General features: G+C 41.3%; 51 protein-coding genes, 1 tRNA gene and 1 pseudogene (2 of these 53 running past the window's edge). 32 read left to right on the top strand and 21 right to left on the bottom strand.

The genetic code is table 11. From position 1 onward, the window contains the following. From asnB to LVD17_RS03405, 3 genes are all read right to left on the bottom strand, one after another. Positions 1-790, bottom strand: partial view of an asparagine synthase (glutamine-hydrolyzing) gene (gene asnB, locus LVD17_RS03415; RefSeq protein ID WP_233764767.1) — the start only. 1109 nt of this gene lie to the left of the window's left edge; the window shows 790 of its 1899 coding nt (coding positions 1-790); it begins with the start codon at positions 788-790; the stop codon falls past the left edge of the window. Between the two features lie 15 nt (positions 791-805). After that, on the bottom strand, positions 806-2899 hold the full coding sequence (locus LVD17_RS03410; RefSeq protein ID WP_233764765.1) for a tetratricopeptide repeat-containing sensor histidine kinase: 2094 nt from the start codon (positions 2897-2899) through the stop codon (positions 806-808). Positions 2900-2968: 69 nt separating this feature from the next. Further along, entirely contained in the window at positions 2969-5893 is a 2925-nt protein-coding gene (locus LVD17_RS03405) for an FAD-binding and (Fe-S)-binding domain-containing protein (RefSeq protein ID WP_233764764.1), read from the bottom strand. A 120-nt stretch (positions 5894-6013) separates the two neighbouring features. On the opposite strand from LVD17_RS03405, the gene LVD17_RS03400 reads away from it, so the two are divergent. Then, the gene (locus LVD17_RS03400; RefSeq protein ID WP_233764763.1) at positions 6014-6484 is read left to right on the top strand and encodes a C40 family peptidase; all 471 of its coding nucleotides are present in this window, start codon (positions 6014-6016) and stop codon (positions 6482-6484) included. 35 nt (positions 6485-6519) lie between these two features. After that, positions 6520-6593 (top strand) — tRNA-Ala (locus tag LVD17_RS03395). 57 nt (positions 6594-6650) lie between these two features. Here LVD17_RS03395 and LVD17_RS03390 read toward each other — a convergent pair. Next, a complete protein-coding gene (locus LVD17_RS03390; protein ID WP_233764762.1) occupies positions 6651-9290 on the bottom strand; it encodes a PAS domain S-box protein in 2640 nt (879 codons plus the stop codon). Positions 9291-9593: 303 nt separating this feature from the next. On the opposite strand from LVD17_RS03390, the gene LVD17_RS03385 reads away from it, so the two are divergent. The 4 genes from LVD17_RS03385 to LVD17_RS03370 all read left to right on the top strand — a co-directional run bounded on the left by LVD17_RS03385 (position 9594) and on the right by LVD17_RS03370 (position 13591). Further along, complete coding sequence (locus LVD17_RS03385; RefSeq protein ID WP_233764761.1) at positions 9594-10100, top strand: hypothetical protein; 507 nt, start codon at positions 9594-9596, stop codon at positions 10098-10100. A 31-nt stretch (positions 10101-10131) separates the two neighbouring features. Further along, on the top strand, positions 10132-12285 hold the full coding sequence (locus tag LVD17_RS03380) for a PAS domain-containing sensor histidine kinase (RefSeq protein WP_233764760.1): 2154 nt from the start codon (positions 10132-10134) through the stop codon (positions 12283-12285). After that, positions 12282-12692, top strand: a complete 411-nt coding sequence (locus LVD17_RS03375) for a response regulator (RefSeq protein ID WP_233764759.1) — start codon at positions 12282-12284, stop codon at positions 12690-12692. Before LVD17_RS03380 ends, LVD17_RS03375 begins: the two co-directional genes overlap by 4 nt. Before the next feature lie 392 nt (positions 12693-13084). Next, complete coding sequence (locus LVD17_RS03370) at positions 13085-13591, top strand: hypothetical protein (protein ID WP_233764758.1); 507 nt, start codon at positions 13085-13087, stop codon at positions 13589-13591. 126 nt (positions 13592-13717) lie between these two features. Here the strand turns inward: LVD17_RS03370 and LVD17_RS03365 are convergent, their stop codons facing one another. Continuing rightward, on the bottom strand, positions 13718-14293 hold the full coding sequence (locus LVD17_RS03365) for a Crp/Fnr family transcriptional regulator (protein WP_233764756.1): 576 nt from the start codon (positions 14291-14293) through the stop codon (positions 13718-13720). A 96-nt stretch (positions 14294-14389) separates the two neighbouring features. Here LVD17_RS03365 and LVD17_RS03360 point away from each other — a divergent pair, with 96 nt between their 5' ends. Continuing rightward, positions 14390-14965, top strand: a complete 576-nt coding sequence (locus LVD17_RS03360; RefSeq protein ID WP_233764754.1) for an HD domain-containing protein — start codon at positions 14390-14392, stop codon at positions 14963-14965. Positions 14966-15053: 88 nt separating this feature from the next. Here the strand turns inward: LVD17_RS03360 and LVD17_RS03355 are convergent, their stop codons facing one another. From LVD17_RS03355 to LVD17_RS03340, 4 genes are all read right to left on the bottom strand, one after another. Next, positions 15054-15695, bottom strand: coding sequence for a hypothetical protein (locus LVD17_RS03355; RefSeq protein WP_233764753.1), 642 nt, complete (start codon positions 15693-15695; stop codon positions 15054-15056). Between the two features lie 42 nt (positions 15696-15737). Next, the gene (locus LVD17_RS03350; protein ID WP_233764752.1) at positions 15738-16370 is read right to left on the bottom strand and encodes a hypothetical protein; all 633 of its coding nucleotides are present in this window, start codon (positions 16368-16370) and stop codon (positions 15738-15740) included. Between the two features lie 97 nt (positions 16371-16467). Then, positions 16468-16794, bottom strand: coding sequence for a DUF6686 family protein (locus tag LVD17_RS03345; RefSeq protein ID WP_233764751.1), 327 nt, complete (start codon positions 16792-16794; stop codon positions 16468-16470). Further along, on the bottom strand, positions 16791-16937 hold the full coding sequence (locus tag LVD17_RS03340; RefSeq protein ID WP_233764750.1) for a hypothetical protein: 147 nt from the start codon (positions 16935-16937) through the stop codon (positions 16791-16793). Before LVD17_RS03340 ends, LVD17_RS03345 begins: the two co-directional genes overlap by 4 nt. 276 nt (positions 16938-17213) lie before the next feature. Here LVD17_RS03340 and LVD17_RS03335 point away from each other — a divergent pair, with 276 nt between their 5' ends. Genes LVD17_RS03335 through LVD17_RS03315 form a run of 5 tightly spaced genes read left to right on the top strand, consistent with a single transcriptional unit; the run spans position 17214 to position 19283 of the window. Beyond that, on the top strand, positions 17214-17675 hold the full coding sequence (locus tag LVD17_RS03335) for an OsmC family protein (RefSeq protein ID WP_233764749.1): 462 nt from the start codon (positions 17214-17216) through the stop codon (positions 17673-17675). Positions 17676-17687: 12 nt separating this feature from the next. After that, entirely contained in the window at positions 17688-18083 is a 396-nt protein-coding gene (locus LVD17_RS03330) for an ACT domain-containing protein (protein ID WP_233764748.1), read from the top strand. Positions 18084-18089: 6 nt separating this feature from the next. Beyond that, on the top strand, positions 18090-18305 hold the full coding sequence (locus LVD17_RS03325) for a winged helix-turn-helix domain-containing protein (protein WP_233764747.1): 216 nt from the start codon (positions 18090-18092) through the stop codon (positions 18303-18305). Then, positions 18262-18768 carry a transcriptional regulator gene (locus tag LVD17_RS03320; protein ID WP_233764746.1) on the top strand — a complete coding sequence of 169 codons (507 nt, stop codon included), beginning with the start codon at positions 18262-18264 and terminating at the stop codon, positions 18766-18768. Before LVD17_RS03325 ends, LVD17_RS03320 begins: the two co-directional genes overlap by 44 nt. 44 nt (positions 18769-18812) lie before the next feature. Further along, on the top strand, positions 18813-19283 hold the full coding sequence (locus tag LVD17_RS03315; RefSeq protein ID WP_233764745.1) for a DinB family protein: 471 nt from the start codon (positions 18813-18815) through the stop codon (positions 19281-19283). Here LVD17_RS03315 and LVD17_RS03310 read toward each other — a convergent pair whose 3' ends face one another. From LVD17_RS03310 to LVD17_RS03295, 4 genes are all read right to left on the bottom strand, one after another. Beyond that, positions 19284-20036: a LytR/AlgR family response regulator transcription factor gene (locus tag LVD17_RS03310; protein WP_233764743.1), complete on the bottom strand. Its 753-nt coding sequence runs from the start codon at positions 20034-20036 to the stop codon at positions 19284-19286. It abuts the gene before it with no gap. Position 20037: 1 nt separating this feature from the next. Continuing rightward, positions 20038-21864: a sensor histidine kinase gene (locus tag LVD17_RS03305; RefSeq protein WP_233764741.1), complete on the bottom strand. Its 1827-nt coding sequence runs from the start codon at positions 21862-21864 to the stop codon at positions 20038-20040. Further along, positions 21864-23066, bottom strand: coding sequence for a histidine kinase (locus tag LVD17_RS03300; RefSeq protein WP_233764740.1), 1203 nt, complete (start codon positions 23064-23066; stop codon positions 21864-21866). Before LVD17_RS03300 ends, LVD17_RS03305 begins: the two co-directional genes overlap by 1 nt. A 208-nt stretch (positions 23067-23274) precedes the next feature. Further along, positions 23275-24432 (bottom strand): hypothetical protein, encoded by a 1158-nt coding sequence (locus LVD17_RS03295; protein ID WP_233764739.1) that lies wholly within the window; start codon positions 24430-24432, stop codon positions 23275-23277. Between the two features lie 264 nt (positions 24433-24696). Here LVD17_RS03295 and LVD17_RS03290 point away from each other — a divergent pair, with 264 nt between their 5' ends. From LVD17_RS03290 to LVD17_RS03280, 3 genes are all read left to right on the top strand, one after another. Beyond that, positions 24697-26700, top strand: coding sequence for a tetratricopeptide repeat-containing sensor histidine kinase (locus LVD17_RS03290; RefSeq protein ID WP_233764738.1), 2004 nt, complete (start codon positions 24697-24699; stop codon positions 26698-26700). Then, positions 26684-27325, top strand: a complete 642-nt coding sequence (locus LVD17_RS03285) for a response regulator transcription factor (RefSeq protein WP_233764736.1) — start codon at positions 26684-26686, stop codon at positions 27323-27325. Before LVD17_RS03290 ends, LVD17_RS03285 begins: the two co-directional genes overlap by 17 nt. Positions 27326-27545: 220 nt before the next feature. After that, positions 27546-27941, top strand: coding sequence for a hypothetical protein (locus LVD17_RS03280; protein ID WP_233764734.1), 396 nt, complete (start codon positions 27546-27548; stop codon positions 27939-27941). 375 nt (positions 27942-28316) lie between these two features. Here the strand turns inward: LVD17_RS03280 and LVD17_RS03275 are convergent, their stop codons facing one another. Further along, positions 28317-29456, bottom strand: coding sequence for an acyltransferase family protein (locus tag LVD17_RS03275; RefSeq protein ID WP_233764732.1), 1140 nt, complete (start codon positions 29454-29456; stop codon positions 28317-28319). 113 nt (positions 29457-29569) lie between these two features. Between LVD17_RS03275 and LVD17_RS03270 the strand changes: the two genes are divergently transcribed. After that, positions 29570-30481 carry an AraC family transcriptional regulator gene (locus tag LVD17_RS03270; RefSeq protein ID WP_233764730.1) on the top strand — a complete coding sequence of 304 codons (912 nt, stop codon included), beginning with the start codon at positions 29570-29572 and terminating at the stop codon, positions 30479-30481. A 96-nt stretch (positions 30482-30577) separates the two neighbouring features. On the opposite strand, the gene LVD17_RS03265 is transcribed toward LVD17_RS03270, so the two are convergent. Continuing rightward, positions 30578-31273 carry a hypothetical protein gene (locus LVD17_RS03265; RefSeq protein ID WP_233764729.1) on the bottom strand — a complete coding sequence of 232 codons (696 nt, stop codon included), beginning with the start codon at positions 31271-31273 and terminating at the stop codon, positions 30578-30580. Positions 31274-31428: 155 nt separating this feature from the next. Between LVD17_RS03265 and LVD17_RS03260 the strand changes: the two genes are divergently transcribed. From LVD17_RS03260 to LVD17_RS03220, 9 genes are all read left to right on the top strand, one after another. Then, a complete protein-coding gene (locus LVD17_RS03260; protein WP_233764728.1) occupies positions 31429-32007 on the top strand; it encodes a hypothetical protein in 579 nt (192 codons plus the stop codon). Continuing rightward, entirely contained in the window at positions 32008-35904 is a 3897-nt protein-coding gene (locus tag LVD17_RS03255) for a zinc ribbon domain-containing protein (protein WP_233764725.1), read from the top strand. It abuts the gene before it with no gap. Beyond that, positions 35904-36584, top strand: a complete 681-nt coding sequence (locus LVD17_RS03250; RefSeq protein WP_233764723.1) for a DUF1266 domain-containing protein — start codon at positions 35904-35906, stop codon at positions 36582-36584. Before LVD17_RS03255 ends, LVD17_RS03250 begins: the two co-directional genes overlap by 1 nt. A 3-nt stretch (positions 36585-36587) precedes the next feature. Next, a complete protein-coding gene (locus LVD17_RS03245; protein WP_233764722.1) occupies positions 36588-38720 on the top strand; it encodes a tetratricopeptide repeat protein in 2133 nt (710 codons plus the stop codon). 440 nt (positions 38721-39160) lie between these two features. Then, on the top strand, positions 39161-39979 hold the full coding sequence (gene pyrF / locus LVD17_RS03240; RefSeq protein WP_233764721.1) for an orotidine-5'-phosphate decarboxylase: 819 nt from the start codon (positions 39161-39163) through the stop codon (positions 39977-39979). 4 nt (positions 39980-39983) lie between these two features. Next, positions 39984-41261 carry a DUF2851 family protein gene (locus LVD17_RS03235; protein WP_233764720.1) on the top strand — a complete coding sequence of 426 codons (1278 nt, stop codon included), beginning with the start codon at positions 39984-39986 and terminating at the stop codon, positions 41259-41261. Continuing rightward, positions 41258-42529: a hypothetical protein gene (locus tag LVD17_RS03230; RefSeq protein ID WP_233764719.1), complete on the top strand. Its 1272-nt coding sequence runs from the start codon at positions 41258-41260 to the stop codon at positions 42527-42529. The genes LVD17_RS03235 and LVD17_RS03230 overlap by 4 nt, the downstream gene beginning before the upstream one ends. A gap of 43 nt (positions 42530-42572) precedes the next feature. Continuing rightward, positions 42573-43211 (top strand): NeuD/PglB/VioB family sugar acetyltransferase, encoded by a 639-nt coding sequence (locus tag LVD17_RS03225; RefSeq protein WP_233764718.1) that lies wholly within the window; start codon positions 42573-42575, stop codon positions 43209-43211. 92 nt (positions 43212-43303) lie between these two features. Continuing rightward, positions 43304-44161, top strand: a complete 858-nt coding sequence (locus LVD17_RS03220; RefSeq protein WP_233764717.1) for a nucleoside phosphorylase — start codon at positions 43304-43306, stop codon at positions 44159-44161. On the opposite strand, the gene LVD17_RS03215 is transcribed toward LVD17_RS03220, so the two are convergent. Then, the gene (locus LVD17_RS03215; RefSeq protein ID WP_233764716.1) at positions 44158-44406 is read right to left on the bottom strand and encodes a hypothetical protein; all 249 of its coding nucleotides are present in this window, start codon (positions 44404-44406) and stop codon (positions 44158-44160) included. The two genes, LVD17_RS03220 and LVD17_RS03215, sit on opposite strands and share 4 nt — an antisense overlap. A 197-nt stretch (positions 44407-44603) precedes the next feature. Between LVD17_RS03215 and LVD17_RS03210 the strand changes: the two genes are divergently transcribed. The 5 genes from LVD17_RS03210 to LVD17_RS03190 all read left to right on the top strand — a co-directional run bounded on the left by LVD17_RS03210 (position 44604) and on the right by LVD17_RS03190 (position 50076). Beyond that, positions 44604-45839 carry a M16 family metallopeptidase gene (locus LVD17_RS03210; protein ID WP_233764715.1) on the top strand — a complete coding sequence of 412 codons (1236 nt, stop codon included), beginning with the start codon at positions 44604-44606 and terminating at the stop codon, positions 45837-45839. A 4-nt stretch (positions 45840-45843) separates the two neighbouring features. Beyond that, a complete protein-coding gene (locus LVD17_RS03205) occupies positions 45844-46482 on the top strand; it encodes an O-methyltransferase (RefSeq protein WP_233764714.1) in 639 nt (212 codons plus the stop codon). Between the two features lie 6 nt (positions 46483-46488). Next, positions 46489-48450 carry a LysM peptidoglycan-binding domain-containing protein gene (locus LVD17_RS03200; RefSeq protein ID WP_233764712.1) on the top strand — a complete coding sequence of 654 codons (1962 nt, stop codon included), beginning with the start codon at positions 46489-46491 and terminating at the stop codon, positions 48448-48450. A 247-nt stretch (positions 48451-48697) separates the two neighbouring features. Continuing rightward, complete coding sequence (locus tag LVD17_RS03195) at positions 48698-49078, top strand: response regulator (protein ID WP_009581197.1); 381 nt, start codon at positions 48698-48700, stop codon at positions 49076-49078. 50 nt (positions 49079-49128) lie between these two features. Next, positions 49129-50076: a DUF3078 domain-containing protein gene (locus tag LVD17_RS03190; RefSeq protein WP_233764711.1), complete on the top strand. Its 948-nt coding sequence runs from the start codon at positions 49129-49131 to the stop codon at positions 50074-50076. Between the two features lie 188 nt (positions 50077-50264). Here the strand turns inward: LVD17_RS03190 and LVD17_RS03185 are convergent, their stop codons facing one another. The 5 genes from LVD17_RS03185 to LVD17_RS03165 all read right to left on the bottom strand — a co-directional run bounded on the left by LVD17_RS03185 (position 50265) and on the right by LVD17_RS03165 (position 53968). Next, positions 50265-50648: a DUF6768 family protein gene (locus tag LVD17_RS03185; RefSeq protein WP_233764710.1), complete on the bottom strand. Its 384-nt coding sequence runs from the start codon at positions 50646-50648 to the stop codon at positions 50265-50267. After that, on the bottom strand, positions 50635-51180 hold the full coding sequence (locus LVD17_RS03180; protein ID WP_233764709.1) for an RNA polymerase sigma factor: 546 nt from the start codon (positions 51178-51180) through the stop codon (positions 50635-50637). The genes LVD17_RS03185 and LVD17_RS03180 overlap by 14 nt, the downstream gene beginning before the upstream one ends. A 155-nt stretch (positions 51181-51335) precedes the next feature. Further along, the gene (locus LVD17_RS03175) at positions 51336-51791 is read right to left on the bottom strand and encodes a DUF8439 domain-containing protein (RefSeq protein WP_233764708.1); all 456 of its coding nucleotides are present in this window, start codon (positions 51789-51791) and stop codon (positions 51336-51338) included. A gap of 155 nt (positions 51792-51946) precedes the next feature. Then, positions 51947-53053, bottom strand: coding sequence for a DNA polymerase III subunit gamma/tau (dnaX, locus tag LVD17_RS03170; RefSeq protein ID WP_233764706.1), 1107 nt, complete (start codon positions 53051-53053; stop codon positions 51947-51949). Between the two features lie 120 nt (positions 53054-53173). Then, the gene (locus tag LVD17_RS03165) at positions 53174-53968 is read right to left on the bottom strand and encodes a DUF481 domain-containing protein (protein ID WP_233764705.1); all 795 of its coding nucleotides are present in this window, start codon (positions 53966-53968) and stop codon (positions 53174-53176) included. A gap of 422 nt (positions 53969-54390) precedes the next feature. On the opposite strand from LVD17_RS03165, the pseudogene LVD17_RS28775 reads away from it, so the two are divergent. Together LVD17_RS28775 and LVD17_RS03160 are read left to right on the top strand one after the other, a co-directional pair. Further along, positions 54391-54708 (top strand): annotated as a pseudogene (locus tag LVD17_RS28775) (subtilase family N-terminal domain-containing protein); the annotation flags it as partial. A 96-nt stretch (positions 54709-54804) separates the two neighbouring features. After that, positions 54805-57671: the start of an Ig-like domain-containing protein gene (locus tag LVD17_RS03160; protein WP_370688826.1), read on the top strand. 6004 nt of this gene lie beyond the right edge of the window; the window shows 2867 of its 8871 coding nt (coding positions 1-2867); the start codon lies at positions 54805-54807; its stop codon lies beyond the right edge, outside the window.

The following is a 57671-nucleotide window of genomic DNA, read 5'->3' as shown; positions in this document are numbered from 1 at the left end:
AAAAGGATCCCACCGGCACGTCAGCTACCAGCCGCTTTTGCACGGATTGTTCCATGAGCTGGCATAGCTTTGCTTTTTGCTCGTCATAACTCATGGAAGTATACTTACTCTTATCAAATGGAATTTTATAGAAACACTCTTTCTGAACTTCTCCGTTTTTAATAAATAGTGTATGGCCGGGGAGGAGCTTTTTTACCTCTGTAAAAATGGTTTTTGGAGCGGGTATGTAATTCAGTTGTAAATAGGTATAGAGCGCAGAATAATCGATGGTCTTATCAATGCCATAGGCCAGAATGGACTTCATTTCGGAGGCAAAAAGCACCCTGTTTTCATCTTGCACATAATAAAGAGGCTTGATACCCAACCTGTCCCGGGCTATAAATACGGATTGTTCTTCCCTGTCATAGATGGCAAACGCAAAAAAGCCATTCAACTTTTGCAGGCATGCCTGGCCTTCAGTGATATAGAGATTGAGGAGTACTTCAGTATCGGAACTGGAGGTGAATTTTATGCCCTTGGCAAGAAGTTCATCTCTCAGGTCTCTATAATTAAAGATCTCTCCGTTGAACACGATAACATACCGGCCACTTTGATCCGACATAGGCTGGTGGCCACTTGCCGTAGTGTCGATAATTGATAGCCTTCTATGGCCAAGGGCTACGGTATTGTCATGGTAGATATCCTGAAAGTCAGGGCCTCTGCGATCGAGAGCCATGGTGGCGTTGGTTACATTGATCATGCTGATCCTGCCGACCATATTAAAAGCGTATACTCCGGTTATTCCACACATATCTGCAATATACTTTTAAACTGTAGGAATGTGCAAAGTAAACTCACTACCCTTATTTAATTCCGATTTTAATTCAATTTTTATACCCAGAATTGTAGAGGCTTTCCAGGCAAGGTAAAGCCCAAGACCATTACCCCTTGATTGTGCACTGGCTTTAAAGAAAGCGTTGAATACGCTGGGTTGGAATTCTTTGGGTATACCTTCACCGTTATCTGATATCTTCATACAGTATTCTCTCTCTAACTGTTTGCCATCAATATTCACTTCAAGTGGTTTTTCATTGGCATAGGTAAGGGCATTTTCGATTATATTATGAATTACAACGGCCAAAAGTTCAGAATTACTGTTGATCACCCTTTTTTCTATGTCTATGCATAGCGTGGCACCTTTGCGCTTTTCTGTTTCTTTGTTTAATTCAATTACTTTGTAAGTTAGCTCTTGTAGCTCAACCTCTTCCAGCTTGGAGGGGGTATGATTTACTTTATGGCTTATTTGCAGTTTACGGAGCATGTTATCCATTCTGTCCGCTGTGGCTTTTAAACGTTCAAGGATATCGGTTAGGTCTGGGTCCGATGTACATTTTCGTGCAAGGTTTTCCAGTCCTAAAATAGTGGCGATTGGCTGACGTATGTCATGCGAAGCATGATATAGAAAAATGTCTAGCTCTTTGTTGATGCTCTTTAAACTTTGGGTCCTCTTCTCTACTTCCTGTTCCAGGTTATCATTAATGACTTGAATAACTCTGTTTTGTTCAGCTAATTGTTCACTTTGAGACTCAATACGTTCTTTTTGCTCAGCCAATAATGTATTGTCTCTTTTTCTTGCATTAAGGTTTATATAAAGTAAGGCTGCTACAATAAGAATAATGCATATCGCTGCTGCACTGGCCAGAATAATGATGTTCCTGTATTCAATCCGTTGTTGTTGAAGTTCATTATTTTTAGTTAGAAGATCAATCTCTTTTAGTTTACTGTCAAAGTCATAATTGGCTTTTACCTGCGCAAGCTCAACCTGCTGCTTTTTGCTAAGTAAGGTATCCCGTAGAGCCGTATATTGTTGCTGGTATGTCAGCGCCTTTTCAAACTCTTTTTTATTGGCATGCCAGGCGGACATGTTTTTATAATAATGTGCTCTCAAAACATCGGTATTTCCTACTTTATCACCTAAGTTATATAAAGAGCTATCGTAATAGACTTTTGCAAGTTGGCTATTTCCAAGTTTACTATAGATCTCACCTATTGTCATTGCTGAATTTGCAGCACTCATCCACTCTTTAAACTTTTTACTTGTTTTAAGATCTTGTTTAAGATAAGCCAGGGCCTTCTCGTATTCTCCGTTCATCATATATACCGAACCCATGTTACCGATGGTAAGGCTGGCCCAAAACTCATTACCAATTTGTAAGGCAATATTTCTTGACAGATCCAGGTAGAAAATTGCACTGTCATATTCATGTAATTCTCTGTATGATATGCCTATGGTATTAAGCACATACATAAGAGTGTTATTGTAATTGTTTGACAGCTTTTCTCTGTCAGCCTTGTCGTATATTTTTTTTGCAGTAAAACCATAGCGAATGGCGTCTTCAAAACCACCAGTGCCATAATTAAGATTAGCCATTGCATACTGTACTTTGGCGGCTTCAAGAGAGTCGGTTTTTATCAAAACTTCATAAGCTCTGAGCAAATGCTCGAGGGCATCGTCCTTTTTTCCAAGAGCATCATAAACACCCCCAATGCTTACCAGAATGTTTCCCAATAGCATCGGGTGAGACTTGATGGTTGCCAGGTCTGCAGCCTGGCTAAGGTAAGACATAGACAAAGAAAGGTTCTTTCTTTTATTATAAAGCTGACCAAGGTTTCGGTTGCATAATATTTTTATTAAAAGAAGATCCTCTTCCTCCGCATACGAAAGAAGTGATTTTTGCAAGGTTTCAGCCTCATTGGAGGTGTTATTTAACAGTGAATCAAAATAGGAAATTATGCCTTCATCAGATTTTGCTTTGATTTCATTATAAAACGGAGGGAAAGAGTCAAGCTGAGCCAGAGAATGACCAGATGCAAAAAACAAGCACAGCACAAAAAATGTAAAAAAATGTGAAACTCTCATGGAAGACACTTTATCCAATTTCAAAAAAAATAACCTGATATCAAAACTTATTAAGTTAAGGTCAGGGGTTTACGATAAGGCCGCGTATAATATTTCTACCGGATGAAGCGCTTTGCGTGATGTTCCATCTTTTATCTGGTGCCTGCAACTGGTACCGTTTGCTGCAATAACGACATCTTCCGGCTGCTTTCTTACTGTAGGGAAAAGTACTAACTCACCAATACTCATAGATACTTTATATTTTTCCTTTTCGTAGCCAAATGAACCTGCCATACCACAGCATCCGGAAGGGATCATATGTACCTCATAGTTTTTTGGTAGAGATAAAACGCGCTTAGTGGGTACTAATGACGATAGGGCTTTCTGATGACAATGCCCGTGAAATTTGATGATTTTTTTATCATCATTGAAGTTAGCCTCAGTGATATGCCCACGTTTGATTTCCCTTTCTATAAATTCTTCGATCAGTAAAGCGTTTTCTGCCAGTTTTCTTGTGGTTTCCCTATCTTCAGGTTCAGCCATATCCACATATTCATCGCGAAACCCTAGTATAGCTGAAGGCTCAATGCCAATTAATGGTGTAGCATCAGAAATAATTGATTTAAAAATGTCAACATTTTTTTTCGCCACTTTTTTTGCTTTGTCCAGAAGCCCTTTTGATAAAAATGTACGGCCACTTTCTTCATGATCAATGATCCTTACCTCATACTCCAGTTGATCCAATAATTTGATAGCCGTGATGCCAATCTCCACATCGTTGAAATTGGTAAACTCATCGCAAAAGAGGTAAACAATTCCGTTCTTTTTAGGTGTGGTTGGCCGGTAGCTCTGCCTGTACCATGCGCGAAGGGTTTGCTTGTATAGCAGGGGCATGGATCTTTCACGGGCAAACCCTGAAATTGACTTAGCCAGCTTTGAAGTGACAGGGTTGGTGAATGTAAAGTTATAAAGGCCTGGTGCCAGGGCGGCAAGCTTGTTGAGTCTGGTGAAGCTGGCGATAAGTTTTGTCCGCAAAGGTACTCCGTTGCTTTTGTAGTACTGGTGCTGCCATTCTGCTTTTAACTTGCCCACATCTACGTTGGAAGGGCACTCAGACTTACAGCCCTTGCATGACAGGCAGAGACTCATTACCTCCTTTATTTCTTCACTGTCAAATGGGTTGGATTTGGTTGAGTTAGTTAATACCTCCCTCAAAATATTTGCCCTGGCTCGCGTGGTGTCTTTTTCATTTTTGGTAGCCATATATGAAGGACACATGGTTCCACCACTTAAATGAGTTTTTCTGCAATCTCCGGAGCCATTGCATAACTCTGCGGATCGCAAAATTCCCTGATAGTTGCTAAAGTCCAGAGTGGTTTCGAACTCACGTGTTTCCTGTCCCGGGGTATAGCGCAGGCTGCTATTCATGGGAGGAGTATCCACAATTTTTCCAGGATTGAAAAGATGCTCCGGGTCCCAGGCGTTTTTGATATCCTTCAATAGCTGGTAGTTAGCATCACCGATCATAAACGGGATAAATTCGCCCCGGAGCCGGCCATCGCCATGCTCACCACTAAGAGAACCCTTGTATTTTTTTACAAGGTGTGCTATTTCGTCAAGTATAGTTTTGAAAAGCTCATTTCCCTCCCGGGTTTTTAGATTGATGATCGGCCTGAGGTGTAACTCTCCGGAACCTGCATGGGCGTAATGGACACAAAAAAGGTTGTATTTGGTTAATATTTCATTGAATTCGCGGATGTATTCCGGGAGGTCATTTACATCCACTGCTGTATCTTCAATTACAGGTACAGGTTTGGCGTCACCCGGAATATTGCTGAGCAACCCCAGCCCCGCTTTTCTCAACTCCCATACCTTTTTTGTGTCAGGTCCGGTAATGATAGGATAGTGGTAGCCCATTTTTTCCTGCCGTAGTTCCTCAATCAGTGCATTTGCTTTTTGTATTGATTCCTCTTCACTTTCTTCCCGCAGCTCTACCACCAAAATGGCCTGAGGGTCGTCTTTTATGAAAAAGCGGTTTTGACGTTGTTGGATATTGCCTTTGGTACATTCCAGAATGTAGTTGTCCATAAGCTCGCAAGCTGTGGGCTGATATTTAAGTGCAATCAGGTTACCTTTAAGCGACTCATAAACGGATGTAAAATGGATACATATCAATGCCTGATGCACTTTGGGGAGCGGTTGCAATGACAGCTTAGCTTCGGTTATAAAGGCAAGTGTTCCTTCCGAGCCTGCTATGAGCTTACAGAAGTTAAATGGCTCATTTATTTTTTCAAAAACACTGCAATGTTTTAGTAGATCGATGGCATAACCGGTATTTCTGCGGGGAACAGACTTTTTTGGGAAATTCTCATCAATCTGCGCCTGATTGGCAGGGTTGGATAAAATACTTCTTATGTTTTTATAAATATTACCTTCCAGATCATTTTGAGCACATTTTTTTTCAAACTCATTATCGGCGAGATCATGAAAAGATACCACCGATCCATCACTTAAAAAGGCATCAACAGCTATAAGGTGCTCACGGGTGCTGCCGTATACAACAGAGTTGGATCCACAGGAGTTATTTCCTATCATGCCGCCGATCATAGCCCTGTTTGCCGTTGATGTTTCGGGCCCAAAGAATAGACCGTATGGTTTGAGATACATATTTAACTCGTCACGAATCACACCAGGCTGCACTCTTACCCATTTTTCCTCTTTATTGACCTCTAAAATGCCGGTAAAGTACCGGGATACATCTACTATTATACCAGCTCCTACTACCTGTCCGGCCAATGAAGTGCCTGCTGTCCGGGGAATCAGAGATATTTTGTAGCGATTGGCAAAACGAATGAGCTGAAGAATGTCATTATTGTCTTTTGGAAATGCCACAGCCATCGGCACTTCGCGGTATGCGGAGGCATCGGTAGCATAAAGAGATTTGTATGTATGATCAAAATGTAACTCGCCTGCTAGGGCTTTCTTCAATTCCGTAAGTTCCTTCTCCCTGATCAAAATTATTTTTGTTTATATTGCGTTTGAAAATTAATCGCTTTTTTTTTTTGTAAAAAGGTCTTTAGCAATTATGTTGAGGCCGGGTTTCATTTTTTTAACTTTTTTGCTTCTATCAGATCCATGAGACGAGCTCAGTCATTATTTTTTATTGTTTTTCTTATAGTTATGGCTTCCTGTGCTTCGGCAAAGAAAGCTCAGGTCAGACAGAATAAAGTAGACACGGTAATTAAAACAGCCCGTAGCTATATAGGTACTCCTTACCGGTGGGGAGGTACTACACGGGCAGGTATGGACTGTTCAGGGTTGCTGATCAACAGCTATTCTGCCATTGACTATCCGCTACCCAGAACCTCTGCAGCCCAAAGCAAGGTGGGACAAAAAGTAAAAATGAAAAAGCTGGAGCCCGGAGACCTGGTTTTCTTTGCTACGGGAAAGAAGCGACGTAAAATTACTCATGTAGGTCTGGTAACTTATGTAAAAAGGGACAAGGTGAAATTCATTCACAGCTCGTCCTCTTTAGGGGTTGTAGAGAGTAATCTTGACTCAAAATATTATCGAAAAAGATTTATTACCGGTAGAAGACCTTTCTAGAATTTTTTAATATATTTGCTGTCCGTTTCAAAAAAGGGGGATTAGCTCAGCTGGCTAGAGCGCTACACTGGCAGTGTAGAGGCCACCGGTTCGAATCCGGTATTCTCCACAAAACTTTCAAAAAACCGTTTGATAATGCTTCAAACGGTTTTTTTATTGGCATGCACTATTCTTTATGTTCATAGCCATCAGTTAAGACAGTAAAATGGAATGTTGACCCTTCACCTACTGTAGATTCAAGCCAAATATCTCCATGATGTGTCTCTACTATTTTTTTAGCCAGAGCCAGTCCTATGCCAGTGCCTTCATATTGATTGTTTCTATGAGCTTTTCTAAACATAACAAACACACGTTCTTTATCTCTGTCATCTATTCCTATGCCATTATCCGTGATACTAAACTGCCATCCGCCTTCCAGTTTTTTTGACTTAACTTCAATATTTGGTTTGGAGTTTTCTTTTCTGAATTTAACAGCGTTTTGGATCAGGTTTTGAAAGAGTAATTTTAACTCGAGCGGATAAGCCAATATTATAGGGAGGTTTGTGCTGTTAATAGAAGCACGGGTATTCACAATTAAAGAATTTAGGTCCGATTTGACTTCGTCTAAAACCTCACTGACGTTCACTTTTTTGAGACTTTTAGGTTTGCTTAATCTGGAATAATCTAATAATCCCTGAATGAGTTTTTCCATTCTATTTGCTCCATTATATACAGATTTGGTAAACATTGAGGCTTCGTCATCCATATTTTCCGCATATTCATCCAAAAGTAGTTCTGCATAATGTTTGATAGTGAGGAGCGGCTCCCGCAGATCATGAGAGGTTATATATGCAAATTGTTCCATTTCTTTGCTTTTAGATTCAAGAGTTGCCATTTTTCTGAGGGCTTCTTCGGATTTCTTTTGCTCGGTAATGTCCCAGTTTGTACCCACCATGCGCACGGCATTCCCATTGTTGTCGCGTTGCACAAGCGCTAAGCCCCGGATGTTACGAATAGTGTTATCAGGCCACCTTATTCGGAATTCTGTATTAAATTCTCTTTTACCTGCAATTGCAAGTTTTACGTATTCATCAGTCCTTTTAAAGTCATCAGGATATAAACGATCTAACCAGGATTCATAAGCCCCCGAGAATTTTTCCTTTTTTATACCATATAACTCTAGCATTTGGTCATCCCATATTAATTCATTGTTGATTATATCATAATCCCAGATTCCCATTTTAGCAGCTTTGGTGGCTAAGAGTAATCTGTCATTTACCTGCTTCAATTTTTCTTCCGAAGCTTTTTTTTCAGTAATATCCTCTATTTGTGATACAAAATGTAAAGGATTGCCATGGATATCCTTAACCAGGGATACACTCAGGAGAACCCATACAATTTGACCGGTTTTGTGAAAGTATCTTTTTTCCATTTTATAACTTTCTATTTCGCCGGTAAGCATCTGTTTTAATTGAATCAGATCAGCATTGAGATCATCCGGATGTGTGATATCCTGAAATGTTTTTGTGAGCAAAGCATTCTCTGAATAGCCTAATATCTCACATAACCTTTTATTTACTTTAAGCCATTTGCCATCAGGAGCCACCAGAGCCATTCCTATGGCGGAGTATTCAAATGCACCCCGAAACTGCTCTTCACTTATTAGAAGTTGCTGCTCTACCTTTTTACGCGCAGTGATGTCTCGAGTGTACATCAAAAGCCCGCCTATCCTGTCTTCGGTTACATACCAGGGTCTTACATCCCAGGCCAGCCATTGTTCAGAGCCATCGTCCCTTTTAAAATATGCCTCATCTGTTTTGTTAGTTGCTCCCCGTAGACATTCTCTGTGTATTTTTTTCCAGCTTTCGTCTATCTCAGGAAATATCTCATAATGCGACTTACCTACAATATCCTGACCAACCAGACCATATTCGTTCATCCATTGCTGTGAGGCAGCAATGTATCGCATCTCTGTATCAAACATGGCCAAAGCATTGGGAGACTGGGTCACGAATATGCTGTTGCGTTTATTGCTTTCTGCCAGCTCATCTTCAGCTTGTTTTCTTTGAGTAATATCCTGTAAGGTACCATATATCCGTTGACAACGGCCATCTTTCAATTCCGGTTGACCTTTGGCGATAACCCAAAGTTGATTCCCCTTTTGTGTGTGCAGTTCTAATTCATGTTCGTAGGCCAGACCGTGATTTATAGCATCTTTAATTAAACTTGTAATGGTATCCCTTGACTTACCTTTTCGATAGAATGATAAAGCCGTGTTGATATTGGGTTCATAATCCGAAGAAACCTCATGCAACTCTCGGGTTACGGAACTCCAATGCAGTTTATTTTTTACGAGGTCTAATTCCCAATGGCCAATGCGGGCAAGTTTATTACTTTCTTCCAGTAACTTTTCCTTATGTTTTAAAGAAGTGATTTCATTGTGAGCTCCAAGCATGCGTACAGGCCTTCCGGAGCTGTCCCTTATAGCCATACCACGGCAGCGCACCCATACTGTACTTCCATTTTTATGATGATAACGAACAACCTGGTCATAGGGATGGTTTGGGTCTGCACAGTGCTTGTTAAAATTATCGATAGCTATCTGCAGATCATCGTTATTGATAATGTCTTGCCATGCGGATGCTTTATGTGGCATTTCTTTCGGATTATATCCCAGGGTCTCCCAAAACTTGTTATCCATCCACTCATTTTCAGGGTTTAGTAAATCCCAATACCAAATGCCATCCAGAGAAGCCCTCTGGATGAAGCTGAAAATAGAATGATCTGATTTGATTAATTCGTAGAGTTCTTTTTGTAAATAATTCACCGGCGTAGACTCAATTATTGCTTTTGTCTTAATTTAAAAAAATTATAACCATGCACCTTAATGGTCAGCCTGTTGAGGAATGTAATTATGGAGCAATTAATCTATTAACCCTCCAAGTATAATTAGCGCGGAAAAAAGCTGTATGGGTTCACCTGACTTGCATTTAAGAAGATTACGTCTTTGTAAGGAAGTATTTGAAAGGGTGGCTTTTGTTGTAAAAGTTCTGGTTTTTCTTACATTATTATTTTTTGTCGAAGTCAGATGAGTAAGGCTATTGTCGACGATATTTTTCATATTAACCATATGCAACAAATCATCGAGTTTTTCGACAAACTTTTTTCATCAAATGATTGGCCGCCACGGTGGTCCTGTGGATACTGGAGTGATTTTCACGGCTGGCTTTATATAGGCAGCGATGTTACTATCTGGCTGGCATACTTTATCATTCCGGTTATATTATTTTGGCTGGTTCTTAGGATAAGAGGGGCTCCATTTTTACCTGTATTCTGGTTGTTCGGGGCATTTATTATTCTCTGCGGATTCACTCATATTATGGATGCATTTATGTTTTGGTGGCCTGCCTATAGAATAAATGCACTAATTAGATTTTTTACTGCAATTGTAAGTATGATCACTGTTTTTGGGTTGATTAAACTATTGCCAAATATGTTAGGTTTTGCTGAGGGTATCTCGGAGAGGCATATGCCCAATAAAAAAAGCTATTCGTTGGAGAAGATTATACAAGAGAAAGACAGGCAAATTAAAGAGTTGTCCAGGCAGTTGGAATTATTAAACCACAAGAATGCTTGAAAAGCAAAAAAGAGTTTTTAACCATTTTTACATGGCAACTTTATTGCTAGTGGCAATATTTCTGTCTGGTGTAATATTTATAGTAGATATTAATATTCCCTTAGGTATTGCCTGGGGTAGTCTTTATTGTATCATTATATTATATAGCTGGTTGTTTCCGGCAAAATTTGCTTCTGTTTACATAGCAATGGCGTGTACCGTACTAGTAATTTTAGGTTTTATTTATTCCGCTAATCCTAATCCTGCCAGTCATGTACCCGAAGTAAATCGCCTGATATCGATCGTAATACTTTGGGTATGTGCTGCACTGGTATCTATAGCAAAGGTGAGCTTTGAAAATGCTGAATTTCAACGCGTCGAACTTGAAGATCAGATTACCAGACAAACAGCCGAACTACGTGATAGTGAACAACTTTACCGTTACTTATATGATCATGCCCTTGAAATGCATATGAGCCTGGATCCTATAGAAGCAACAATCTTAAAATGCAATGACACACTTTGCAAACGGTTGGGCTATGCTGAATCCGAACTTATCGGTGAAACAATCATTAAACTATACCACCCGGATTACCATGATCAGGTAAATGAGATTTTAACTAAAAGTAAGGGGGAAGTAAGCAATGTTGAGCTTACGGTGGTAACTAAGGGTGGGGGTAAAATCGATGTTGTTTTAAATGCCAGTCCTGCTTATGATGGAGATGGGAATGTCAGATTTATCCGCTCAAGCTGGATAGATATTACAGAAAAGAAGAAATCTATCGAGAAATTCAGAATGCTGATGCATTCGGCGCCTGATGCGATCATTATAGTTAATGCCCAGGGTAAAATTGAACTTACCAACTATGAAGCCCGCAGACTTTTTGGGTATAGTAAAGAGGAGCTCTCAGGCAGCCTCATGGAAATGCTGACTTTGAAACGGAATCATGGTCTGTTGGATTTTGATAAGGCATGTAACAAAATGGAAATGGAACTAGTTGGGGTAAGAAAAAACGGGGAGCAGTTTCCTGCAGAGGTTACTTCCAGCTTATTTAAGTCTGATGAAGAGTGGCTGGCCATTGTAGCTATGAGAGACGTTACAATACGGAAAAAAACTGAAGGAAATTTGAAAATGTTGTACCGTGCTATAAGAGAGCTAGAAGACTATTCGATCATTCTCTTGGATGCCAATGGTAATATTCAGGATTGGAACAGAGGGGCCAGACGGATAACGGGTTATAGCTTTAAAGAAATTGAAGGGAAGAATTTTGATGTTTTTTATACAGACTCTGACCGACGCGAAGGAAAACCTCAAAAGCAGATTCAAAAGGCCAAGGTGATTGGTCGCGTCTCCGAAAAGGGATGGAGAAAGAGGAAGGACGGTAGTAATTTCTGGGCGGTTGAAACGGTTACAGTACTAAATGACGATATGGATCAGACTATAGGATTCTGTAACATCCTAAAGGATTTGACGTCGCAAAAGCAGGCAGAAGATACCATGGCTAAAATAGCATCGCTGGAGTCCAGGAGCAGGGAGATGGAGCATTTTGCCTATGTTATTTCTCATGATTTGATGGAGCCGCTTTTAACAGTTAAGAATTTCAGTGAATTATTAGAGGAGGATTATGGAGCAGAGATGAATGAAGATGCCTCCACTATTACGCATTCTATTTTGGGAGCCGCCGAACGAATGGAGAAGTTGATACACGATCTTCTTGAATATTCACGCTTAAGCAAACCCAAGGAAATAGAGGTAATTAATTGTCAATATTTGGTAAATACGATCCTTGAGGATTTGCATTCACTTGTTTCCAGATCAAAAGCTGTAATAGAGGTGGGGGATTTACCTCATAAGGTTAAAGCCTTTCCGGGAGAAATAAGTATGATATTTCAAAATCTTATTGCTAATGCACTGAAATTCTCCAAAAAGGATAGATTTCCGCAAATTCAGATAAAGTCAAAAAAAGTAGACGGTGGATGGGAATTTACCGTGAAAGATAATGGCATTGGTATCGCCAGGAAAGATTATGATAAGATTTTTGTAATCTTTCAGAAGCTCAATCGTAGCGATGAATATTCCGGTACTGGAATAGGGCTTGCTCATGCAAAAAAAATTGCCGAAAAGCATGGAGGACGTATATGGGTGGAATCCGAACCCGGAAGTGGCAGTACTTTTTATTTTACTATTTTAACAGAGTACCTATGAGTAAAAAACTTGATTATATTTTGTTGGCTGACGATGACAAAGATTGCAATTTTTACCATAAGCGTGTTTTGTCCAAGATGGATATAACACAGTCAATTCATGTGGCAAATGACGGCCAAGAAGCACTGACTTTTATTCTTAAAGATAAAAATCCTGAAGATAGAGGCATTATCTTTCTTGATATTAACATGCCAATAATGGATGGGTGGGAATTTTTAGAAGAGTATGAGAAACTTGAAAACCGTAAAAAATCAAATGATGTGCTGATAGTACTTACCACATCGTTAAACCCGGATGACAAGGACAGAGCCGTACGACAAAGAAGTGTCGACGATTATTATAACAAATATCTCAAGCGGGACGCTGTAAATAAGATATTGAGAGAGCATTTTTTTGACATGGTTTAAGCAGACTTTGCAGATAGATATAGTCAAAGAAAGAATCAACCTGGTATTTAGTGATATTGACGAATTAAAGCACCTCTGTAATCCGGTTAAAATCATTGTGCAGTTTTGGCTATAAGAGTATGCATTTCTTTGTTTTAACAACGAAATTATGAAAATATGTAATTTTAGTTTTTGTGACAGGAATGGAATCGATATTCTAAAAGCATATTGATTCCTTAATTTCATCCATAAACCTTACCTGTGTCTTTCAGGTGCAAAATACCTATCTAATTAAAATCTCGTAATTTACATCCGATATAGTTGGTGCGGCAATATTTTGAGAAGGAAAAGATGATATTGACATGACTAAGTTTGTTAAGGATAAAAGTGCTAACATCCTTAATTTTTTGGCAATGAATAGAATTGTTGCGCAATTCTCACAAGTAGATAGAAATGGTAACCTGCCAGGAGAAGGTACATTGAATATTTCTAATGATACTTTTGCAGCTTTTTTTAGCAGACTTAATGAACTTGAGGTTCGCTATTTGGCCATTGGTAACCTGGCCGGAGCCTATCATGGCTACCCGAGAGCATGTGGTGGCGTTGAGCTATGGCTTGCCCACGAAGATGAGAATATAAAAAAAATACAATACCTGCTTCATTTCGATTCATTACTTAATACCTGTGAAAAAGGGCAGTGGATCACATTTAATCAGGAAAATTTTAAGCTGGTTACCTGGCTTCGGTTGTTACATTATAATCAATTAGAATTTTATCGCTGCTACGCCGAGTCAGAGACTGCCATTGTTCTCAATACCAAAATACCAGTTCTGGGTATGGAAGATTTTATACGGGAGATAGTGTCGTCTTCACGCTCCGAAGACCAGAAAATGATAGAGGCATTAGTTAATGATAATTGATAAGTTACAAAACCTATACCACGAGACACCGTATAATCCATTGTTAAAAACATTAAGCCCGGGAACTCCACTAAGCAGGTAAAAAGTGCTGGTTTACGATGGTTTTCCCGGCACCAATTATTCCGATTAAATCAATTTTTTCTTGGCCAGGTCATGCAGCGCTCTGTTAAGGCTGCGAAGGGTTATGCCAAGGTAATTGGCAATGTCCTGCTTTGATATATGCTGCAAAAGATCAGGAAACTCCCGGATAAGCCTGAGCAAATTATCTTCTATAGCATGCGATTGATTATACCCGTGCCTGATGGCCTTGTACCTCACTTTGTTGGCTACAGCCTGAAGTATCAATTCATTGAATCTGCGATCAGCATTTAGAAGTTCAACAAAATTTTCACTTTTGATTTGAAATACCTGAACATTGGTTATAGCATCTATAGAACAAAAACTGAGATGATGATTGATGGTTTCTATCTCTCCGAAAATCTCACCCTCTGAAAAGAATTCCTGAATAAAATCCTTCCCGTTATCCTCACTTAAGTAGCACTTGGCAATACCACTTTTTATGATATGCACGGCGTATACCTTTTTACCCTGCCGGATTATATTTTGCCCAGGCAGATAATTTTCTAAGGAGAAATAGCCCCTGTTTTCCGTCTGGTAAAGCCTGGCTACATATGCTGATAAATCATTGTTCGTTCTTACCATATTTAGCGGCGGGACAAATGTCCTTGATTATGAAAAGTGGTTGTTTTTCCTTTGTAAGGAAATTCAGGTTTTATAGAAAGACAAAATTAAGTAAAGATGCAGCCAGATAACTTATCAAAGCAGTTAGAATTTATCAAGGAGATTGATAAGCTAAAATATATTCAGAGGAAGACGCGGCTATTTAACAGTGACAGAAATGAAAATGATGCCGAACATAGCTGGCATCTTGCCTTGATGGCCCTTGTATTGGCTGAGCACTCCAACGAGGAAGTTGATTTGTTAAAGGTGCTTAAAATGGTGTTGATCCATGATATTGTGGAGATAGATGCGGGTGATACTTTTCTTTTTGATGCCCATCGAGATAGTTCCAAAGAAACAGAACAGCTAGCTGCAAAGCGCATATTTGGAATGCTTCCGGAAAAACAGGCGGATGAATTTATGGCTATATGGGAAGAGTTTGAAGGAGGAAGTACGGTAGAAGCAAAATTTGCCCATTCGCTGGACAGACTCGAGCCCGTACTTCAAAACGATTCAAACCAAGGAGGTACCTGGGCGGAGTATAACGTACCCTATGAAAAGGTGATCGGAAAAGTAAGTGTTATGGACAAAGGTTCCAGTGTACTATGGGGGCATGCTGAGAAGTTAATAGGGAGTTTTTATGCAGAAGAGTGATGGGCTAACACTGTTGGGCGTTTGGTCCGGTATTAGAATACCTGTGTCTCGTCTGGTACAAACTTATAGCTAAATGGGCAGACATAAGTTAAAGTCGATCAGAATTAGTGTGCTTTCTGTTTCTCCAGATCAGGAATAAGCTTAGAGTAGTTGGAAAAATTATGAGTATAGACCATAGGTGAAAGTTTAACTGCCACCATACTGGTTTGCCTGATTGCAATGATGGATTTGCTGCTCGCGTCCAGACAATAAAGGCATCAGCAATGTCCAGATGGCCGTATAAAAAGTATTTTTTATTATTTACTGTTTCGGGAAAACCAAAAGCTTCAATTTCGTTTCTAATTTCAATAGCCAGTTGAATATCATTATGAATCAGAGCAGCTCTGTGAGATACAATGGTAGCGGCAGTCGTCACTATGGATTTGATTATTTCCGTAAGCCCATTTTGAAATACCTCAGACCTAATATCCATACCGGATATAAAATCCGTCCATGCAAGGCCGTAAAGGCACTCAAAAAACATCAGACCCTCTGGGTAAAGGGTTTGCATATCCTCGGCTGCTCCGGCTGTATTTCTAGACTTTAGATAATTTAACTGGTTGTAAATATCTTTGTTTATGCCGGCTTCGGATAAATCTGGAGAATAATAAAGCCTGAGATTGATGCTGGTCACAAAGTATAGAATAGTCAGAAATGGGATAGAAAAAAATACTTTAATAAGAACCTTCATGGTTTGTAAATATTAGAAGCCTGATGTATGTGATACTTACATTCACATTGATTTAGGCCTCTTCCTAAAGGTGGAACCTTTCCACGCTTGCATCATCTCTTTTTGATCTTTCTCGTTGTTATAATTGATACTTACTCCAAAATCAAAACCATTAATATATCTGCTATACATGTCTTGGTTTAGTATAATGCCACCTTCAGGACCATATACCTTGATATGGAATACTTCGAAGTTAAGCCCATCCACGATCTCTGAAGAGGATGATGTATCGATTTTAATACTTTGGTTTATATAGGTTTGATAAAGCAATTCTTTCAAAGCAGAATTGTTGTCTTTCCATTCTCCTTCGTAACTCAGAGGAAATGGTTCAGAGCTCGATTGGAAAATGTTGAAGTTGTTTTTGCGGAAACTTATCAAATGTTTTAGTCCACTAAAGCTAATACTATCCTTCATGGTTTGTTCCAGAGCGCGTTTACCTTTCTCATCATGGATTTCCATCTGGTCTTTGGATACAATCTCCCAGCCTTCAGGGATTTTAATGGTCCAACCTATTTCATGGCTTCGATAAATATCCTCTTTGATCAGTCCCTCATCAATCTGTTCATTAGGATTACTTCCTGTACAGGAATAGAATAATGAAGTTAGGAGTACTATTATAATTGATTTTTTCACCATGAATTTCTTTTGGCATTAAATGAAAAGCTTAATCTACAAATTTAGGTCCCAACATTATAATTATTATGAGTGAATATAACCGAAAGAAGTAGGCTACTTAACAAGGTCCCAATATCCCTAAAACCTCCAGCATTAACTTTGCCTGTTGTGCCATGTCCCTGAATTCCTCAAACTCTTCTCTGAAAAGCGCAAACTGAATATCATGGTGACAGGTGTTAATGATAAGATAGGGTGGCTTTGCAGAGTGTCGTATACAGTGCTTCTCAAAGTTGATTCTGGAGAGAAACCTGCCAAAACCAACAAATTGATCAGGGTCAAACCCAATCAGGAGGTTTTTAAACGTAAAACCTATGCGCTGACAATCCCTACATTGGGTAATGGCGCCGTTTTTTGTTACAATCAGCGTTTCTATGTTACAATTCATTTTAGAGCAGGGGTTATGGCCTTTTTTAAATAGGGACATTGCGATTCTTCTATTATTGACCTGATCCGGGCGTTGTTTTGATGCTTTCTCTCAAGTTCTCGGGTAAGCTGGGTTATCAGTTTGTCGTAGTTAGTATGATCCATAATCTTTTGGGTTTTGGTGCCTTGGTTGACCCTGCCCTAAAGCATGTCTAAGGTATAAGAGCAGGATCAACAAGGGCTTCTTTATTTAGATTAATTCTAAATAATGTAAAGCTGCACCTTAACTTCTAAACTGTCAATGCCTATTTTTAGCGATTTTTCATCACTATCACTAGTTAATCTGTTTAGGTGCTCAATGAAATTCCATACTTCATTATAGAATGAAATGTCCATAATCTTTGGCCTTTACCTTAGCAACTGAAATAACACTTACCACTTATGAAATACACGGCGAGAATAATCTGGGAAAAAAGTAAGGATGAGAAATTTACTGATCACAGGTATAGCAGGAAGCACAGATGGTCCTTTGATGGTGGCCTTGATATCAAAGCTTCATCATCGCCCGGGGTGGTGCCGGTACCTATGTCTGATGAATCGGCAGTTGATCCTGAGGAGGCTTTTGTTGCGGCCATTTCAAGTTGTCATATGCTCTTTTTTCTGTCCATAGCGGCAGGGAAAAGTTACGTGGTTGAGTCGTATGAAGACCAGGCGGAAGGAATAATGGGTAAAAATGAACGTGGAGAAAGAGCAATGACCAATATTACCTTACGGCCACGCGTAGTTTTTTCAGATGTGTTTAATGCTCCGGATGCTGAGCAGATCAGTGAACTGCATAGCCTGGCTCACCGACGTTGTTTTCTTGCTAATTCAGTACAATCAAAAATTAATATTAGTTTATAAAAATAGTAGATTATGAAAGATTTGGTAATACGTTTAAAAAATCAGGTCGGGGCATTGGCAGATATGGGGGAGGCCCTGGCAGAGGCGGGTATAAGTGTGGAAGGCGGCGGAGCCTGGGTGGTCAATAATGAAGGCATAGCTCACTTTTTGGTTGAAGATGGTAAGAAGGCACGCCAGGCATTAGAAGAAAAAGGGATTGAGGTAATTAAAGAAAATGAGATATTAGTGCAGCGTCTTAAACAGGACCAGCCCGGTCAGTTGGGAAAAATAACCAGGGCTATGCAAAAAGCCGGAGTAAATATTGAGGTACTTTACAGTGACCATGACAACCGGTTGATATTAGTGGTAGACGACTATGAAAAGGGAAAAGTAGTATCCAACAACTGGACGCAAGGAGTATATGCCTAGATGATTATGGAAGAATTGGAAAATCAGTTTAGTCAAATTGCGGCCCTGATTGGAGATAAAGCACGTTCTGTTATGCTTTGGAACCTTTTGGACGGAAGAGCTTATACGGCCACCGAATTATCACTATGTGCCAATATCTCTCCTCAATCAGCAAGCAATCATCTGGCTAAACTGGTTGATGCCAATATCCTTACAGGGCAGGCACAGATACTATACCTTTAAAACTGCTGAAGTCGCACAGGTGGTGGAGTCCATGGCGAGCCTGTTACCATTACAAGATGGCGGTAAAAAGATAAAAAAACCGAAGCCATCCGGCATAACCTATGCCAGAACCTGTTACGATCATGTAGCAGGCAAATTAGGAGTGAGCCTCACCGAATCGTTAGTGCAATATGGCGTGCTTCAGCCTACTGAAAAAGCCTACGACCTCACCAAAAAAGGACAGGAGTGGTTTCTTTCTTTAGGTGTGGATACCGAAGCCTTGCGGCAGCAAAAGCGCTCTTTTGCACATCAATGTCTCGACTGGAGCGAGCGAAGGGCCCACCTGGCAGGAGCACTTGGTGCATCCATGCTGCAGATAATGCTCGACAACGACTGGGTCAGAAAGAAGAAAAACACACGCGAGCTACTCATAACCCCCAAAGGGAAATTGGAGTTGCATGATCTACTGAAGCTGGAGATCTAGATTAACGATAATTTTTTATTGTTTTATTATAATTACAACTAGCAATGAATGCCAGAGAGGTTATACTATTGAATTTTGCAGAAACAAGAAGGCGCAGCATAAAACTATGGAGGGCCATACCCGACGTGCATTTGAACTGGCAACCGGATAAGAAGGCCTTCTCCATAATCGAAATGATCCGGCATGTGCTGGAAGGCGAACACCTCTTTCACAGAATAATTGAAAATAAGGGCAATCTGGGTGATTACCAGTCACCGTGGTTGAGAGTGCCGTATGCGGATGTTAACCATGAGTTGCATATGGCAGAAAGATATCGCATGCTGTTCATTAATATGGTTGAAAATCTGACGGAAGATGAACTCGAAAATGTTGAAATTATAAGGACCGAAGTAGGGCAGCGTAAAAAGTTGGGGGACTACCTTAACCGTATGGCCTATCATGAGTCAGTACATACCGGCCAGATGTTGGGATACCTGAGAAGCCTCAATATAAAAAGGCCGATGATTTGGGATTGATTACGACAGACTCATCATTCTCTCCATAAATTCATCGCGTTTGCTCTGAGAGATAGCTATCTGGGTGCCGTCATTCATCAGAATATAGCCCCCTTCTGATTTTACAAATTTTTTCACTTCATGCAGGTTGATCAGGAAGCTGTTGTGTACGCGCATAAAGCTGTGGTCGGAGAGCAGACTCTCATATTCTTTCAGGTTTTTGCTTACAATCAGCTTCACATCAGGCTTGATGTTGAAATTGGTGTACGAACCGTTGGCTTCGCAGTATCTGATATTTTCGATATCTATAAATTCGAGGCCTTCAGAGGTTGACAGGCAGATCTTTTTTCGTTGATTGGGCCTTTCATCCATGTTTTTCAGCAGCAGGCTCAGTTGCTTTGAAGACTCCTGCCGGTCTATCCTTTTCCTTGCCTTTTCAAGAGCCTCCTGTAATTCATCTATATCTATAGGCTTGAGCAGGTAGTCCAGCGAACTGAATTTGATCGCTTTTATGGCATATTGTTCAAAGGCAGTGGTGAAAATCACGTCGAAGTTGCGTTCTCCGATCTGATTGAGCACATCAAAGCCTGTACCCGTTTGTAGCTCAATGTCCAGAAATATCAGCTCCGGTCTTACTTTGTTGATCAGCGCCACGGCATCTCTTACGTTACCAGCCATGCCTAGTACATTGACGTCATCGCAAAACTCTGTGAGCAAGGATTTTAAGGTCTCCTGGCTCCTTATTTCGTCTTCAATTATTACTACGTTTAGCATCTTACATTTTGGGTATGTTAATAAATACTTTTGTGCCTTTGTCAGAATCTTCAAAGGTGACAAGGGTCTTTTGCGACCTGTTCATATTAATGAGATCGAGTCGTTTTTTTGTTACCGACATGCCTCTTGATACATATACGGTTTTCTTCCTCAGTGCCCTGGCTGCAGCCCTGCCAATACCGTTATCGCTGATCGTGCAAAGAATAAAGGCACCTTTATCACAAAATTCAATATTTATTCTTTTAGGCTTATAAGTAGCTGGCATCAGGCCATGGATGATAGCATTTTCTACATAGGGTTGTATGAGAAACAGCGGCATTTCCAGGTTATGGATATCCAGCTGCTCATCTACCGCAATTGAATATTCAAAGCTCTGATCGAATCGCAATGACTCAAGCTCAAGGTAAAGCTTTAGAAGTTCTATCTCCCTTCTTAACGGTACGTTTACTTCAATCGAATTTTCAAGGATCTGCCGGAGCAGGTGAGAACATTTGGTAAGGTACCTGAGGGCACTCTTTTTATCATTGACAGTGATGAGGTGCTGAATTGAGTTTAATGCATTAAATATAAAGTGGGGGTTTATCTGAGCGCGCAACGCACTTTTACTGGCCGATACAGCCTCCTTTTCGAGATTTAATTTGTCTTCATATACCATTTTAATTCTATAGGCGAGACCCGTGGCAAATACAAAACTTTCAATGCTTGCACCGGCCAGCATATATTTGATATTCATTAAAAATAAAGTAAAAAGAGCCCCGGTAACAAAAATAGCCGTGCCAATAACTACAAAGTAAACAAGGTTTGATTTCTTGAAAATCAGCAAATGGATAATACCATATAAGGCAAAAAGGCTCATAAAGTAACGCTGAAAATTCATTAATACAGATTGGTAGGGGAAGAACGGGTCAATGATCAGTATGATGGTGTCGGCTATAATAAGAACAGCAAGGAAGTATGCTATTATTTTCACCACCTTATTGAGTTTCGGGTAATCCGCCGGCATTTCCAGAAAGGAACGTATAAACAGTAAATACATCAGGTTTATAGCTATCTGGGTAACACTGGTTACCACATAGAGAAGCAGAGGATGATTTGCTTCAAAATATGTAATAATATTAAGGCTCAACTGCGAATAATAAGCACTTTGGAAGAGGAGAAAGAGGCTGTAAAACAGGTAGATGTGGTTTAAAGAATAAATATAAAGCAGTACATTTAGTATAAACAATGCCCCGGCAAGGCCCAGAAAGAGATATATGGGTATTTGTCTTTCAAATGATCGTTTGAAATATGAATAATCCTGAATGGCATCCTGGTTGTTATTGGCAATGTAAAAACCGGATCGTTTCCAGCGATAACCGCCCAGAAACCCATCAGTCTTTATAACTATAAACCGGTTTTCCAGAAGATTTTCTTTTGTAAAGGGCAAGTACGACCTCTTTACTTTATTGCTTTTTAAGTCGCTTTTATTGAAAAAGTTAATTTCAACTGACTTTATTTTACCCCCTTCCCGGAGGTAATAAGCCCCTCTGTAAAAGCTTGGTGTATTAAGGTAAAGGGTATCGTAGCTTTCAAAAAGGTACAAAAAAGAATTCAGGTCAAAACGTAGCCAATAGGCAACGCCGGAGGGAATATTATCCAGGTTCTCAGGGGAAGCAAACTGCAATCGTTCTTTTTTCAAGATAGCTTCGGGTGAATATTGTTCTCCTTTTTTTTCAGCCTCTACTGAAGGAATAAGGCGGAGGTCGTTGTACAAATAAACATTATGCTGAGCTTTGGCCGCAGTGATGAGGTAGCCGATAAATATTAAACCAATGAGGTATTTCTTCATTACTCTGGTAAAGGAATGGTGAGCTCTATTATTCTGCCGGTAATTTTCCCTTTATCGTTTTTTAACTCATCTAACTGGCGAACTATCTTAAGATCCTTTATTTTATTTAATAAATCAATATGTTCCTGCCATGTAAATAGGTTAGTGCGATAATCTTCAGCATCATTTCGGGTAAAATCCTGGAGTATATCTACTTCCAGGGAAGCTTTGAACTGCAGCCTGCCCGGTTGATAAGTGAAGTCAAGGGTCAGACAACCCTCTCCCGAGTTGGACATCACCATGCGCTCAATCAGCTCTTCAATAATAAGTTGTATGATCAATGTAGGAATATGGAGGCTATAGAGGCTTTCGGAAACGTTGATTGTAAACTTGAAGCGATCTTCATATCTGAGCTGCTGTAACTTGAGGTACCAGTTGATCATCCTGATCTCTTCTTCCAGTTGTATCTTCTCCTCATCCAGGTGCAGCATATACTTACGGATGAGCTTACTGAAAAGGCTATGATACCGGAGAGCCATTCTCTTTTTATCCGTTGTAATAAAATACTGAATGGCATTTAAGGCATTAAACAGAAAGTGCGGGTTCATCTGCCGCCTGAGAGAGTTGACTCTCAGATTTACCAGCTCCCGTTCTGTATCCATAAGGGCTTTTTGTTTCAGTTTAAGCTCATGTTCGGCATTGACACGGGCAAGCTTTACAGCGCATATGGAGGCAATTGCATGAAGGGTCTTTAAGTGTTGATGCGTGAAAAAATTCTTGTCAGGATGCTCACAATCTATTACCCCCCAGACCTGGTCATCCTGGATGATAGGTACGGCAATTTCAGAAAGGCGTACTTCATCGTCCACTACATATCGTTTGTCCTTGCTGGTATCGCTAACCAGCTCAGGTTTGCCTGTTGATGCTACAGTTCCTGTTATCCCCTTTCCTATAGGTATCTCAATAGGTTGTAATACCTCATAGCTACGTGGGTTTTTGGGGCCGTGTGCGGCTTTCTGAACAAGCACCTTCCGATCATAATCTACCTTATAAACCACGCAATCCAGAAACCCTAACCTTGAAATACAGTTTTTGGCGAGGTCCCACAGTACCTCTTCCTCCGTATTCTTGCTAATAATGGAAGTAGCGAAGTATACTAAAGTCTCTTCCAGCTCATCAAGTTTTAATTTCTTTGCCAATTGTACTTCACCATTTTCTGCCATAATAGAATAAAATTAAAACACCTGCAATTTTTGATTCTCTAAATTCCACCTTGCGGTCAAAGCCGGAGGATCAGTAAAGCGAAGATTATGCTTGCAGTACTTACGATTATGATTAGCCGTTTCATTGGTGGTTAAGGTTGAATAAACAGGTTAATGAATAATAACCCTGAGAGTGCTGTTGACCCTCAGGGTTATTTAACCGCTACAATTAGTTTTGCTTGGCCAGGATCAGGATGATAGGGTCAAGAGACTCTTCGTCGTAGCTGGTAACAATCAGTATCTGGTCATTTCCATTGACAAGCAAGGCCGCAGCCATATCAGAGACATCATTGTCCTCATCAAAATTCATACTGCCCAGCACTCGTCCATTGATCACATTCTCTACGATCACCACCGCGCCTTCATCGTTGTCTATTGTGCCGGTTTCAATGTTGGTGTATGCGTATCCCGTGCCTATCATGTTGTCCAGGTCATTTTTGGCAAAAGACAGCTTTACGGGTACCGATTGCTCATCATTGTTTTTAGGCAGGTAAGCTATACCATTGTAAGTGTTGTCCAGCAGTGCATCTTTAGTAGCATCAGCATCAGTTTTAAGTGCAAATACGCCACCGTTGCCATAGCCAAAGTCCATCATCATAGCACCTGCATTGGTAAATTGTCCCTGAGCTACGGTTTTACCACCCTCCATAATTTCCACAAAGCCATTATTCACACATGTGGCAATAGGCAGGCCTTCGATAGCACCAGTGTCCGTACATGCACCATCATTGACACAGTCAAGGCTGAACTTATAACCGGATATATCGAAGCCGTCGCCAGAGGCAGCGAAATCAACATAACCAAAGGCCTCATCCGTAATAGGATCAAAGTCTGACTGACCACCCGGGGCTGTTATTATATAGTTGTACGATCCGGGTATGTTGGCGCAGTCTCCCTCAGGTACCATGGCTATAATATCACCTTTGATGCTGCCTTCCGGTTTGATGATCATGGTCATTCCTGGTATTTCGAGTGCATAAAACCAGGCACTGCCATCGGTGGGTATTTCATCATTGGCAGGTGCTGCACTGGTAATGGTAACCTTCATGAAGCCGGAGGGGAAAGTTTCAAAAGTACCTTCAATAGTGATGTCATCGCTGGTGTCATCAAACGTACCATAATCCCACGAAGCTGTCATATGCCCCTGCTCTTTGTCCAGGCTCCACGTCCATACATCACCCGGGCTTTGGGTGCCCACATAAACCTCTGCAACTTCCGGGTTTACGAAGGGGACATCAGCAGGTACTACTTTGTTGTCATCATCGCTACAGCTTGCTATCATTAAGATGCCGGAAAGTATCAGTGCATTCACAAATATCTTTTTCATAATTTCAAGTGTTTTCTTTTTGTTTACTTTCATGAATGTAGCGGGTATGTAAGTACCACATATTGATACATTTACAAATACACCCTTTCGATTGACGGATTGACATTTTGAATTGATAGCCATAATCGGGTAAAATGGAAATTCCTCACTGACCTGGCCAGAGTTTTTGTAAATCACGGAATTAGGTGATGTATAAGTGCTGTAGATAGCATAAATTGCAAGCTTTTGGTGTTTGAATATCTAGCCTGATCCCATACTGGAAAGATGATTGCAACTTTAAGGATAACCATACCTCTACTTCTGGCCTTGTGCTTTTATAGCCCGGCCCTGGGCCAGGAAAAGAGCAGGCAGGAAGTGAAGCTTGACTCGCTTTTTGATGAATATGTCAATGTGGTGCATACTTCACCGGTAGAGGCCAAGCTGATTGCAGATAAAATACTACAGATCAGTGAGGAGAATAGCTATGACATATATGCCGCCAAAGCCCATTATTTACTAGGTAACCTGGCCTATAAAAAAGGGGAATTCAGTACAACTATTGAAGAAATTAATACCGCCATTGACCTCCTTGCCCGTAACGGTGTGCAGAAAGGCTTGCCTGCCTGCTATAACCTTCTGGCTGTGGCTTACAAAAATATGGGTATGCTATCAGAGGCTACGGAGCATTTTATGTCAGGCTTGCAACTGGCAAAACAGCTGGGAGATAAACGACATGAGGGGAATACATACCAGAATATTGCGCTAATATACTTTCAACAGCAGAAATACGGACAGGCCATGGAGAACCTGGATCGCGCCAAAGAGATTTATGAGGCGATCAATGATCAAGGTGGTTTGATAGATATCATGTTCAATTATGCCAATATCCATAAGGAACAGGGCAATTATGAAAAGGCACGAGAGCAATATCTGGAAGTATTGGCTTATTTCGAAGGGGTAGAGCACTATTCCAAAGTGGCTTATGTAAATATTAACCTCTCCCAGATGCTGGTAGAGGAAGAACGCTATAAAGAAGCTGTTCCGCTATTGAAGAAAACTTTGCAACTGTTGGAGAAGCTCAATCTGCATTCAGATATGGCCATTGTTTATAACGATCTGGGCCTGTCAAACATGAACCTGGGAAACCTGAATGTCGCTATACAATATTTTGACAAGGCACTGAAAATCATTGACATTGACAATCCACCGTATTTTACAGGCGAGGTCTACAAAAACCTGTCTCAACTTTACCGGATGAAAGGGGATTATAAAAAGGCCCTCTTGTACTATGAGCAATATGTAGCCTACGAGGAGAGTGTCAATTCGCTAGAAAAAGAAAAATATCAGGAAGAACTTGAGCAGGAATATGAAACAGCCCTAAAGGAAACGCGCATTGCACTGCTGGAGCGGGAGAAGTCGTTGAAAGAAGCAGAGCTGCAAAAGTCGGAACTACAGGAAAAACGCCAGCGACTGGTTAAGAATGTATTTATTGCAGGCTTCCTCCTGGTTCTGCTCACCCTCATTATTTTGCGGTATTTTTATGTCCAAAAAATGAAAGCCCAGCGCCGGCTGGCTGAGCAGCAGGAAGAGAACTCGCGGCAAGCCATCAATCAGCTCATCAAGGACTACAAGCTTACAGTTATAGAACGCTACCAGGAGGGGCAGGAGCAAGAGAGGTCACGCATAGCGCGGGAGATACATGACGGTATAGGCAGTGACCTGGCCAGCCTGAAAATGATGCTGGAGCACTACCTGGAACATAAAGGTATGGATCACAATGCCGGCAGGATCATGACCGGTATTCAGAATGCCTGCAAAGACATCCGTAACCTTTCTCATCAGTTGCACCCGCTGCCATTTTCCCAAACCGGCTTCTCAAGCTTCCTGAAAGACTTTCTTGTCCAAAAAACCAATGATGGAAAACTAAGGATCAATACCTTCTTTTTTCCGGAAAAAGATATTGACCGGCTCCCGGATATTTTGCTGGCTGATGTATACAGGATCCTGCAGGAGTTGGTGAATAATATCGTACAGCATGCCGATGCCCGTGAAGCCGAAGTACAGCTTACCCTGCATGAAGCATATATCAACATTGTAGTAAATGACAACGGGCAAGGAATCCCTCAAGGGAAAAAAGCCTCAGGTATAGGCCTGCGCAATATCCGTGAACGCCTGGAAGCACTTGCAGGAACCATGTCCATAGAAAGCTCCGAAAAGGGCACTTTAGTAAATATAGATATACCTTTGATCAACCACAGTAATATAATTTCAGATGAAGAAGCAGCATAACATCATACTCGCCGATGACCACATTATGTTTTTGGAAGGCCTGCATACAATCATTAGCGAAATACCTGAGATAGGCGACATTCATCTGGCTACAGAGGGGCAGCAGGTTATCCGCTTGATGAAGCAATTCCCAATTGACCTGATCATCAGCGATATTAATATGCCCAAAATGGACGGTTTGACCCTATTGGCAGAGGCAAAAAAGCAAATGCCAGAGGTTAAATTCATGATCCTGAGTATGCTCGACGATGCAAGAACAGTCCAGAAAGTCATTCAACGCAATGCTGATGGTTTTGTACTTAAAATGGCTGATAAGAAAGAGCTCAAAAAAGCCGTGCAGGAAGTTTTGAAAGGGGAAAAGTATTATTCAGAGGTAGTTAAAAAAACGTACATGGAAAGCGTTTTTGAACGTAAAAAACACCAGCACGTTGAGTTGTCCCAAAGGGAAAAAGAAGTGTTGAAACTCCTCAGCGAGGAGCTGACCTCCAAAGAGATCTCCGAGCGTTTCTTCATTTCCGTAAATACCGTAGAAACCCACAGAAAAAACATCCTCCTGAAAACAGGAAGTAAAACCACAGTAGGAGCTGTAAAGTTTGCCATAGAAAATGGCTTTCTGGATGATTAAACAACCACTAAATTAAGCACGTCCACCCCCACAAGTCATTCTGATGCAGGAAGAACCAACCCAAGTAAATTACTACTCACCGTTCAATCCGTACAGACAAACCAAGATAGCTCCAAAACACCTCACGGAAAACCATGACTTTACGATTTCATGGACATCGGGTAAAAGAGGGCGCATGGCACATCATAAATTTGTACCAGGTTATTAAAAATTATAAAATATGGGACTTCAAGAGAAAAAAGCAATTAACGCCATTAAAGAACAGTATTTTGGTGACTACCAGAAAGAACTTAATGAAGTAGTAGGAAAAGAATTGCCTATTGAGATCAACTGGGAAACGTTCGATTTGAATTCAATTAAATTTATTCCAAGTGTATGCCTGCAACGTACGGTAGACGCTTTCAAAGAAGTGTGCTCCGACAAAGACGGAAAAGAAGCAGTACAAGAAAGCATTAACAGGATAGAAGTAAACAACATTGAAGAAGCCAATGCAGGAGAACTAAAAAGCCTGAGCCTGTCTAACGGCACATTCCTGATCAACGCATGCTACGGCGGCCACCACAGCGGCTTTTTCACCGACACCGATATGAAAGACTACCTCGAAAGCAACTTGTAAGAAGAGAAAAAATTGAAAGCCTGGCCTCTAAAACCAGGCTTTTTATTTGTAACCCATACCAGTACTCCACCCTTGCCTGTCCCCCGACAGGCACTCTAAGCAGTCAGGGAACAAACAAGCAGATGGTCCCCTGACAAACCCTTCGCTACTGAAGCATTACTTTGTGCAGCATTAGATGGCTGTCGGGGGACAGCCATTGGGACGGGAGCGAGTTTTATACAAGAGGCTGCGGTTTTATTATGCCCAATATTACTTATGCAGTCCTTTTAAAGTTCCTTTAAGACCTGTCAATTATCTTACAAAGAATATAATGCAAATATATCTCGTTATTGTATGCCATTCTCAGCCCGAGTATAAGAGGTTTCATCACTTACATTACCTTTTAATTTTAGTTAAAAATTTACTTTTTAACCATGATCGAATCGGCATATCGTATAATTTCATGGCAACAAAGGCAACAATAATAGAAATTATCATTGTCAAAATTGCAAACGGCCAACTTTCTTCTAGTGTATAATTATTATTTGATACCCAAGCCATGTATATATATACAATTGGAAAATGAGTGATGTAAATTGGATAAGAAATATCCCCTAAAAACTTACTCAATTTAGCTATTTTACCTGTTACTTCTCCACTGGCTCCCATCCATACAATAAATGGAAACACGACAATTAAGCAAAAACACTCATACAAACCATTTTGCCAGAAATTTTCATGTCCCCCAATTCGTGGCACAGACAAACAAGTAATTAATAGGATAGACGTATATAAAAAGGAATTTTTTAACTTACTTACTTTAACTGTCCTGGCTAATAATATTCCAGCCAAAAATGGAAACGCCAGGCGAGTAAAACCAATCTTCAACTGCGCGGGGTCATCAATAGCCCAACCTCCAATAATATCACCATGAGGGTTTGTCAAAGCATATTGAACAGTAATACCCATAGCTATTAATACCAAAATGGACATCATTTTATTAGATAGTCTTCGTAAAATCAGGGCATATGAAATATTTGCGATCTCTTCAAAAAATAGCGTCCATGCAGGGCCATTGAGGGGAAACATTTCATTCCAACCTCTAATGTCTAATCCTTTTCCAACTGGAATAAGAAAACAACCCATAATCATTAAAAACACCACTTTCCATACAGGTGTTTCAGCAATTCTACTCCAGCCCAGAATCTCGGAATATTGAAAATAAAACAATACAGCACCGAATATTGATCCAAAGATGAGCATGGGTTGTAAGCGAATTATTCTTCGTTTAAAAAAATGCCCCAAGGACATAATATTCCATCGATCATCATAAGCATAGCTAATTACATATCCTGATAAAATAAAAAAGAAATCGACCGCTAAATACCCATGATTTATTAACTGTTTTGTATGATCTCCCCCTGAATAAATCTCCAGCACATGAAATAAAACAACAACTAAGGCTGCTACCCCTCGCAATCCATCCAAAATCTTGTAATGAGGCTTTGATTTTAATAGGCTATTACTCTCGGTCATATTTAATCTAATGTTTTGACTGCTAAAGTTAAAGAGGGGCTAGTAAATCCAAGTTGCGTTATTTTCGAATAACATTGTCTTATATTTGTATTTACTCATAAATTAAAATCCATTTGTCTGATATTATAAAATATTGTCATACTGTTAGCATTTCAAATCAATCTTTCAAGTTTGACCATGTTCATATAAAATGGGACAAGCAAATTCACTTACACAGACAAGATTTTTGGGAAATAGCGTATATAATTACTGGAGGGGGTACCAGAATTGTTGGAGATAACGTAGCGCCTTTTAGTGAAGGAGAAGTAATATTAATCCCTCCCCATATTCCACATTGCTGGTCTTTTGATGAATTCACCCACGATGATGAGGGGAAAATTGAAAATATTTGCTTGTTTTTTTCTACTGACTTGTTAATTCAATTAAAAACAACTTTTCCTGAGTTAACTGAACAAATAACGAGTATCAATAAAATCTCAAATGGCATAGAGTTTAAAGAACACGCATTGGTTAAACTTCAAGATACCTTAAGACTAATGCTTAAACAGAATCCTTCAGAAAGAGTACTTTCTTTTTTATCAATCTTATCTGCTATAGCAAATACCCGAAATACAAATATTGTTGGTCAGCCAATTGCAGAAGGACGGAACACCAAAAAAATGCAAATCTTGGAACTCTATGTGATGAATAACTTTCAAAACAATATCTCACTAAATGATGTATCAAAATTTATGGGTATGGAGAAATCATCATTCTGCGTATTTTTTAAGAGAAATAAGAATGTGACTTTTTTTCAATACTTAACAGCATATAGAATTACATCTTCGTGTAAACTCCTAATAAACTCAGATTTGACCATATCTGAAATCGCATATTCGTGCGGCTTCAGAGATATCCCCTATTTCAACCGAATGTTTAAAAAGATTAAAGGAATGACTCCGAGTAAATATAGAGAAAGTAAAAGACATACCCCTCCCTTGGTCGGGGGACAGACCAAGGAGGTGGAGACTTCTACTGAGAAGTAATACAGTGCAAACCCTGAAAGGGTCAAATCACAATACAATAGCCCAACCCCCGTGCCTGTCCCCTGACAGGTCACGCATCTGTCAAGCAACAGATATCTAAAGAAGCTTTTCAATACTTTCCAGCAACTCCTTAGCGTTAAACTTCCTTTTTAGCCCCCTTTCAATATTAAAATACAGCTCAAGATTACTTCCGGATAGACTCGTTTTATTTTCATGGCCAGGGATAATACTAACCGTCGTTACTGCCTCTGCCAAAGCCGCCTTTCCAAACTTATCTTTACAAATTGATGTGAGTACAGTAACCGTATCATCTATTAAGCATGTGGCATAATAGCGGTCTGCCGGTGAGGCATCTTCAGGAAGGTTTAGCTTTAGGGTAATACTCTCCCCCACAGAAGAAGAAAGTACAGCACTTTCCTCTCTCAACAGTGCCTTTAATTTAATGCCCGTAAGTACATCTCCCGGAGCGGGCTCAAAGGGAATAACTCCATCTGAAAGCTCGTGCAACCAGTCATTAGCCTGCAATACTTCTACTGCTTGTAAAATACTGCTTCGAATATACATTAGCTCCGGCTTTTCCTCAGCAATGTGCGCTAACAACAGCATTTGCTCCCTTTCATCAAAATCAATCAGGTAACCTGACGCATACCCCCCTCCTGCAAAAGAAACCCTTAATAAAGGTAATTTGGGGTTATCTGATCCTTTTTCCCGTTCCACTGTGCTGATCAATGTCTTAAGAATAGCATCCGGTGCCTGGGCCTTCAATTTTAATAGTGTATTTAGCTTCATCATTCATTTATTATAATGTGTTGGTAAGCAAAGTTGACATCCATTCTTAAAGCTTCACTCACTGTATTCCGTGATTTTCAATATTCATCAACAGTGGTGAAAAGCCTTCATCCCCAGTCAGATACCTTTGTTTTAGGAATTTTAACAAGAACAGACGCATGGAAGAAGATAAAAAGATCCCCAAACTTTTGGTGAATATTTTGAAATCCAAAGGACTAAATGACGATCACATCGCATTGTTGGAAGACGCTGGAATATCAAGTAAAACCGATTTTGAATTTATTGGAGACCCACAAACCTTCATGGATATTACCGGCCTTGATGAAGAAGTAAGCCAAAAAGTGATGGAGTGGGCTGTAGGTTCCAAAAAACAGGCTCAGCAAGAGGCAAAGCCGGAAGAGCAACAATCACAGCAGCAGATCATTGTTGAAGGCTCGGATGTGGTGAAGTGTGTACACTGTGGCACCCGCCAGCCTAAGGACTACAAAACCGGCGATCTGTGCCTGTCATGCGGTAATCAGGCAGAGCCCGTGCTCAACTGCCACTGGTGCCTGAGCTCAGGACCGGGCAAGTTTTGTCGTGAATGCGGCGCTGAGTTTGTCGGCTCATCAGATTTTGAAATAGCTCTTTACCTCAAGCGCGAAGGCGAGTCTAAAAATGCCATTGTAAATATGGTCAAGAATATGACCGCACAGGAAAAGGAAAACATCTGGGCAAAAGTAAGGAGATCGAGATAAATGTCTATTGTAGTCTATTGTGAAAAGTGCGACGCCAGGCAGCCCAATGACTGGAAGGCAGGAGACTCCTGTACAACCTGCGGAGGCATGGTCAGGGAAGAGGTGCGCTGCACCTGGTGCGTAAAGCTGACACCCAAGGGCAAGTTTTGTAAGCACTGCGGAAGTGAGGTTCAGCCGGAAAAGTATTTTGGGGCAGCTCGAATTTTAAAAAGTATCGGCGTAGACCAGATGGAACTGGGGGAGAAGCTAAGAGAACTCCCCGCACCCAAACTTGAGCAATACCAAAGCAAGTACAACCGGCATTTGGCCGTAGTACAAAGGGTTGTCGAAGATATGCAGCGCCTGGAAAAAATGGTAGTTATCCAGGGGCAGCAGAAATACTCCCTGATCGAGGATGAACTGCTCAATAAAATTCCGTTTGATGATGAAACCCTTGCAGACAGGGAAAAGTATGCCACTCAGCGGATAGAAAGCGACCTGGGATTTCTACGCCGACGCGGCGAACTGACGTCAAAGGTTAACCTTCAATTGGCGGGAGCCGCTTATTACAGATGGCAACCTCAGCAATTGACAGAGAGCCATCAGTATATTTCGCAACAGATCTTTGAGCATATTGTTGATGAAAAATCATTTCACCGGGAAGAATGGGCCTTGCTACTGGGCCATCTTCATGCATTTAAAAATACCTTCGACTGGACTCCTTTCCGAAAGAACACTACCCTAAAGAATGGCAAAAGCTTTCTTGAGACCCTTACCTCAGTACTGGAACCTTTACTGGACATACCCTACCTGCAACCTTATGCAGCAGTGGCCTTGGTGCATGTGTTAAAACAGTTAGACCAAACCAATTACCTCGCCTATCGGCGCTATGAATTTCTAGCAAAGGAAGCACTTGATAATACTGATAATAACCTCCGGCTTGCCGCAGGGTTTTTATTTGAAAATGAAAGCGTAATAGCTACCGTAGCCAGACAGGATAGTCCCGCAGGTACTGAGGCACTTCACTGGCTGTTGCAGAAAGACTCTGGCATAATTGCAGATGTGGTTATAGGAGATAGCCTGAGCCATGCACAGTTTTTAGCTATTGAAAGCTGGATAAAGAACCTGAATAGCGAGTATGATAAAGCCCTGGAGCATTGGCACCAGCGAAGATTCAGACTGGAAGAGAAGCAGCGGGAAAGAAGATCGCAGCTTTTTAATGAAAGTGCGGTATCCGATTACCAGTCCAGGGAAGAAGAGGAAGCACGTGAAAGAGCAGCTTTGGAGGAGCAGAAGCCACAGCCGCCTGTAAGCCCGGAGGGGCTGGAGGTGCTGTCCGGTTATGCCTTGAATATGATCGTTGATGCTCGCGACTTCAAGGATGCCGTGGAGGAAGATGCAGAGGGTACACCACTCTATCTGCGCATCCTTGGTTTTGCCGTCAGCTATGGAATACTTACACAGGAACAGCTTAACGCCATTGTTTCTAATAGCGAAACCTACGATCGCAGAGATGCAGTGGGTGTATTACTGTCGGTGCCATCCCATTATGGCCTGGATTATAGCCAGTCATACAAGTATTACTTTACCGCTTCAAAAGCATATGAAGCATATCAGGAAGGTTTCGAACATATTGAGAGCTGGCTGGAGCCATTAAGAGCAGGCCATTATCCCGCCCGGCAAGCCCTTGATAAAGCACTTAAATTTGTTAAAGACCATTATTCCTATACTTCAGTCAAAGATGATCGCACCCGCAACATTTTACTCGATGTCCTGCATCTGCTTTTGGAGGCTACCAATGAGGTCTCATATCATACCGCGGCTTTCGTCATTACCCAGGCCTTGGATATTCGCAATTACCTGCTGTCTGAGTGGTATGCAGATGCTGCTATCCGATATGGATTTTGCTGCCGCAGCCACTATTATATTTCAGGGTCGCCAGAGCCCCGTAAATTCGAGATAGGAGATACATTTATTGAGGATTTCTTCGAAAGAAGTTGGGAGAGTTTTATCCAAACCTACAATCGGCTGGCATCGGTGGGCAGTAGACTGGCGCATGGCCCTGCCGACCTGGTAAAAAATTGGATTGATTATAATCCAGCGGCTTTGGCCGGGCAGTTGTCTGCCAACCCTGACTGGGCGCTTCAGACCATTGATGCACTTAAAGAAGGATTGCTGATCCAGGGAACCCAGGGCATACTGCACATCCGGACTGAGGATGGTGAATATCCTTTAATAGAAGCCCTTGCCCTTAAAAAATGGGATATGGCCGATGTTGCCTTGTATTACCACCGACCCGGCGAGCTACATTATCATCAGCCAGAGGGCTGCCTGAAACGCTTTTATGAATGGCTTACAGGCAATGAGGGCATTAATTATTACAGTCCCGCCTTTGAAAAATATGCCCGGCACTTTTTCACCTTTTCCGCCGATGCCAAAAAAATACCTGCAGGAATGATACCCCTGTGGCTTAGCGAAAGTGCAGCCTGCAATAATGATCAAAAGAAGAAGGCGTTTTTCGAAGACCAGTTTAGTGTACTGGTACCGTTGGGGTGCAACAACCCTTTGGCAACAGTACTCAGGGAAGGAGAAGCCTTTCAGCTTACCAGCGACTATATTTTTGAGCATATATTTAATGGATTCGGAGAAGTAGTAGCCTATGCAAAAGCTAACTTCCACTATGGTTTGAAGTCGGCTGCCAATCGGTTTGTGCTCCAGGCACTCTATCATGCCAAAGATGAGCTGATTGACCGCAGTGAAAACGAGGAAGAACTGGCAGAGCTGGTTACAGCACTTTCAGCATTGGCACTCAACCAGCACGAAGCCAAAATGTATAATGACTATTGGCTGAGCTACCTCATAGAGGTGATTATAGCCCAGCGTAATGGCTTCACTAATAGGTTTGGGTTTTTGAATGTGGTATGGAAGCTTGGAGGTTTGCACTACAGCATCAGCGAAAAAATTTATGACTTTGTAAAAGAAAACATCAGCGAATGTATTGAACGCGACCCTGAGACCGGTTTGAACGCCCTGTATGCTTATTATGAAGATTATTTCTTTGGCAACCGCATTGATGCCAAATGGGTCATCTATGTTTTACAGGAGAGAACCCGTGAGATTGCCAGGGCATTTGAGCAGCATGAGGAGCTTTTCATTGAGAAGGGCCGGTTCATGCTGGAGTACATAACCAGGGAAATACATATAGGGGACGCTGACCAGAGACGTACCCTGGGAGAGCTTGAAAAGCACTTTTATGCCGTGATAGAGCAGGTATCCCCTGCGAAGATGCCGAGAGAACTGATAGGCGGGATCCGGGAGCAGATCAATGCCATGAAAATTTCATTGCATATCAGCTCAAAACTTGAGCGCTGGATGGAGGAGCATGGGTTTGCCGTGGAGGACGAAGTACCGGTTCCAGAGCCTTCTATCCAGGAAGAAGAGGTGCAATTGCCTGATAATATAGATTATGACCCTGAAGAAATACATATGGATATGATGCAGTTGAGCACCTTCATGTCCACCTTTCAGGCAAATAAAGATCAGGTAGAAACACTTATCAACCATCTGCCTTACTATAAAAAAGACAGGACCGATAATCCCATGATGCTCTCCATACTGATGATGAAACAGGCAGAGATCAAAGCATTCCTTGCCGAAGACATGAGCGCGGCCATAGCCCTATACCAGAAGCTGCTGGAAATAATACTCGACCCCTTATGCGAACCCAACGGGCCATTTCCAGGGTATGGACAAATGACAGCGCTAATGATGCCTCAGATGTTGGAAGGTTCCATGTTTGCCATGCAGTATATCCATTCGCTGGAAACCATGGCATCGTCAGGAGCGTATTCAGCGTCTCATCAGGAAGTACTCGTGAGCTTAACAGAACAATTGAAAAGTCAACAAACAATATCATAATGGAACAGGAACATTTAAGCGATGAGATGTACTGGGGACTTAGCTTGTCAGCACTCACCATGCAAAGCCTGGGCAACTGCAATCACCAAACTCTATTTGGGTTTGATGGTAAGGATGAAAAAGTGAAGGACTTTCTCAAATCATACCTGTACAGTATCGGCATTTTCAATACTAAAGAAGCCAAAGACCGCTTGTACCATTACCGGCACGACCAGATGCATAACCGGATGTTCATGGAGGCAGTACACCATTTTGATTTGCTATCGGAAGCCGAATTTAAAGGTCACCTGAATGCCCTGGAAACTCCGCTTGAAGTGAAGCGGTGCAAAATAGCATGGCTTTACAGGCATGAGCTCAAAGAAACAGGTATACGCGGCCATGAAATTGCACAATACGTGATGCTCATGAGGCTTTATGGAGCATACGGATACCTGGAAGAGGATGAGATCAGGCGGAGGTTATATGACATAGCCGGGGAGGTGCGCCAAAAATTTGATAGCTGGGATCATTTCCATCAAAATGTTCTGGCAGGAGATCAGTATGTAAAAGGCTATGAAATACATGATCATAGCAATGTATTAATTTCTAATCCATTGATTGCTGCCTATTATTCAATAAGCAATTCCATGCGTAAAGCAGACTCTCCATTTTACCAACTCAACTGGTCAGAACAAAAGTAAATTATGACATCATCATTCATCACCTGTATAGATCAGGCTAAAATTGCATACAAAAACCGGTTAGCGGAAGATATGTACGCTGCATTGGTTGAAGCAAAAGACATCCTAAATCAGGCAGAACAGGATAGCGAGCCTGTAGACGCAAAAGAGCAGGCAACATATAACCGCTTGTGGATGTTGTATTGTGGCTGGCAAAAAACAAATGAGGCCTATGATATACTGACGCAGCATTTGACGACGCTGGAAGGCCTGGGGCATGCAACCTCTGAAGATTACCTGCAACTGACCGGGCTGGCAGATTGCCGACTGGAAGACTTTGAGAAAATCATCCCGCTGTACCCGGAAAATCATAAGTTGATTCTCGATCTGGGGAAATATTATCTACACCACAAAGACTTTGAAAAGGCAATACTTTGCTTCCGGCAGGTACTAAAATATTGTGCAGGGCATCATCTCGCTCTGACCTATTTGTATCAGAGTCAGCATCAGTTGCTCATAAGTCATTGTGGTACGAATCTGTCGGACATTAAAGAGGGGGATTTGGGTAAAGTTCTGGCCCTGACCCATGAAATGGCCAACAGCAAACTTTATCTTGAGCTACTGAAAAAATATGAAGGGGTAAATCAGACTTTAGAAACAAATTATCTGGTTTATACAGCAACCGCTTACGCTCGCATAGGGCAATGGGAGGAGGCATCAAAGTTATGGAATGCACTGCCAGAGGATGCTGGTTTGCCGGTTGACGGTATACTGATCCGGGCCGAATATTATAACCTGTCAAGGCAGTACCCCAAAACCATTACACTGTTGAAAGGTTGGGTTGAGCGTTATCAATCCCAGAGCCATGAAGCACAAAGCTTACAGGAGCTGCTGACGGTATGGCAATCTGATAGAAGCACCACCATATACCAGCAGTTAAAGGTGTATATGCTATTAGCAACGGCCTTTCTTCAAACTGAGAAACAAGCAGAGGCTATCCAAACCTTTGAGAAAGCGCTGGCTTTAAAAGCTGACGATCCGGTTGTATTGCAGGGGACAGCTAAAACGTATTTTACAATTGGTGAATTTGAAAAAGCTATTGAGCTGATGAAAAAGGCCCGCTGCAATGGCCTCCAGGAAAAATTCTTTCTGAGCACTATGGCAGGGTTTTATTTCCAGGGCGGAGACTGGCAAAGTACCCAAACAGTACTTGAAGAGTATCATAAAAGGGAAATACCCATACCCCAGACCTTGTATCATTCAGGAGTTGCTAATTATCATTTGGGTAATTTTCAGAAAGCATACCACCTGTTGTCGCAGTGCATCGCCGGAAATCACAGTTACCGGGCAGGAGGGTTGTATTACAGAATCCTGCTGTTGAGGGCTAACCATAAGTTTAACGAGGCCATTGAAGACATCAGGCAGCTTTTGCCTTATTATTCCAATGAAAGCGCCGATTACTGGCATATCATGCTGCTTTTGGGCGATATGGCCTATCAGCTCGGCGACTACGATCATGCCTATGAATACCTTGTAAATGTACATGCACGCCTCCCGCTTAAAAACCCGCACAGGCTCTATCTACAAATGTTAATACATCGGGGCCATGGCAGAGGGCAGGAACCGGCAGTGGATATAGAAAAACTGAGCGAGTCAACATTAATCGAGCAGCCAAAAGATGCCACCGACTTTGTGCATAATGCCAATGTATACCAACAGCTAGGCCGCAAAAAAGATGCTTCTGTGGCATTTGAAAAAGCAGGCGAGGCAGGGTATGCACCGGAGCTACATTATAAAAAGGCATTTTATGCAGCCTTTGAAGCCGAAGACTATGATCGTGTAACGAGCCTGTACGAAAAAATCCATACCAGCAATCCTGCTTTATTTAACCAGGACCTCTATTCCAGATATGCCTTTGCCTTGTTTAAAGCAGGCGACTATAACGGGACGATCGAGGCATACAAAACCATGCTATATACTTATCCCGGCATATCTGCCGACGAAGGTATATTGATGAAATGGGGAAGAGTGATCACCGAGGCCTATTACCTTGCAGGTAATTACGGTGAAGCCGTTCGTTATGCCAGTATCATGCTCAGCAAAATGAAACAACCTGACGAATGGTACGTGGATCTTCTACAGGGAGTGAAGTCGTGAGTGTTTAGTCGTGAGTCATGAGTAGATAAGTATTGAGTATGGTGGAGGAAAGCTCTCAAAAAGCAGCGTCTCCATACTTAATACTAAAATCTCAAGACTAATTTACAGTCGTGAGTATTGAGTTGGTAGCCTTGAGTGAGAGTGGAGGAAAGCTCTCAAAAAGTGGCATCTCAATACTCATTACTAAAATCTCAAGACTAATTTACAGTTGTAAGTATTGAGTAGGTAGCCTTGAGTAAGAGTGGAGGAAAGCTCTCAAAAAGTGGCGTCTCAATACTCATTACTAAAATCTCAAGACTAATTTATAGTCGTGAGTCTTGAGTTGGTAGTCTTGAGTAAGAGTGGAGGAAAGCTCTCAAAAAGCGGCATCTCAATACTCATTACTAAAATCTCAAGACTAAAAATAGGCATGTTCATGAACATATTTATATTTTTGTTTCATGAACAAAGCCCAGCTATTTCAGCAAATACAGAAGAAAAACTCCTACCTCTGTGTAGGTTTGGATACAGACCTTTCAAAGATCCCTGCACACCTGCTTAAACTTGAAGACCCGGTTTTCGAATTCAATAAGCAGATTATAGATGCCACCAAAGAATATGCGATAGCCTATAAACCCAATATAGCCTTTTATGAAGCACTGGGGCCAAAGGGTTGGGAGAGTCTTGCCAAAACCTTGGAGTACATCCCGAAAGATATATTCACTATAGCAGATGCCAAGCGTGGGGATATAGGAAATACGTCTAAACTGTATGCCAAAGCATTTTTCGAGACTATGAACTTCGACTCCATCACGGTAGCGCCTTACATGGGTGAAGATTCCGTTACCCCATTTCTGGAGTTTGATGATAAGTGGGTGATCCTGCTGGCCCATACTTCAAATGCCGGCAGCAATGATTTTCAGTTGCTTACCGACAGGGAGTCAGGGCAGGCTTTTTATGAAAAGGTGATTTTAAAGAGCAGGGAGTGGGCAAATTCAGACCAACTTATGTTTGTGGTTGGTGCTACCAGGGCTGATAAAATAGAAAAGATAAGAGAGCTTGCACCTGATAACTTCTTCCTGGTCCCCGGCGTGGGAGCACAGGGAGGAAGCCTTGAAGATGTATCTAAATATGGATTGAATAAGGAGTGCGGCCTGCTGGTCAACTCCTCCAGAGGGATCATATACGCCTCAACCGGTGAAGATTTTGCTGAGGTTGCCAGCCGCGAAGCTTTGGCTATCCAAAAGAACATGGCTATTTACCTGGATAAATATATGTAACGGCATGCAGGAGGCATTTTTACACTTTGTTTGGCAGTATCAATACTTCAATAAAAGCGCTCTGTCAACCACCGACGGAGCAAAAGTTAATATCATTTACCCCGGCATGCATAATACGGATGCTGGCCCGGATTTTAAGGAAGCCATTATTCAAATTGGTAATATCGAATGGAGAGGCCATGTAGAACTGCATATACATTCGGCTGACTGGACTTACCATAAACACCATACTGACACGGCCTATAACAATGTGGTTTTGCATGTGGTCTGGCAAAGCAACCAGGAAGCCAAAAGGGCAGATGGTACCATACTGCCGGTGATTGAACTTCAGGGACTTATAGATGAAAGGGTGATTTTCGACTATAAAAAACTCATCAATAACCCTTCGGAGATCCGGTGCGAAAAGCAATTGAAACAAGTTTCGGATATTACCTGGCTTTCAGCACTGGATAAAGTTTTGATGGAGCGACTGTCAGTGAAAGCGGAGGCAGTAAAAGCACTTTACCAAAGCAACCGAAACGACTGGGAAGAAACGGCATATCAGCTTCTTGCCAAAAACTTTGGTTTCAAGATCAACAGTGAACCATTTCAGGGATTAGCAGAATCCCTTCCTTACAAAATCATTAAAAAGCACGCAGGTAACCAGCTTCAGGTTGAAGCCCTTGTCTTTGGTCAGGCCGGATTATTGGGGCAGAAGTCCGTAGATGAATATGAGCAGGCACTGCTAAAAGAATATAATTTTCTAAAACACAAATATAACCTGACCGACCGGCTGCAGGCCATGCAGTGGAAGCTGTTGAGACTTCGTCCTGCCAACTTTCCCACCGTGCGACTGGCCCAGTTTTCAAAACTGTTGAGCCAAACGCCGTCCTTATTTCAGAACCTGTTGGAGACAGGCTCTGCCAAAGACCTGAAAAAATTATTCAAAATACAGGTTTCAGAGTATTGGCAGCACCACTATCAGTTTGGTACATACTCAGAGAAAAAAGTGCCCACTCTCGGTAGCAGTAGCATTGAAAATATTGCCATCAACACCGTAGCCCCATTGCTGGCGACCTATGGCAGGTATGTTGATGATCAGGCCTTTGTAGACAAGGCCATCTCTCTGCTACAGGAAATGAAGGCAGAGAAAAACCGCATCATCAATCATTGGTCTGTTCTGGATATCAATGTTGCTACAGCATTTGACTCACAGGCGCTAATCCAGCTTTATAACGAATACTGCATCAAAAGAAGGTGCTTGTCCTGTAATGTAGGGGCTTCTTTAATTCGCAGCAAGTGAGCTGGCTCTTCTACATTTTCGATATTGCTATTTTAGCGTTGCTTATCAGAACCCTGCTAAAGAGATATAGTCATTCTCCTTTAAAAAAGTTTTTTGCCCCGGCATTGTTGCTAAAGCTTGGTGCAGGTATTTTGCTGGGGCTGCTGTACAAAAGCTATTACGAAGGCGGTGACACCTGGGTCTATTATCATGAAGCTGTTAAACTCACAACACTTTTTAAGAGCAGTCCCATCGATTATATCAAATTTCTGTTGCTCTCCCAGGGTGATGTTTTAAGTGCCATGCAGTATCATGGTCAGCCCCGCGCATTGTTCGTGGTTAAAATTTTGAGCATAGTCAACCTCATTACAGCAGATAATTATTGGTTATCCTCTGCATTTTTTTCCTTTTTTAGTTTTACAGGCCTATGGATGCTCGCCAATCGACTTGTCGGGATTTATCAAAACAAACAGTTGGCCATAGTCTTATCATTGCTATTCTTCCCGTCTATTCTATTCTGGAGTTCCGGTATTATTAAAGAATCCCTTGCATTAGGAGCTATGGCATTCCTTATCCATTCCTTTTTGGGGTATATATTCAGATATAAAACTATTAACATTTATCTGCTGGCAGACCTATTGATGCTCTTTATCCTATGGAACACCAAATACTACTACGCTGGCCTGTTGCTCCTCTTCATCACCGCCATAAGCCTTACGCTCTATATTAAAAAGAAGTTTGTAGTAATAGGTCGCTCTCCGGCATACCAGCTGTCACTGTTCGGGCTGTTGTGTGTACTATGTCTTCTGATAGCCACTTCTTTGCACCCCAACTTTTACCTGCACCGTCTTCCATCAGTCATTTATGACAACTACCAAGCCTTTATTGGAAAATCGGATGTGAACGACATTATCTATTATTATTCACTTGAGCCCAACTGGCCCAGCATGTTGGCTCATTCACCCAAAGCATTGCTTTCCGGCCTTTTTCGACCTTTTTTGGGAGAGCGGACAGATTTGTTAAAAATAGTAGCCGGCGTAGAGAACCTGTATATATTTCTGCTTACCATCAGCGCATTTTTTAAAATTCCGCGTAAGCTGACCGATGAAAGCCGGCTATTGTTAATCGGTGCTATTGCCTATTGCATGGTGCTTTGCATTTTTCTGGCTTTGTCAACTCCCAACTTCGGGACACTCATAAGGTATAAAGTAGGTTTTCTACCTATTCTGCTATTGATAGCGACCTTAAATAATCCCATAATAGAAAAATTGAATAGATTGGTTAAGTAACTGTTAGCGCATAACTTTGCGGTTCAAATCTTAAATAAATACTATGAAGAATCCGGTGATCATATTTGGTGCGAACAACCTGGGACGCGCCGCAAGGGACATATTTGCCAGTAACGATATCGTAATTTACTGTTTTCTTGATGATGATGCCTCACTTCACGGCACTGAACTGGATGAGATCAGTGTACTTGGTAAAACCGATGATGATGGTTATTTAAAGCTTATTGGTAAAAAGTGCGAAGCCTTTGTAGCCATAGATGAGAACAAATACAGAAAAGGTATTGTGAAAATGCTCAATGAGCGCAGGAAAGTGATGCCCGTTAATGCTATTCACAGGGCTTCTGTTATTGCAGAGACCGCTCATATAGGTCACGGTAATTTCATTAATATGGGCGTGAAGGTTGCTGACAATGCCAAGGTATCAAACCATTGCATACTACATACCAACGCAGTAATAGACTATAGTGCGCAAATAGGAGATTTTGTACAGGTAGGAGCAGGCAGTGTTGTTAACGCCGGTGCAGTGGTAGGCGATGAGGTTTTTATCGGCTCGGGCGTTACTATAGTAGGAGGTGTAAAAATAGGTAAAGGGGCAAGAATAGGGGCAGGGTCCGTAGTGATAAAAGAGGTGAAGGCTGGTGAGACGGTATTTGGCAATCCGGCAGTACCTGTTAATACCTGAAGCCTGCATCATTAATAAACTGTTATTTAATACTAAAAAATTTCTTTATCACATCTAAATAGCTATCTTTTGAAGCTTTAATGCTTTTATGAATGGGAAAAATTCCGGAATCCGAACTAATCCTGAATAAGGATAGGAGTGTTTATCATCTTAATTTAAAACCAAACCAGATCACGGATACCATAATTACTGTCGGAGACCCCAGCAGGGTTTACATGGTCAGTAAATATTTCGATGATGTTGAGTTTGAAATGAACAGGAGGGAGTTCATTACTCACAGAGGCACATATAACGGTAAGAAAATCACCGTGATAAGTACCGGCATGGGTACGGACAATATAGAGATATTTTTTACGGAACTGGACGCACTCGCCAACATAGATCTGCGTAAGCGTGAGCTTAAAGGGCGAAAAAGAAAGCTGAAAATCATTAGGATAGGCACTTCCGGAGCTCTGCAGGAGGATATACCGCTGGGCTCACACCTGGTATCTGACTATGCCGTGGGGCTGGATACGCTTATGTGCTTTTATGATTTTCCTCAGGAGGGCAAAGAAAAAGAGATAGGGGAAAAATTGCAGCATCAGATAGGTTTGCCATTTACTCCCTATGTTGCTCAAGGTTCACAATCATTGAAGGATCAGATTGGCGGAGATATGATCATAGGGAATACGGTAACTTGCCCGGGGTTCTACGCACCGCAGGGGAGAAGGATAAGACTGGAACTCAAATACCCTAAATTGATGGAGACACTTAACTATTTTCATCATAACGATTTCTGGCTGACAAACTTTGAAATGGAAACAGCAGGATACTACTCTATGGGACGTATGCTCGGGCATGAAGTGCTCAGTGTAAATGCCATTATTGCCAACAGAATTCAAAATAAGTTTGCTAAAAATTCAACTGAAGTGGTAGATAACCTGATCAAAAAGGTGCTGGACCGTATCTAACGTGCTTTCATACTCTTCATGTCAAGTATTTGTCGTTTGGCAAAAGAAGGATCATAGTTATTATAAAAACCAGAGAGTATCTTATGAGCAATGTGTGAAATGATAAGCTCTTCATCGGCTTTACCTTCTTTGCCGACCCAGTAAACCCGCTTAGGGTGCTTTTTCATATCTTCTACATATTCGCGGGCTTTATTATATTGCTCTTCGGTGTAGTTGAGTACGAAAGTAGTTTCTACAGTTTCCATTTCTTATAAATTTTAAGTAGCATCTATTTCTAATACAATCACTATGCCAGTGAAAAGTTCCCTTGAAGTTGTTTAATGCAGGTTTTTGCCAATAATAACTGCCCGAGAGCGGTCGTTTATGTTCGCTCATGGGATAACGGGATTACTGCTCTTAAACCGATTTTTCTTGTAAATTTGCAGCTTGAAGGACTTGTATAATGGTTGATTACGAGATGCATACCCTGTCAAATGGGATCAGGGTCTTACATAAACAGGTTAGCAATACCAAAATTGCACACTGCGGCTTTATGCTCGACATCGGCAGCCGGGATGAAACAGAGGATAATCAGGGAATAGCCCATTTTTGGGAGCATATGGCCTTTAAAGGAACTCGTAAAAGAAAGGCTTTCCATATTCTGAACCGTATTGATTCTGTAGGTGGTGAGATCAACGCCTATACTACGAAAGAGAAAATTGCTTTCTATGCCTCTGTTCTTGATAATTATTTTGAGAAGGCTGTGGAACTGCTGACTGATATCACTTTTGACTCTGTCTTTCCTGAAAAGCAGATAGAAAAGGAACGAAATGTGATACTTGAGGAGATGGCCATGTACTATGACAGCCCCGAGGACGCTATTCAGGACGATTTCGATACCCTTGTGTTTCAGGGGCATCCTTTGGGTATGAATATTCTAGGTACTGCGGAGAGCGTCAGATCATTCCATCGTGATGACTTTACCCGGTTTATAAAGGCCAACATCAGTACGGAGAGACTGGTGTTTTGTTCAGTAGCAAACCTGCCCTTAAAAAAAGTAATCAGGCTTGCCGAAAAGTATTTAAAGGATGTGCCGGCACTTACGGCAGGCAGAGAGCGCAAACCCTTCAGCGGATATACCCCAGCCGTAAAAAAAGTAAAGCGAAACCTTACACAGGCGCAATTTGCTATTGGTCGGGGTGATGCATATGCTGATAACTCCGTGAAGAGACTACCATTTTTCATGTTGGTAAACATACTTGGTGGCCCGGGTATGAACTCCAGGTTAAACCTGGCTTTACGGGAAAAGCATGGATTTGTCTATTCTATAGATGCCAGCTACCAGGCATATACCGACACAGGTTTGTTTGGAATATTTTTTGGCACTGAGCCTAAACAACTCAACAGAAGCGTTCGTTTGGTTAAAAAAGAACTTCAAAGGCTGAAGGAAAAACCACTAGGTATAAAACAGCTCCATACAGCTAAGGAACAGCTTATGGGGCAGCTGGCGATGGCCGAAGAAAACAATATAAGCTTGATGCTTATGATGGGAAAGAGTATATTGGATAGAAATAAGATCGAATCTCTCGACGAGATATTCAATAAAATAAAGAACACAACAGCAAAAGAACTGCAAGACCTGGCCAATGAAATGTTTGACGAAAACCAATTGAGTCAGTTAATTTTTTTACCTGATTAGCACTATGGATTTTTTAAGCGAAGAGTTACAGCGATATGTTGAAGAGCATACTACACCTGAAACAGAGGTTCTTCAAAAACTAAACAGGGATACACACGCTAAAGTAATGAAGCCAAGAATGTTATCAGGGCACTTGCAAGGGCGTATCCTATCTGCTTTCAGTCACATGATCAAACCGGAAAACATCCTTGAGATTGGTACCTATACCGGGTATTCGGCTATTTGCATGGCAGAAGGTTTGCAAGATGGCGGAAAACTATATACCCTGGACATTAACGAGGAGCTTGAGGCTATGGTAAGGAGCTATTTTAAACAAGCGGGCCAGGAAGATAAGATTGATTACCGTATTGGTAATGCATTAGATATTATTCCTACCCTGAAGGTTTTATTTGACCTTGTCTTTATTGATGCGGACAAGGTAAATTATTCTAATTATTTTGACCTTGTTATTGACAAAGTGAAAACCGGAGGCTTTATTATTGCTGATAATGTGCTCTGGAGTGGAAAAGTGGTGAATGAAGGAAAAATTGATAAAGACACCCGGGTTATGCTCGATTTTAATACCAGAATGCATAATGACGAACGTGTGGAAAACGTTCTTTTTCCTGTAAGAGATGGATTGATGGTAATGAGAAAAATTTAAATATCAATGTCAGTACGAATACTGCTTGCCCTGATTACACTGATTCCGGCCTGGGCTGTTGGTCAAAGCCCGCGTGTCCCGTCAAGAATGGAATTTGCCGGAATTAAGCTTCGGATAATGGAAGATGCACGTGATGAGATCCAGAAGGATGTAGATGCACTGACCAAGAGCCCTAAATACTTTAATATTAAAGTTGAAAGGGCCAAAACCTACTTCCCCATTATAGAGCGCGTTTTCAGAGAAGAGGGACTTCATGATGATTTTAAATACCTGGTGCTCCAGGAGAGTGCCCTGATTCCTGATGCGGTATCAGTCTCAGATGCCGTAGGATTTTGGCAATTCAAAGACTTTACTGCCCTTGAAGTAGGCCTGCGAGTAGACAAATATGTGGATGAGCGCATGAACATTGAGTCTGCCTCAAGAGGTGCAGCCAAATACATGAAGAAGAACAACGAGTTTTTTGATAACTGGCTTTATGCATTGCAAGCCTATCAAATGGGTGCAGGCGGTGCTATGAGGGTACTAGGCAAAGGCAACAGCGGAGCTAAATCCATGGTGATAAATAAAAAAACATACTGGTATGTTAAAAAGTATCTTGCTCATAAAGTTGCCTTTGAAGGTGCAGTTTCAGGGCCCGGAGAAACCAAACTGGTAGAATATCATAATGGAAGGAATAAAACCTTAAAGGATATCTCCGAGGAGACAGGCATAAGCCTTGATCAGCTTCATGATTATAACAAATGGCTGAAAAAAGGAAAAATCCCTGATGATAAAGCCTATACTGTGGTGCTTCCGGTATCCATGCTGGATAATATCCAGATGGCAGCTTTTAATACCGAGCCTAAACTGGAAGAAAGACGGCAGATAGAATACCACTTTCCACTTAAAGATAACTTCCCTGAAATAGAGGACTTTAAAGAGGCCAGGAAAGGGCATATTGTGGAGATTAATGACCTCCCCGGTGTAATAGGGGCGCAGGGGGACAAGATTATTGATCTGGCCAAAAAGGGCAATATTGATCTTAGTAAGTTTTTAAAGTACAATGATATTCAGATCACAGATCCGATCCTCGACGGGCAGGTCTACTATTACAAAAAGAAAAGGGCCAAGGCTCAGGCTCATTATTATGTTGCAGGGCCCGGAGAAACCTTATGGTCTATTTCTCAAAAATTTGGGATCAGGCTGAAAAAGCTGATGATTAAAAACCGTATTGAGGAAGAAAAAGAACTACAGGCCGGAAGAGTACTCTGGCTAAGATATATAAGGCCGGCACGTATTGATATTGAATATAAAGAAGTAGAGAAGCCTCCTGTAGAGACTGTGCCTGAAAGAGCTGATGTTATTTATGCAGATAAATCAACCGAAAAAGAACAGGCTGAAGAGGAGATGTCAAAGGCAAAGCCAGAAATAAAGGAGCCTGTCAGCAAGCCTGTTGAAGATTCTGTTTCGATGGAAGTGATTGAAGGTGAGTATGATAGTGCTAAATACGCTACAGGCCAAGTGGAGGAGCAGTCTGAAGCAGAGAAATACTTTGCTGAAGAGCAGGAGTATGAGGTGGAGGAAAGTGATGAAGAGAAGGAAAAGAAAACCCCCGAACAAAAGATACACAAAGTGCATGTAGTGGCTCCGGGGCAAACCCTATACTCAATTTCAAAGCAATATAATGTAACAGTTAGGGAGCTTTTAGAGTGGAATCAGTTGAAAATCTCGGATAAACTGAGTGTAAATCAAAAGCTGTTGATCATGGGAAGCCCGAAGCCTGAAGAGCAGGTAGCGGATAGTAAAGAAGAATTGCAAACTGCCGGAGAAGTTTATAGCTACCATACGGTTAATCATGGAGATACTATTTACAAAATAGCCCGATCTTATAACGTTACTATTGAAGAACTGATGTCCTGGAACAACAAGAAAGATTTTTCTATCAGCCCGGGCGAGAAAATAAAAATTAAGAAAAAGGAAAGTAACTGATATCAAATTTGCTTATATTCCTTAATTATAGGATGTATGCAAGCAACATTATGAAGAGGTTTTAATCCTCTGACTTTTATCATAAGAAAAAAAGTATTTAATTGTTATGTTTGCAAAATCAGATCGAAAAGAACAATATTTTTATGTTTTGGTCTGGAATTTTCATTCAAATTTGTACTTTTAGAAATAGTAGATTATTAAACTAAATTTTAGAAAGTTGACTGACTCTAAAGCGATCGATTTAGTAATGCTTGTAGATGATAATGATACTGATAATTTTATCAGCAAAAGAATTATCGAAATCACAAAATTTGCTAATAGGGTTGAGGTGAAAAATTCGGGCAAGAGTGCTCTGGATTATTTAAGAGAAAATCAAGACAATGTTGAGAACCTCCCTAATCTGATATTTTTGGATATCAACATGCCGATAGTAGATGGTTTTGTCTTTTTGTATGAGTTTGAGAAATTCAACGACTTAATAAAGGATAAATGTAAAGTGATAATCCTTTCCAGCTCTGATAACAAAAGGGATATTGATAAGATCGTTAATAACAACCATGTTATTAAATTCATTACCAAACCTCTTACAGAGACAGCCCTTGAAGAGGTTAAAATAAACAATCTGTAACTTACTTCGTTTTAATCATAACCTGATTTTAACCTCTTAAGATTGAATAAATGAAATATAAATCTTTGCCGGCACGTACTTGTGCAGGTATAATGCTGCTTTTTATTTCCTTAACCGGATACAGTCAAACAGATACTACAAAAACAGATACAACCTATTGGAAGAAAGACCTGAGAACGGGTCTGAGTTTCAATCAGGCATCCTTTTCAGATAACTGGCAGGGTGGTGGTGTCAACTCCATAGGGTTAAATACCTTTTTAAATTACAAGGCTAACTACCGCAGAGACATACATTCATGGGATAATGAGATCGACCTTGCTTATGGAGTGATCAAAAATGAAGGACAGAGTAGCCGAAAGTCGGTCGACAGAATTTACCTCGACACCAAATATGGACGAAAGCTGACTACCAAGTGGGATTTCTTTACCTCATTGTCCTTTTTGTCTCAGTTTGATAAAGGGTATGAATACGACGTGGAAGACCCCGATACAGGAGAAATTTATGATAAACTCATATCAAATTTCATGTCTCCCGCTTTTATTACTTCATCGTGGGGTGTGGAATATCATCCTACTAGTTATTTTAAGATACGTTTTGGGCCGTTTTCTCCCAGAATGACAGTTGTTTCTGATGAAGATGTAGCTGTTAACGGAGAAGTAGATGGCGAGCCCGCCCGTTATGGTGTGCCAGTTGGTGATAAAACCCGGCTCGAATGGCTAGCCTTCCAGATGGTGGCTGACTTTAACAAAGACATAGCTAACAATCTGAACCTGAAATGGAAATACATTCTATTCGCTAACTACGAAGAACTCGAATTCAGAAAGGTTGACCATAGACTGGATGTCTCGATAACTGCGAAAGTCAACAAATTTATAGACGTAGGCCTGGGAGGTATCATGATCTACGATTACGACCAGGTAGACGAAGTGCAAATCAGCCAGGCACTCAACCTAGGCGTGGTTTACAAGTTTAAAAATTACTCAGATAAAAAAGAATAACAAAAAGGCCCTGACCAGGGCCTTTTTTGTTATCAATTCTTAAAAATCAAATTCTGCACCACTTTAAAATAGTTGCACATTAAATTCTTCAACTATACATGCTGAAAATCACCGATTGCTAAACAGAGGCATTTGCTGGGAATCCGAGTAAGCAGTGAATTGTAAACTGACACTTTTCCATTCACCGTTCACCGATTGACGCTACTCAAAGCAGCAATCTGTAGCTCCAGCCTCTTCATTTCCCTTAAAATGCTGTTGGTGTTCATCTGCATCCAATACCAGATTTTAATTCCCAGCACGCTGAGTATACTCCAAAAGGCACCCGCACCGTACAAGATCATTGCCTTTGTAGTCTCAACATGATATAACTTAAACATGCAAAAGATGAATGCGCCAAAAAGTATCAGCGACATAATAAAAGTTAGTATGTACAATACCTTATTCTTGCCCTGGAAAATCCCCAAAGTCATTTCCACTATATTTTGTTCACCTAAGTGATCATAAAATGCGGCCTCTTCCTTGCTTAAGGCCTCATGAATGATCTTATCGATTTGTTCATTAGTGTGTTTCATTTTTCACTTCTTTATATTTTCTTTTTAATAACTCTCTCGCATAGAAAATCCTGGATTTGACGGTGCCCTCCGGCAATTTCAAAATGGACGCTATATCCCTGATAGACTGCTGTTCCAGGTAAAACAAAGTCAGAACAGTCTTATGCTGTGCTGGCAATTTGCCGAGCAATTCACTGACCGTAGCCGCATCATGGTGCTGATCGTCAAGTTCGTCATCGGCTACCTCGGTTGCTGAGGACTCCACTTGATTCTGTTTTTGCTGTGAACGTAGATGATCCATTGATTTATTGTAGACAATCCTGAATGCCCAGGTACTGAATTTAGCATTGTCCTTTAACTTGTTGAGCCCTTTGTGAATGGATATCCAGCTTTCCTGAGCTATGTCCCGGGCTGAGTCCATATCACGGGTAAATTTGTAGGCAAAGGAGATAAGCTTCTTGTTCCACCTCCCTATCAGTATGCTAAAAGCCTTCTGATCACCATCGCAGCACTTGTAGATCAACAACTCATCTAAAATTTTGTCCTTATCCATTCGCTTACTTAACGGTTGACAATTATTAGTCGGCTACCTTGTGTAAAGGTTCAAAACGAAGATAAGTTTATTTTATGCGTATTGTTATTTCTTTACCTCTGACAGGGCTCAAAGCCCTGTCAGAGGTAAAGAAATACAATTACTGGGGAGGAAATTTAAAAATCAGGATCCAGTCCGAGCCTGTCTCTAAGTTGCTTAACAATTGGATTTTTTTCTGCCAGGTAATTAAACTTGTCACTGTTGGTGTACATTTTTCTCTTAGCCTCTTCCTGGACCATTTCTATTTCAAGGCTAATCTTGCCATTGTTGAGCTTGGTTTTCAGGTAAGTGATCAGGTCTGCTCTGAATTTGTCCAGTATATCGATCTTGACAGGATTAGTAAATTTGATCACAATGGTAGTAGCATCTTTGAGGTAGATTTCCTGCTGGAGTACCATATGTTCAAAATTTTTGCCTTCTGTCTCTTTTTGGATAGCAAAGTCCTGCCAGTGCTTTTTTAGCTCATCGAAAGTGAAGGCTTCATTGCCGAAGTATTCCTGGTCCTCAGTATTGTCTTGTTTTTGTATCTCTTCATCGCTTTTATTAGCCAGAGCGTTTACATCCTTGGGCACCTTTATAGTACTTTTGAGTTTGGAAGAACTCAGACGCTTTGAGGAAGGAGATAAAGTACTTTGGGTCGAAACCGGTGTGGCTGATGGCGTGCCGGCATTACTGCCTGAAGATGCTGATACTTCGTTTTGAGCAGGAACGCTCTCCGTTCCCTTAGCTACATCACTTTTTTTTTTACACCATTATCAGAAGATTGATTGGCAAGACTAACGGCAGCATTAACGTAGGCTAATTTCATTAAAGTAAGCTCAACATGCAGGCGTTGATTTTTACTTCCCTTATAGCTGAGATCACACTGATTAGATATGTTGAGCGCTGTGAGTAAGAAAGACATAGAAGCTTTATTGGCTTGCTCTATGTACTTTTCTTTGGTATTGTCTGGCACCTCCATCAGTTGTACCGTAGCATTGTCTTTACAAACCATAAGGTTGCGCAAATGTTCACTGAGGCCTACGATGAAATTATGTCCGTCAAAGCCCTGTTTCAGGATTTCGTCAAAGATCAGTAATGTCTGCGAAAGGTCTTCAGCTAGTAAATGATCAATCACTTTAAAGTAATACTCGTAATCAAGAATATGTAGATTACTTATGGTAGATTGATAAGTTATGTTCCTGTCAGAGGAGAAAGTTACTATCAGGTCAAATATGGAAAGTGCATCGCGCAGGGCGCCGTCAGCTTTCTGTGCAATGAGGTGAAGTGCCTCATCTTCTGCTTTAATATTCTCCCGCTCGGCTATGCCTTTTAAATGAACCGCAATATCAGAAACCTGTATCCGGTTAAAATCAAAGATCTGACACCGTGATAGTATAGTAGGTATTACCTTGTGCTTTTCAGTGGTTGCTAATATGAAAATAGCATATGATGGTGGCTCCTCAAGGGTTTTCAGGAATGCATTAAATGCCGCATTGGAAAGCATGTGGACCTCATCTATGATATAAACCTTGTATTTGCCATACTGAGGGGGATATCTGACCTGGTCAATCAGGTTCCTGATGTCATCTACAGAGTTGTTAGAGGCAGCATCCAGCTCAAAAATATTTAGAGAATTTCCCTCGCTTTTCTCATCAAACTGGTTGATCATTCTGGCGAGTATACGTGCACAGGTAGTCTTACCAACACCACGAGGACCACAAAAAAGCAGAGCCTGAGCTAATTGGTTATTATCTATAGCGTTTTTAAGCGTAGTAGTGATATGTTCCTGACCTACTACCTCATCGAAACCCGTTGGCCTATACTTGCGCGCCGATACCACAAACTTTTCCATCGCTCGAAGTTAAAAAAAAGTGACTGGATATGGTAAGTTATTTTGTTCAATTATTTCTGAAGAGTACAAAAAGTGACCCTGGATACAGTTAACTAAATGATAAGTTCAGGCTCCGGATATTTAGAATGACCATTTAAGTCCGTTTGTCAAAGAGTATACAAAATTATTTATAGGAATAATGGGTTTGTCCTCATATTGAGCAGAAAAACTTGTTAAAAAGGAAAGTTTATCTGTTAATTGCACATTTAGGACGGCATCACCACTGAGTCGATTTCTAAATACCTCACTTTCATTATCATAACCTCCCTGATAGTACAAAATGACGTCAAAACTTACATGGTCATTAAAGTCAAATTTACCGTTGATATAGTCACTCGTCTTCCATAATTCTTTTTCAATGATAACCCCTTCATCAGTTATAGACTTCCAATGTTCTTCTTCATACATGGCTCCGATTCCAAAGTAAACTTTAGATTTTTCAGTAGAGCTGATCCTGAATTTTAATCCTCCGCCTTGTAGAAAACGCAACGGCATCATACGGCCATCATCATATTGTATTTGCGAAAATAACTCATAAGAGATCAGCTTTTTACGAAGAAAATTAACCCTGAGATGTGCATAACCTGTACTGATCAGAGGTCCACCTGTAGACTTAAAGTAATTAAGCTTATTTATTAGTATATATGCGTGTTTTTCAGCAATATATAGAAGATCTGCATTAGCTTCCAGACCAGTGAATGTGATGTCCTTTTCAGCAGTGGCACTTCTGTTGTTCAGGTTAAAATTGAAATTAATATTTCCCATGAAGTAACCCGAAGAGTCAGCGTCAATACTTCCTTTATCAACCTTCAGAATTTGTCCACCGGCATGAAACCCGATGAAAACAAACATAAGTATCAGAACATTTTTAATCATGCCGCGAAGTTAAGCAGACCTGGAAACATACGGAAGCAATGGAGCCATTGATGAAACAGATTAATCTTTAAACGATATAGATGTTTGAACGTATAACGTTCCGTTATATTTCTTTTTAGAAGAATTATATTACATCTTTTAATAATTAACAGAATAAAATTTGTTATTAGTAGTAGTATTTCCGAATTTCGACTACCCGTTTAAATCCGATTAATTAACCAAAAACCAATTTAAGCATGAAAAAGATTTATCTTTTTATGAGAATCCCATGCTTTTGTCTCATTGCAATTTTTTTGCTGATGCACGAGGTTACCGCCCAAAGCAAGGTGGCGGTACATCAGGGTGTATTGCGTATTAAGGTTGCCGAGACAACAGCAACTTATTTACAAAAGGCGCAAATGTCCAGGACTTCCCAGGGATATTTGCGTACGGGAAATGCGTCGTTGGACCAGGCTCTGTCGAGGAGTAAGGCTACCAACATGAAGCGTGTTTTCAGGCATGGAGGGAAGTTTGAAGCGAAACATCGCAAACATGGACTTCATCTTTGGTATGAAGTGCAAATTGATGAAACTACTGATGTAAACCAGGCAGTATCAATGTTTGGCAGACTGTCAGAGGTCATCAAGTCCGAACCTATATACGAAAAAAATATAGGTGGCCGTGAGCGGATGTTGTCAGAGGCTAAAATAATGATGCCTTTGAATGCAGCGCCAGATGATCCGCGTTTTCCGGATCAGTGGCATTATAACAACACGGGTCAGACAGGGGGAACTCCCGGAGCTGACATCAGTTTACTACAGGCCTGGAGCACTGAAACAGGTGACAGCCAGGTAATTGTGGCAGTTACAGATGGTGGTATAGATGTAGATCATGAAGATCTTGCTGCCAACATGTGGGTCAATACAGATGAAATCCCTGATAACGACATAGATGACGACAATAACGGGTACGTCGATGACATCTATGGTTATGGTTTTGGGGATAATACGGGTGATATTCCAGCAGATTTACATGGTACTCACGTAGGGGGTACAGTAGCTGCTGTTACCAACAATGGTGTTGGAGTTTCCGGTGTAGCCGGAGGTGATGGTTCCGGCAATGGTGTGCGACTGATGTCATGCGCCGCTTTCGGAGCTTCTGGAACAGGTGGTTTCGCAGAAACCTATATTTATGGAGCTGACAATGGCGCTGTTATTTCTCAAAACAGCTGGGGGTATACCTCCGCAGGTGTTTTCGAACAGGCCGTATTGGATGCCATAGATTATTTTATTGCAGAGGCTGGTTATGATGAATTAGGCAATCCTGTAGGTCCTATGCAAGGTGGTCTGGTCATATTTGCTGCCGGTAACGATGGCTCTTTCGGAGAGTACTATCCGGGTTTTTATGATCCTGTACTTGCCGTTGGTGGTACCGATCATAATGATGATCAGTATGTTTCTTCCAACAGAGGAGACTGGGTGGATGTAGCAGCACCTGCTGTTAATGTGTTGAGTACATTCCCTAATAACCAGTATTCTTCAATTTCAGGTACATCTATGGCTTGTCCTCACGTATCAGGACTGGCAGCCCTTATCGTTTCTCAGAATGTCGGGAACATTACACCCGATCAGGTGTGGGCCAGAATAGAACAAACCACTGACCCTCTGCCGGGACTTGAGTTTTTAGGTTCAGGTAGAATAAACGCATTTGCAGCTTTGCAACAGGATGACGGCGTGGCCCCGGAAGATATTACTGATCTTTCAGTGGCAGATGTTGATCTTTCAAGTGTAACACTGCAATGGACAGCTCCTGCCGATGCAGGTAATGGTTCTGCGTCATCTTATGATGTCAGGTACTCTACATCGCCAATTACTGCAGGCAATTTCGATGCTGCTACTCCTGTAGCCGATCAGCCTAAAGCTTCTTTGGCAGGTACGTTGGAAACCTATACGGTTACAGGACTTAACTCTGCGACTGAATATTACTTTGCCGTCAAATCAGAAGATTTTTTTGGTAACGTATCAGGGATCAGCAATGTAGTGTCTGCTACTACAAATGATGTGCCCGTGGCTTCCGTTTCTCCATCATCTTTAACCGCCGATGTGGTTACAGGCGAAACTGAAACACAAACACTGACCGTTAGTAATGATGGCCAGGGACCACTGGAATTTGATATTTCATTTGGAGGAACAGTATTTACTCCTTCAGCTGCCTCAAGCCAGGCTAAGACTATCAAGCCACATTCTAAAATGCTTTCTACAAAGAAAGCTTATACACAGAATAGTGTTCAGGTATTGGCTGGTGCACAATATAGCACCGGTTTTGAATCTTTCAATACGGGTACGCTAAACAACCAGGATGGGTGGTCCACCAGCAGCTCGCAGGATTACGATATCAGTACTTCCATGCCATTTGCAGGTACCAAGCACGTACTGGGAACCTCTACAGCCGCCGGATCAAACTCGCTGGCATTCAGCCCGAATGTGGGTGTGGGTGAGGAGGCATACTCTTCTACTTCTGCCAAAATCAAGATCGAAGGTACAGGCGTAACCTGGCAGTACATTCCTCAGTCTCCCACTGCAGAACTTGTAGTAACCAGACTAAGCTTCGATGCTGACGGAGGTATGTCAATTCTTGATGGCGACGCTGGAGATTATGTAGACATCCCTTCTGAAACTCCGTCAGGTTATTTTGACCTGAAGCTAGTAGTACATAGGGAGTCATTCGATATGAATGTTTACATTAATAATGAGCTCGTTTACGTAGGCAAGGCCTTTACAGGTGATATCGAGCAGGTAGTACTGCTATCACCAATGGAAGCCGTAGGAAGTGAGTTTTATATGGATGATATTCAAATCTATGACGGTGAAATTGATACCTATCCTTTCTTAAGTGCCGATATCACTAACGGAACAGTTGCCGCAGGGCAGTCTCAGGATATCCAGATTACTTTTGATGCTACTGGTTTATTCGGAGGTACTTATCAGAACGAGATTCAGATAAGCACTAATGACCCTGTGAACAGTGAGTTTGTAGTGCCGGCTACTATGAATGTAGAAGGTACAGGTAAGCCGGTTATTACTGTTAACCCTGATTCTTTGGTATTCCTCGATACTTTCGTTGGAGGTACCGACAGCAGGGTACTTGAAATTACCAACGGAGGAACAGAGATACTTCAGGTAAGTGATATCAATTCAACTTCACCGGATTTCTCCGTTGTGGCGGCAGACAGTGCTTTTACGCTGATGCCATTTGAGACTCAGGAAATTACCGTGCAGTTCTCGCCTTCTTCATTAGGAGCCATAAGTGGTGAAATTGTAATATACAGTAATGATACTGACACTCCTGAATTACAGGTGCCGGTAAGTGGCAATGGAGTAGAAGCTCCCATTATAGCCGTGAATCCTTCTTCACTGGAGGCAGAACTGGAAAGGGGAGATACAACTTCCAGAGTACTTACAATTACCAATAACGGTGTAGCAACGCTTAACTTTGCCATTGAGGTAAGTGCAGCGGGAGGAGACTCAACTACATCGGTTAGTATGGCATTACCTGCAAGGGCAAGCAGAGCCATGTCAACAGAGGGAATGAAACAACAAGCAGTTGGCAGCTTTGCAGGTATGCAGTTGCAGTCAAATGTTCATTTGTCTGCCGACAATGTACAAGTGCTTATACTTACTCCTGATGATGATGTTTCTGATCTTCAGTCAGCCTTGAGTGCCTT

This window comes from Fulvivirga ulvae, assembly GCF_021389975.1.
GTDB lineage: Bacteria > Bacteroidota > Bacteroidia > Cytophagales > Cyclobacteriaceae > Fulvivirga > Fulvivirga ulvae.
Note: the sequence above shows the minus strand (reverse complement) of the source record. Positions and strands in the feature narration are given on the sequence as shown.

Excerpts from the sequence above, each read along its gene's own strand:
- LVD17_RS03190 (WP_233764711.1), top strand. The coding sequence starts at position 49,129 with ATGAAATATAAATCTTTGCCGGCACGTACTTGTGCAGGTATAATGCTG.
- LVD17_RS03260 (WP_233764728.1), top strand. The coding sequence starts at position 31,429 with ATGGAAGAAGATAAAAAGATCCCCAAACTTTTGGTGAATATTTTGAAA.
- LVD17_RS03290 (WP_233764738.1), top strand. The coding sequence starts at position 24,697 with ATGATTGCAACTTTAAGGATAACCATACCTCTACTTCTGGCCTTGTGC.
- LVD17_RS03330 (WP_233764748.1), top strand. The coding sequence starts at position 17,688 with ATGAAAGATTTGGTAATACGTTTAAAAAATCAGGTCGGGGCATTGGCA.
- LVD17_RS03210 (WP_233764715.1), top strand. The coding sequence starts at position 44,604 with ATGGTTGATTACGAGATGCATACCCTGTCAAATGGGATCAGGGTCTTA.
- LVD17_RS03340 (WP_233764750.1), bottom strand. The coding sequence starts at position 16,937 with ATGGATCATACTAACTACGACAAACTGATAACCCAGCTTACCCGAGAA.
- LVD17_RS03180 (WP_233764709.1), bottom strand. The coding sequence starts at position 51,180 with ATGGATAAGGACAAAATTTTAGATGAGTTGTTGATCTACAAGTGCTGC.
- LVD17_RS03305 (WP_233764741.1), bottom strand. The coding sequence starts at position 21,864 with ATGAAGAAATACCTCATTGGTTTAATATTTATCGGCTACCTCATCACT.
- LVD17_RS03410 (WP_233764765.1), bottom strand. The coding sequence starts at position 2,899 with ATGAGAGTTTCACATTTTTTTACATTTTTTGTGCTGTGCTTGTTTTTT.
- LVD17_RS03320 (WP_233764746.1), top strand. The coding sequence starts at position 18,262 with ATGCCAATATCCTTACAGGGCAGGCACAGATACTATACCTTTAAAACT.
- LVD17_RS03300 (WP_233764740.1), bottom strand. The coding sequence starts at position 23,066 with ATGGCAGAAAATGGTGAAGTACAATTGGCAAAGAAATTAAAACTTGAT.
- pyrF (WP_233764721.1), top strand. The coding sequence starts at position 39,161 with ATGAACAAAGCCCAGCTATTTCAGCAAATACAGAAGAAAAACTCCTAC.
- LVD17_RS03215 (WP_233764716.1), bottom strand. The coding sequence starts at position 44,406 with ATGGAAACTGTAGAAACTACTTTCGTACTCAACTACACCGAAGAGCAA.
- LVD17_RS03325 (WP_233764747.1), top strand. The coding sequence starts at position 18,090 with ATGGAAGAATTGGAAAATCAGTTTAGTCAAATTGCGGCCCTGATTGGA.
- LVD17_RS03200 (WP_233764712.1), top strand. The coding sequence starts at position 46,489 with ATGTCAGTACGAATACTGCTTGCCCTGATTACACTGATTCCGGCCTGG.
- LVD17_RS03185 (WP_233764710.1), bottom strand. The coding sequence starts at position 50,648 with ATGAAACACACTAATGAACAAATCGATAAGATCATTCATGAGGCCTTA.
- LVD17_RS03165 (WP_233764705.1), bottom strand. The coding sequence starts at position 53,968 with ATGATTAAAAATGTTCTGATACTTATGTTTGTTTTCATCGGGTTTCAT.
- LVD17_RS03195 (WP_009581197.1), top strand. The coding sequence starts at position 48,698 with ATGCTTGTAGATGATAATGATACTGATAATTTTATCAGCAAAAGAATT.
- dnaX (WP_233764706.1), bottom strand. The coding sequence starts at position 53,053 with ATGGAAAAGTTTGTGGTATCGGCGCGCAAGTATAGGCCAACGGGTTTC.
- LVD17_RS03345 (WP_233764751.1), bottom strand. The coding sequence starts at position 16,794 with ATGAATTGTAACATAGAAACGCTGATTGTAACAAAAAACGGCGCCATT.
- LVD17_RS03235 (WP_233764720.1), top strand. The coding sequence starts at position 39,984 with ATGCAGGAGGCATTTTTACACTTTGTTTGGCAGTATCAATACTTCAAT.
- LVD17_RS03315 (WP_233764745.1), top strand. The coding sequence starts at position 18,813 with ATGAATGCCAGAGAGGTTATACTATTGAATTTTGCAGAAACAAGAAGG.
- LVD17_RS03335 (WP_233764749.1), top strand. The coding sequence starts at position 17,214 with ATGAAATACACGGCGAGAATAATCTGGGAAAAAAGTAAGGATGAGAAA.
- LVD17_RS03375 (WP_233764759.1), top strand. The coding sequence starts at position 12,282 with ATGAGTAAAAAACTTGATTATATTTTGTTGGCTGACGATGACAAAGAT.
- LVD17_RS03220 (WP_233764717.1), top strand. The coding sequence starts at position 43,304 with ATGGGAAAAATTCCGGAATCCGAACTAATCCTGAATAAGGATAGGAGT.
- LVD17_RS03275 (WP_233764732.1), bottom strand. The coding sequence starts at position 29,456 with ATGACCGAGAGTAATAGCCTATTAAAATCAAAGCCTCATTACAAGATT.
- LVD17_RS03265 (WP_233764729.1), bottom strand. The coding sequence starts at position 31,273 with ATGATGAAGCTAAATACACTATTAAAATTGAAGGCCCAGGCACCGGAT.
- LVD17_RS03385 (WP_233764761.1), top strand. The coding sequence starts at position 9,594 with ATGCAACAAATCATCGAGTTTTTCGACAAACTTTTTTCATCAAATGAT.
- LVD17_RS03225 (WP_233764718.1), top strand. The coding sequence starts at position 42,573 with ATGAAGAATCCGGTGATCATATTTGGTGCGAACAACCTGGGACGCGCC.
- LVD17_RS03295 (WP_233764739.1), bottom strand. The coding sequence starts at position 24,432 with ATGAAAAAGATATTTGTGAATGCACTGATACTTTCCGGCATCTTAATG.
- LVD17_RS03310 (WP_233764743.1), bottom strand. The coding sequence starts at position 20,036 with ATGCTAAACGTAGTAATAATTGAAGACGAAATAAGGAGCCAGGAGACC.
- LVD17_RS03285 (WP_233764736.1), top strand. The coding sequence starts at position 26,684 with ATGAAGAAGCAGCATAACATCATACTCGCCGATGACCACATTATGTTT.
- LVD17_RS03250 (WP_233764723.1), top strand. The coding sequence starts at position 35,904 with ATGGAACAGGAACATTTAAGCGATGAGATGTACTGGGGACTTAGCTTG.
- LVD17_RS03255 (WP_233764725.1), top strand. The coding sequence starts at position 32,008 with ATGTCTATTGTAGTCTATTGTGAAAAGTGCGACGCCAGGCAGCCCAAT.
- LVD17_RS03245 (WP_233764722.1), top strand. The coding sequence starts at position 36,588 with ATGACATCATCATTCATCACCTGTATAGATCAGGCTAAAATTGCATAC.
- LVD17_RS03350 (WP_233764752.1), bottom strand. The coding sequence starts at position 16,370 with ATGGTGAAAAAATCAATTATAATAGTACTCCTAACTTCATTATTCTAT.
- LVD17_RS03205 (WP_233764714.1), top strand. The coding sequence starts at position 45,844 with ATGGATTTTTTAAGCGAAGAGTTACAGCGATATGTTGAAGAGCATACT.
- LVD17_RS03360 (WP_233764754.1), top strand. The coding sequence starts at position 14,390 with ATGCAGCCAGATAACTTATCAAAGCAGTTAGAATTTATCAAGGAGATT.
- LVD17_RS03400 (WP_233764763.1), top strand. The coding sequence starts at position 6,014 with ATGAGACGAGCTCAGTCATTATTTTTTATTGTTTTTCTTATAGTTATG.
- LVD17_RS03370 (WP_233764758.1), top strand. The coding sequence starts at position 13,085 with ATGAATAGAATTGTTGCGCAATTCTCACAAGTAGATAGAAATGGTAAC.
- LVD17_RS03355 (WP_233764753.1), bottom strand. The coding sequence starts at position 15,695 with ATGAAGGTTCTTATTAAAGTATTTTTTTCTATCCCATTTCTGACTATT.
- LVD17_RS03380 (WP_233764760.1), top strand. The coding sequence starts at position 10,132 with ATGGCAACTTTATTGCTAGTGGCAATATTTCTGTCTGGTGTAATATTT.
- LVD17_RS03280 (WP_233764734.1), top strand. The coding sequence starts at position 27,546 with ATGGGACTTCAAGAGAAAAAAGCAATTAACGCCATTAAAGAACAGTAT.
- LVD17_RS03365 (WP_233764756.1), bottom strand. The coding sequence starts at position 14,293 with ATGGTAAGAACGAACAATGATTTATCAGCATATGTAGCCAGGCTTTAC.